Source organism: Acinetobacter sp. ANC 3882, assembly GCF_022549545.1.
Lineage (GTDB): Bacteria > Pseudomonadota > Gammaproteobacteria > Pseudomonadales > Moraxellaceae > Acinetobacter.
This window is the reverse complement of record NZ_JAKZGB010000001.1, coordinates 862,385-920,055: the sequence shown is the minus strand read 5'-3', so window position 1 is coordinate 920,055 and position 57,671 is coordinate 862,385. Positions and strand designations below refer to the sequence as shown.

At 40.5% G+C, this 57,671-nt stretch carries 56 protein-coding genes (2 of these 56 running past the window's edge); 22 read left to right on the top strand and 34 right to left on the bottom strand.

Annotated elements, in window-relative coordinates:
* The 4 genes from MMO42_RS04570 to gyrA all read left to right on the top strand — a co-directional run.
* Nucleotides 1-585, top strand: the 3' portion of a protein-coding gene (locus tag MMO42_RS04570; protein WP_241319592.1) for an AraC family transcriptional regulator. Its footprint begins 258 nt before the window's first position; only the last 585 of its 843 coding nucleotides appear in the window; the start codon falls outside the window, past its left edge; its stop codon occupies nucleotides 583-585.
* Between the two features lie 90 nt (nucleotides 586-675).
* Nucleotides 676-1,626 carry an MBL fold metallo-hydrolase gene (locus tag MMO42_RS04565; protein WP_241319478.1) on the top strand — a complete coding sequence of 317 codons (951 nt, stop codon included), beginning with the start codon at nucleotides 676-678 and terminating at the stop codon, nucleotides 1,624-1,626.
* Between the two features lie 269 nt (nucleotides 1,627-1,895).
* Nucleotides 1,896-2,540 carry a hypothetical protein gene (locus MMO42_RS04560; protein WP_241319477.1) on the top strand — a complete coding sequence of 215 codons (645 nt, stop codon included), beginning with the start codon at nucleotides 1,896-1,898 and terminating at the stop codon, nucleotides 2,538-2,540.
* A gap of 354 nt (nucleotides 2,541-2,894) precedes the next feature.
* Nucleotides 2,895-5,627 (top strand): DNA gyrase subunit A, encoded by a 2,733-nt coding sequence (gene gyrA / locus MMO42_RS04555; protein ID WP_241319476.1) that lies wholly within the window; start codon nucleotides 2,895-2,897, stop codon nucleotides 5,625-5,627.
* Between the two features lie 24 nt (nucleotides 5,628-5,651).
* Here gyrA and MMO42_RS04550 read toward each other — a convergent pair whose 3' ends face one another.
* From MMO42_RS04550 to MMO42_RS04535, 4 genes are read right to left on the bottom strand one after another with little or no spacing between them, the layout of a single operon-like run.
* Entirely contained in the window at nucleotides 5,652-6,764 is a 1,113-nt protein-coding gene (locus MMO42_RS04550; RefSeq protein WP_241319475.1) for an ABC transporter permease, read from the bottom strand.
* The gene (locus tag MMO42_RS04545; protein ID WP_241319474.1) at nucleotides 6,761-7,891 is read right to left on the bottom strand and encodes an ABC transporter permease; all 1,131 of its coding nucleotides are present in this window, start codon (nucleotides 7,889-7,891) and stop codon (nucleotides 6,761-6,763) included. The genes MMO42_RS04550 and MMO42_RS04545 overlap by 4 nt, the downstream gene beginning before the upstream one ends.
* Nucleotides 7,892-7,894: 3 nt before the next feature.
* A complete protein-coding gene (locus tag MMO42_RS04540; protein ID WP_241319473.1) occupies nucleotides 7,895-9,067 on the bottom strand; it encodes an efflux RND transporter periplasmic adaptor subunit in 1,173 nt (390 codons plus the stop codon).
* Nucleotides 9,068-9,079: 12 nt separating this feature from the next.
* The gene (locus MMO42_RS04535; RefSeq protein ID WP_241319472.1) at nucleotides 9,080-10,576 is read right to left on the bottom strand and encodes a TolC family protein; all 1,497 of its coding nucleotides are present in this window, start codon (nucleotides 10,574-10,576) and stop codon (nucleotides 9,080-9,082) included.
* Nucleotides 10,577-10,924: 348 nt separating this feature from the next.
* Between MMO42_RS04535 and serC the strand changes: the two genes are divergently transcribed.
* Complete coding sequence (gene serC / locus MMO42_RS04530; protein ID WP_241319471.1) at nucleotides 10,925-12,004, top strand: 3-phosphoserine/phosphohydroxythreonine transaminase; 1,080 nt, start codon at nucleotides 10,925-10,927, stop codon at nucleotides 12,002-12,004.
* Between the two features lie 75 nt (nucleotides 12,005-12,079).
* Here serC and MMO42_RS04525 read toward each other — a convergent pair whose 3' ends face one another.
* Together MMO42_RS04525 and MMO42_RS04520 are read right to left on the bottom strand one after the other, a co-directional pair.
* On the bottom strand, nucleotides 12,080-12,223 hold the full coding sequence (locus MMO42_RS04525) for a hypothetical protein (RefSeq protein WP_005151747.1): 144 nt from the start codon (nucleotides 12,221-12,223) through the stop codon (nucleotides 12,080-12,082).
* Between the two features lie 35 nt (nucleotides 12,224-12,258).
* Nucleotides 12,259-13,197 (bottom strand): hypothetical protein, encoded by a 939-nt coding sequence (locus MMO42_RS04520; RefSeq protein WP_241319470.1) that lies wholly within the window; start codon nucleotides 13,195-13,197, stop codon nucleotides 12,259-12,261.
* 232 nt (nucleotides 13,198-13,429) lie between these two features.
* Between MMO42_RS04520 and MMO42_RS04515 the strand changes: the two genes are divergently transcribed.
* On the top strand, nucleotides 13,430-13,900 hold the full coding sequence (locus MMO42_RS04515) for a YaiI/YqxD family protein (RefSeq protein WP_005151751.1): 471 nt from the start codon (nucleotides 13,430-13,432) through the stop codon (nucleotides 13,898-13,900).
* A gap of 7 nt (nucleotides 13,901-13,907) precedes the next feature.
* On the top strand, nucleotides 13,908-14,801 hold the full coding sequence (locus tag MMO42_RS04510) for an EamA family transporter (protein WP_241319469.1): 894 nt from the start codon (nucleotides 13,908-13,910) through the stop codon (nucleotides 14,799-14,801).
* 3 nt (nucleotides 14,802-14,804) lie between these two features.
* On the opposite strand, the gene MMO42_RS04505 is transcribed toward MMO42_RS04510, so the two are convergent.
* Entirely contained in the window at nucleotides 14,805-15,386 is a 582-nt protein-coding gene (locus MMO42_RS04505; RefSeq protein WP_005151758.1) for a PilZ domain-containing protein, read from the bottom strand.
* A 25-nt stretch (nucleotides 15,387-15,411) separates the two neighbouring features.
* On the opposite strand from MMO42_RS04505, the gene MMO42_RS04500 reads away from it, so the two are divergent.
* The 3 genes from MMO42_RS04500 (at nucleotide 15,412) to MMO42_RS04490 (ending at nucleotide 19,836) form a co-directional block, all read left to right on the top strand.
* Nucleotides 15,412-16,647, top strand: a complete 1,236-nt coding sequence (locus tag MMO42_RS04500) for a lipoprotein-releasing ABC transporter permease subunit (RefSeq protein WP_005292783.1) — start codon at nucleotides 15,412-15,414, stop codon at nucleotides 16,645-16,647.
* Nucleotides 16,640-17,323 (top strand): lipoprotein-releasing ABC transporter ATP-binding protein LolD, encoded by a 684-nt coding sequence (lolD, locus tag MMO42_RS04495; protein ID WP_241319468.1) that lies wholly within the window; start codon nucleotides 16,640-16,642, stop codon nucleotides 17,321-17,323. The genes MMO42_RS04500 and lolD overlap by 8 nt, the downstream gene beginning before the upstream one ends.
* Nucleotides 17,324-17,409: 86 nt before the next feature.
* The gene (locus MMO42_RS04490) at nucleotides 17,410-19,836 is read left to right on the top strand and encodes a DNA internalization-related competence protein ComEC/Rec2 (RefSeq protein WP_241319467.1); all 2,427 of its coding nucleotides are present in this window, start codon (nucleotides 17,410-17,412) and stop codon (nucleotides 19,834-19,836) included.
* A gap of 1 nt (nucleotide 19,837) precedes the next feature.
* On the opposite strand, the gene MMO42_RS04485 is transcribed toward MMO42_RS04490, so the two are convergent.
* On the bottom strand, nucleotides 19,838-20,794 hold the full coding sequence (locus tag MMO42_RS04485) for a lysophospholipid acyltransferase family protein (RefSeq protein WP_241319466.1): 957 nt from the start codon (nucleotides 20,792-20,794) through the stop codon (nucleotides 19,838-19,840).
* A 138-nt stretch (nucleotides 20,795-20,932) separates the two neighbouring features.
* Between MMO42_RS04485 and sppA the strand changes: the two genes are divergently transcribed.
* Together sppA and MMO42_RS04475 are read left to right on the top strand one after the other, a co-directional pair.
* Nucleotides 20,933-21,955 (top strand): signal peptide peptidase SppA, encoded by a 1,023-nt coding sequence (sppA, locus tag MMO42_RS04480; RefSeq protein WP_241319465.1) that lies wholly within the window; start codon nucleotides 20,933-20,935, stop codon nucleotides 21,953-21,955.
* Between the two features lie 132 nt (nucleotides 21,956-22,087).
* Nucleotides 22,088-22,879: an alpha/beta hydrolase gene (locus tag MMO42_RS04475; protein ID WP_241319464.1), complete on the top strand. Its 792-nt coding sequence runs from the start codon at nucleotides 22,088-22,090 to the stop codon at nucleotides 22,877-22,879.
* A 40-nt stretch (nucleotides 22,880-22,919) separates the two neighbouring features.
* On the opposite strand, the gene purN is transcribed toward MMO42_RS04475, so the two are convergent.
* A complete protein-coding gene (purN, locus tag MMO42_RS04470) occupies nucleotides 22,920-23,549 on the bottom strand; it encodes a phosphoribosylglycinamide formyltransferase (RefSeq protein ID WP_241319591.1) in 630 nt (209 codons plus the stop codon).
* The gene (gene purM, locus MMO42_RS04465) at nucleotides 23,546-24,616 is read right to left on the bottom strand and encodes a phosphoribosylformylglycinamidine cyclo-ligase (RefSeq protein ID WP_241319463.1); all 1,071 of its coding nucleotides are present in this window, start codon (nucleotides 24,614-24,616) and stop codon (nucleotides 23,546-23,548) included. The genes purN and purM overlap by 4 nt, the downstream gene beginning before the upstream one ends.
* 133 nt (nucleotides 24,617-24,749) lie before the next feature.
* On the opposite strand from purM, the gene cxpE reads away from it, so the two are divergent.
* The 4 genes from cxpE (at nucleotide 24,750) to MMO42_RS04445 (ending at nucleotide 31,193) form a co-directional block, all read left to right on the top strand.
* Nucleotides 24,750-25,943: a chloramphenicol efflux transporter CxpE gene (cxpE, locus tag MMO42_RS04460; RefSeq protein ID WP_241319462.1), complete on the top strand. Its 1,194-nt coding sequence runs from the start codon at nucleotides 24,750-24,752 to the stop codon at nucleotides 25,941-25,943.
* 20 nt (nucleotides 25,944-25,963) lie between these two features.
* Entirely contained in the window at nucleotides 25,964-26,662 is a 699-nt protein-coding gene (hda, locus tag MMO42_RS04455) for a DnaA regulatory inactivator Hda (protein ID WP_005151777.1), read from the top strand.
* Nucleotides 26,663-26,775: 113 nt separating this feature from the next.
* Nucleotides 26,776-28,668, top strand: coding sequence for a rhombotarget A (rbtA, locus tag MMO42_RS04450; RefSeq protein WP_241319461.1), 1,893 nt, complete (start codon nucleotides 26,776-26,778; stop codon nucleotides 28,666-28,668).
* A gap of 14 nt (nucleotides 28,669-28,682) precedes the next feature.
* Nucleotides 28,683-31,193, top strand: a complete 2,511-nt coding sequence (locus tag MMO42_RS04445; RefSeq protein WP_241319460.1) for a CSLREA domain-containing protein — start codon at nucleotides 28,683-28,685, stop codon at nucleotides 31,191-31,193.
* Nucleotides 31,194-31,261: 68 nt separating this feature from the next.
* Here MMO42_RS04445 and MMO42_RS04440 read toward each other — a convergent pair whose 3' ends face one another.
* The 5 genes from MMO42_RS04440 to MMO42_RS04420 all read right to left on the bottom strand — a co-directional run bounded on the left by MMO42_RS04440 (nucleotide 31,262) and on the right by MMO42_RS04420 (nucleotide 34,533).
* Nucleotides 31,262-31,651 (bottom strand): DUF3106 domain-containing protein, encoded by a 390-nt coding sequence (locus MMO42_RS04440; RefSeq protein WP_241319459.1) that lies wholly within the window; start codon nucleotides 31,649-31,651, stop codon nucleotides 31,262-31,264.
* Nucleotides 31,641-31,964 (bottom strand): hypothetical protein, encoded by a 324-nt coding sequence (locus tag MMO42_RS04435; protein WP_005292795.1) that lies wholly within the window; start codon nucleotides 31,962-31,964, stop codon nucleotides 31,641-31,643. The genes MMO42_RS04440 and MMO42_RS04435 overlap by 11 nt, the downstream gene beginning before the upstream one ends.
* The gene (locus MMO42_RS04430) at nucleotides 31,951-32,568 is read right to left on the bottom strand and encodes an RNA polymerase sigma factor (protein WP_241319590.1); all 618 of its coding nucleotides are present in this window, start codon (nucleotides 32,566-32,568) and stop codon (nucleotides 31,951-31,953) included. The genes MMO42_RS04435 and MMO42_RS04430 overlap by 14 nt, the downstream gene beginning before the upstream one ends.
* A 159-nt stretch (nucleotides 32,569-32,727) precedes the next feature.
* On the bottom strand, nucleotides 32,728-33,504 hold the full coding sequence (locus MMO42_RS04425) for an RNA methyltransferase (RefSeq protein ID WP_241319458.1): 777 nt from the start codon (nucleotides 33,502-33,504) through the stop codon (nucleotides 32,728-32,730).
* Nucleotides 33,505-33,561: 57 nt separating this feature from the next.
* On the bottom strand, nucleotides 33,562-34,533 hold the full coding sequence (locus MMO42_RS04420; RefSeq protein WP_241319457.1) for a class 1 fructose-bisphosphatase: 972 nt from the start codon (nucleotides 34,531-34,533) through the stop codon (nucleotides 33,562-33,564).
* Nucleotides 34,534-34,709: 176 nt separating this feature from the next.
* Here MMO42_RS04420 and MMO42_RS04415 point away from each other — a divergent pair, with 176 nt between their 5' ends.
* Entirely contained in the window at nucleotides 34,710-34,895 is a 186-nt protein-coding gene (locus MMO42_RS04415; protein ID WP_005151788.1) for an NF038105 family protein, read from the top strand.
* Nucleotides 34,896-34,950: 55 nt separating this feature from the next.
* Here the strand turns inward: MMO42_RS04415 and pal are convergent, their stop codons facing one another.
* The 10 genes from pal to MMO42_RS04365 form a co-directional block, all read right to left on the bottom strand.
* Nucleotides 34,951-35,517, bottom strand: a complete 567-nt coding sequence (gene pal / locus MMO42_RS04410; protein ID WP_005151791.1) for a peptidoglycan-associated lipoprotein Pal — start codon at nucleotides 35,515-35,517, stop codon at nucleotides 34,951-34,953.
* Between the two features lie 22 nt (nucleotides 35,518-35,539).
* The gene (gene tolB / locus MMO42_RS04405) at nucleotides 35,540-36,823 is read right to left on the bottom strand and encodes a Tol-Pal system beta propeller repeat protein TolB (protein ID WP_241319456.1); all 1,284 of its coding nucleotides are present in this window, start codon (nucleotides 36,821-36,823) and stop codon (nucleotides 35,540-35,542) included.
* A gap of 99 nt (nucleotides 36,824-36,922) precedes the next feature.
* Nucleotides 36,923-38,260, bottom strand: coding sequence for a cell envelope integrity protein TolA (tolA, locus tag MMO42_RS04400; protein WP_241319455.1), 1,338 nt, complete (start codon nucleotides 38,258-38,260; stop codon nucleotides 36,923-36,925).
* Nucleotides 38,261-38,263: 3 nt separating this feature from the next.
* Nucleotides 38,264-38,716 (bottom strand): protein TolR, encoded by a 453-nt coding sequence (gene tolR / locus MMO42_RS04395; RefSeq protein ID WP_241319454.1) that lies wholly within the window; start codon nucleotides 38,714-38,716, stop codon nucleotides 38,264-38,266.
* Entirely contained in the window at nucleotides 38,716-39,414 is a 699-nt protein-coding gene (tolQ, locus tag MMO42_RS04390) for a protein TolQ (protein ID WP_241319453.1), read from the bottom strand. The genes tolR and tolQ overlap by 1 nt, the downstream gene beginning before the upstream one ends.
* A 24-nt stretch (nucleotides 39,415-39,438) precedes the next feature.
* Nucleotides 39,439-39,846: a tol-pal system-associated acyl-CoA thioesterase gene (gene ybgC / locus MMO42_RS04385; protein ID WP_005151801.1), complete on the bottom strand. Its 408-nt coding sequence runs from the start codon at nucleotides 39,844-39,846 to the stop codon at nucleotides 39,439-39,441.
* A gap of 131 nt (nucleotides 39,847-39,977) precedes the next feature.
* Complete coding sequence (locus MMO42_RS04380; RefSeq protein ID WP_241319452.1) at nucleotides 39,978-40,886, bottom strand: hypothetical protein; 909 nt, start codon at nucleotides 40,884-40,886, stop codon at nucleotides 39,978-39,980.
* Nucleotides 40,887-40,974: 88 nt separating this feature from the next.
* Nucleotides 40,975-41,973, bottom strand: coding sequence for a Holliday junction branch migration DNA helicase RuvB (gene ruvB, locus MMO42_RS04375; RefSeq protein WP_241319451.1), 999 nt, complete (start codon nucleotides 41,971-41,973; stop codon nucleotides 40,975-40,977).
* Nucleotides 41,974-41,980: 7 nt separating this feature from the next.
* Complete coding sequence (ruvA, locus tag MMO42_RS04370) at nucleotides 41,981-42,586, bottom strand: Holliday junction branch migration protein RuvA (protein WP_005292820.1); 606 nt, start codon at nucleotides 42,584-42,586, stop codon at nucleotides 41,981-41,983.
* A 68-nt stretch (nucleotides 42,587-42,654) separates the two neighbouring features.
* Nucleotides 42,655-43,995, bottom strand: coding sequence for a deoxyguanosinetriphosphate triphosphohydrolase (locus MMO42_RS04365; RefSeq protein WP_005292822.1), 1,341 nt, complete (start codon nucleotides 43,993-43,995; stop codon nucleotides 42,655-42,657).
* Between the two features lie 421 nt (nucleotides 43,996-44,416).
* Between MMO42_RS04365 and purL the strand changes: the two genes are divergently transcribed.
* The 4 genes from purL (at nucleotide 44,417) to MMO42_RS04350 (ending at nucleotide 50,704) form a co-directional block, all read left to right on the top strand.
* Nucleotides 44,417-48,247, top strand: a complete 3,831-nt coding sequence (gene purL / locus MMO42_RS04360) for a phosphoribosylformylglycinamidine synthase (RefSeq protein WP_241319450.1) — start codon at nucleotides 44,417-44,419, stop codon at nucleotides 48,245-48,247.
* A 75-nt stretch (nucleotides 48,248-48,322) separates the two neighbouring features.
* Complete coding sequence (locus tag MMO42_RS04355; protein ID WP_241319449.1) at nucleotides 48,323-49,534, top strand: multidrug effflux MFS transporter; 1,212 nt, start codon at nucleotides 48,323-48,325, stop codon at nucleotides 49,532-49,534.
* Nucleotides 49,535-50,195: 661 nt separating this feature from the next.
* Nucleotides 50,196-50,327, top strand: coding sequence for a KGW motif small protein (locus tag MMO42_RS18195; RefSeq protein WP_277603248.1), 132 nt, complete (start codon nucleotides 50,196-50,198; stop codon nucleotides 50,325-50,327).
* 62 nt (nucleotides 50,328-50,389) lie between these two features.
* On the top strand, nucleotides 50,390-50,704 hold the full coding sequence (locus MMO42_RS04350; protein ID WP_241319448.1) for an NGG1p interacting factor NIF3: 315 nt from the start codon (nucleotides 50,390-50,392) through the stop codon (nucleotides 50,702-50,704).
* A gap of 3 nt (nucleotides 50,705-50,707) precedes the next feature.
* Here MMO42_RS04350 and MMO42_RS04345 read toward each other — a convergent pair whose 3' ends face one another.
* Both MMO42_RS04345 and MMO42_RS04340 read right to left on the bottom strand, forming a co-directional pair.
* Nucleotides 50,708-51,853, bottom strand: coding sequence for a glycerate kinase (locus MMO42_RS04345; protein ID WP_241319447.1), 1,146 nt, complete (start codon nucleotides 51,851-51,853; stop codon nucleotides 50,708-50,710).
* Nucleotides 51,854-51,985: 132 nt separating this feature from the next.
* Nucleotides 51,986-52,786, bottom strand: coding sequence for an enoyl-CoA hydratase-related protein (locus tag MMO42_RS04340; RefSeq protein WP_241319446.1), 801 nt, complete (start codon nucleotides 52,784-52,786; stop codon nucleotides 51,986-51,988).
* A gap of 107 nt (nucleotides 52,787-52,893) precedes the next feature.
* Here MMO42_RS04340 and MMO42_RS04335 point away from each other — a divergent pair, with 107 nt between their 5' ends.
* Nucleotides 52,894-53,466: a nicotinate-nicotinamide nucleotide adenylyltransferase gene (locus MMO42_RS04335; protein WP_241319589.1), complete on the top strand. Its 573-nt coding sequence runs from the start codon at nucleotides 52,894-52,896 to the stop codon at nucleotides 53,464-53,466.
* A gap of 13 nt (nucleotides 53,467-53,479) precedes the next feature.
* Here the strand turns inward: MMO42_RS04335 and MMO42_RS04330 are convergent, their stop codons facing one another.
* From MMO42_RS04330 to queE, 7 genes are all read right to left on the bottom strand, one after another.
* Complete coding sequence (locus tag MMO42_RS04330) at nucleotides 53,480-53,842, bottom strand: glyoxalase superfamily protein (RefSeq protein WP_241319445.1); 363 nt, start codon at nucleotides 53,840-53,842, stop codon at nucleotides 53,480-53,482.
* 13 nt (nucleotides 53,843-53,855) lie between these two features.
* A complete protein-coding gene (locus MMO42_RS04325; protein ID WP_241319444.1) occupies nucleotides 53,856-54,425 on the bottom strand; it encodes a CAP domain-containing protein in 570 nt (189 codons plus the stop codon).
* 121 nt (nucleotides 54,426-54,546) lie between these two features.
* Complete coding sequence (locus MMO42_RS04320; protein ID WP_241319443.1) at nucleotides 54,547-55,008, bottom strand: peroxiredoxin; 462 nt, start codon at nucleotides 55,006-55,008, stop codon at nucleotides 54,547-54,549.
* Between the two features lie 19 nt (nucleotides 55,009-55,027).
* Nucleotides 55,028-55,714, bottom strand: a complete 687-nt coding sequence (locus tag MMO42_RS04315; protein ID WP_241319442.1) for a diphthine--ammonia ligase — start codon at nucleotides 55,712-55,714, stop codon at nucleotides 55,028-55,030.
* A 94-nt stretch (nucleotides 55,715-55,808) separates the two neighbouring features.
* Nucleotides 55,809-56,234 carry a hypothetical protein gene (locus tag MMO42_RS04310; RefSeq protein ID WP_005151830.1) on the bottom strand — a complete coding sequence of 142 codons (426 nt, stop codon included), beginning with the start codon at nucleotides 56,232-56,234 and terminating at the stop codon, nucleotides 55,809-55,811.
* Between the two features lie 31 nt (nucleotides 56,235-56,265).
* Nucleotides 56,266-56,934 (bottom strand): 7-cyano-7-deazaguanine synthase QueC, encoded by a 669-nt coding sequence (queC, locus tag MMO42_RS04305; RefSeq protein WP_212749617.1) that lies wholly within the window; start codon nucleotides 56,932-56,934, stop codon nucleotides 56,266-56,268.
* A 76-nt stretch (nucleotides 56,935-57,010) separates the two neighbouring features.
* Nucleotides 57,011-57,671, bottom strand: the 3' portion of a protein-coding gene (queE, locus tag MMO42_RS04300) for a 7-carboxy-7-deazaguanine synthase QueE (RefSeq protein ID WP_241319441.1). Its footprint extends 50 nt past the window's final position; the window shows 661 of its 711 coding nt (coding positions 51-711); the start codon falls outside the window, past its right edge; the stop codon is at nucleotides 57,011-57,013.

The following is a 57,671-nucleotide window of genomic DNA, read 5'->3' as shown; positions in this document are numbered from 1 at the left end:
TTCAATATCCCAGATCCAAACACAGGGGAATATTTGACGATTCTGGTACCAATGTGTGAAGAAGTGATTCATGCAGCACAAATGATTTGGGCTAAGCCAATTACTGATAAAACAGCAGCAATCTTACGATTTTCAATCCATGACTTTGCCGTCCATCTTTTTGAATGGCAAACAGCGCTATTTGAGCAGGACTTCGTAAAAGCGCGCTTATCGATTGCCGCGATACTGGTACAGTTATGTCAACAGCACTGTGCAGATGTCCTCATTCTCCCTCCACCAAAATTATCGAAACAAATTTACCAGTGGGTTATCGATGATCCGCAGCATCAATGGCAATCCAGTGAAATTGAAATGCGCTTGGGTTTGAGCAGTGCCACACTACGTCGTAAATTGAGTCATGAGCAGACTTCCTTGCGAGAGATCATTACCCATGCGCGGCTTGCTTATGCATTGGAATTGTTGTACTCAAACAAGCTACCGATGAAAACGATTGCAGCAAAATCAGGTTATCAATCTACAGCAACATTTCGTGAACGGTTTATGCAGCGCTATCAAGTCGATCCTGCCGTTTTATCTTTGGGCTGATTTAGAATGAGCGATTCACATAGATGATTGAGCGATTTTTATCACGAAAAATAGTTAGATTTAAATCAATCAAATATCAAGGTGATGAGTGTGAAATTATTAAAACCTATCCTAATCGCACTACTGTTTAGTGTTGGTACAACATATGCTGAATCAAAACCAAAGCGACAACAGGTCGATGGATATTTTTTACAGCCCGTTGGGAACCTGAAAGTCACGGCTTTATTTGATGGTGAACTGGGGCTGCCGCGCAGTGATTTGTTAGGTATCTCGTCAGAGAAAGCCAATCAGCTATTCGAAGAGAATTTTGTACCTGTCGATGAACACAATCAGATTGTGACTGATTTTTCAGCCTATCTGGTGCAAACACCAACACAAAATATTTTAATTGATGCAGGCACGGCAAAATGTTTTGGCCCAAGCTTGGGCCATGTCCCTGAAAATTTGAAAAAGGCGGGGGTACAACCAGAGCAAATTGATACCATTTTAATTACCCATGCGCACCCTGATCATTTATGTGGAATTACGCTGGATGGGAAAATGGTTTATCCAAATGCTAAAGTCTACTTAGCCAAAGAAGATGTGGATTACTGGACATCAGCCAAGAATGAAGCAAAAGCCACTAATTTCTTTAAACCTTTATTTAAAATGACCCGTGATGCATTGAAGCCTTATCAACAGGCAGGGCGGTTGGTTGCTTTTACCACAGCTTCGTTTAAAGTCCCGAATGTTGAATTGATCAGTACCCATGGTCATACCGAAGGTCATTCATCTTATTTGGTTGACGGACAGAATGGACAAAAGTTTCTGGGTTTGGGGGATGTGGTGCATTATGCAGCAGTGCAATTTCCCTATCCTGAAGCAAGTTATAAACCTGATACCAACTCTAAACATGCAATCGCTGTCCGTAAAAATATTTTTGAGCAAGCTTACCTGCATCAATGGTGGATTGGTGCCGCGCATGTCGCTTTTCCTGGAATTGGTCATATTGGTAAAAAAAACCTGACTTACCAATGGATTGCTACACAATATCGCCCATAAAAGTAAAGGCTAGATTTTTTAATTGCTGGGAAGAAGGGAGGGGTTTCCTGTCCTATATCTCGAAAACTTCAACTTTAATTCTATGGGTGCAGAGGAAAGGCTCGTGAAACAGAGCGTTTTATTTATGGAACAATTTTGTGCTTAAATAAGTGATTGATTTAAATTTAATTATTTTTTAATTTTTTTAATGAGTAATTTCAATTAAGCTTAAAGTGTACTCATTAGTACACTTTTGCTAATCTTTTGTTTTAGATCGTCTTTGTTGAATAATGAAATTTGATTTCCGTTTTAATATAATGGCATTGATCCTATTCTCCCTATTATTGATCACTGCATTTTTGGCAATAGCAGAAGGGCCATTGCTACTGACATGGAATGTGCATCTGATTGAAGATATTCAAGCGCTTGTACTTTTGGCCTGTGTTCCATTTACGTGGTTCTATATGAAGCCTAAAACACTCACAGAGCAAAAGAAATGGTTCTGGATGTGGGCAATCGCTTGGTGGTTTATGTTTTTTGGGCGCAGTATCAGTTGGGGGCGTGATTTCTTCCCAGAAGTTCCTCATATTTACTACCGCGTTATTTCTGTTTTTGTTATCGCTCCAGTCGTTCTGATGCTGTTTTCTTCTCATTTACGCGCTGAAATTGAGTATAAGTTTCACCAAGTGAAGTTTCCATTTTGGTATTTATTGATTGCAATCCTATCTTTATTTTTTGCTGATAGTGTTGAGCATCACCGCTTTATTTATACATGGTTATTCAGTGATGTTATGAATCAGGACATTGTAGAAGAGTTGTATGAAACCCCTTTTATTTTTGCCTTATTCTTCATGGCATTTTATTTCATGAAGAAAGATCGAGTAAAAGTGGCTGGGTTAGAACAGCTTTCAAATCAAGCCAAGTCGAGTTCCTAGTCTTAAATCATTGGATATGGCTCAGCTTAATTTTTGAGGTTGAGCCGAATTGAAATTCGTGCATTAAATTCATTACTTTTATCTCATCATTTGATGATCTTTTGCCCAAAATGGATGAGAATCTATTTTTATCTGTCGGTCTTGTATTTGATAATTTTAAGTTGTTAATTTATATATAATTTTTATTGTAAAAAAATGCTATTTTTCAAAGTTTAAACTCACAGTTAGTTTGTCCTTTATGCTATAATTTTTCGCTGTATTTTTTATTTTTAGTTCAAGCTCTTGAGCTAAATTTTTGCAAGATTGAAGACATAAAAACAGGTAGAACTCTCTATCTGTAAACAAGGAGTATGCATGAGCGTATCGGAAATCAGACCGATTGCCATTGAGGACGAACTCAAGCATTCATATCTAGATTACGCCATGAGCGTAATTGTATCTCGTGCATTGCCAGATGTTAGAGACGGTCTAAAACCTGTTCATCGTCGCGTTTTATTTGCGATGCACGAATTGGGCAATGATTATAACAAAGCGTACAAAAAGTCTGCTCGTGTTGTCGGGGACGTGATCGGTAAATATCACCCTCATGGTGACAGTGCAGTATACGAAACAATCGTTCGTATGGCGCAGAACTTCAGCTTACGTTATATGTTGGTTGATGGTCAGGGTAACTTCGGTTCTGTTGACGGTGATAGCGCAGCAGCAATGCGTTATACCGAAGTTCGTATGCAAAAGTTAACCCATGAAATTTTGGCAGACTTAGAAAAAGATACTGTTGATTGGGAAGATAACTACGACGGTTCTGAACGTATTCCACAAGTGATGCCGACACGTATTCCAAATCTTTTGATTAATGGTACGACGGGTATTGCGGTCGGTATGGCGACCAATATGGCGCCGCATAACATGACAGAAGTCGTGAATGCATGTTTGGCCTATGCCAATAACCCGAATATTTCTATCGAAGGTTTGATGGAGCATATCACGGGTCCAGATTTTCCTACAGGCGGTATTATTTACGGTAAGTCAGGCATTGTTGATGCCTATCGTACAGGTAAAGGTCGTTTGCATATTCGTGGTAAATATCACTTTGAAGAAGACCCGAAAACGGGTCGTACCACGATCGTATTTACTGAAATTCCTTATCAAGTCAACAAGGCAAAAACCATTGAGCGTATTGCCGAGTTAGTCAAAGAAAAGAAACTTGAAGGTATTTCAGAGCTTCGTGACGAGTCTGATAAAGACGGTATGCGTATCGCCATCGACTTGAAACGTGGCGAAAATGCAGAAGTGGCAGTGAATAACTTATTCCTGCATACACAACTACAAAATTCGTTCAGCATCAACATGGTTTGCCTAGACAATGGTCAGCCTAAGTTGATGAACCTGAAAGATATTATTGCGGCATTTATTCGTCATCGCCAAGAAGTGGTGACTCGCCGTACCATGTTTGAATTGCGTAAAGCACGTGAGCGTGGGCATATCTTAGAAGGTTTAACGGTTGCTTTGGCAAATATTGATGCCATTATTGAAACCATTAAAACCTCTGCAAACCCTGCTGAAGCTCGCGAGCGTTTACAGGCAGGTGAGTGGGCAGGCGGTGGTGTGGTTGCATTGCTTGAAAAAGCGGGTGCGATTTCTGTTCGTCCAGATGAGATTGAAGGTGAAGATCCTGCGCGTCCATTTGGTCTGGCTGGTGATATTTATCGCTTGTCACCTACGCAAGTTGCAGCAATCTTAGAATTACGTTTGCATCGTTTAACAGGTCTAGAACAAGACAAGTTACATGCAGAATATTCTGAAATCTTAGGTCAAATCGCTGAATTAACAGCAATTCTCAATGATTTTAATTTATTGATGAATGTGATCCGTGAAGAGCTTGCTTTAATCTTGCAGCAATATGGTGATGGACGTCGTACAGAAATTGTCGAGTCTGGTGTTGATTTCTGCCGTGAAGATTTGATTCCTGAAGAGCAGGTTGTATTGACTGTTTCTCAAACAGGCTATGCGAAAACGCAGCCACTTTCTGATTATCAAGCGCAGCGCCGTGGTGGTCGTGGTAAGTCAGCAACTTCAATGAAAGATGATGACATCATCCAACATTTAATTGTGGCATCCAACCATGCAACGGTCTTATGTTTTACTAACGTCGGTAAAGTGTATCGCTTAAGAGTATTTGAAGTCCCTCAAGCATCTCGTGGGGCAAAAGGTCGTCCAATTATTAATTTGCTTCCATTGGATGCAAATGAAACCGTAACCGCAATCTTACCGTTGACAGAATTCCCTGAAAACCACTATGTGTTTATGGCAACTGCATCAGGTACGGTAAAACGTGTTGAATTGAGTCAATTTAGCAACGTTCGTTCAAATGGTCTACGTGCGATCGAATTGAACGAAGAAGATACGCTTATTGGTGTTGCAATTACCGATGGCCAACAGCAAATCATGCTGTTCTCGAACGAAGGTAAAGCCATTCGTTTTGCTGAAACAGATGTTCGTGCAATGGGCCGTACTGCGAAAGGTGTACGTGGTATGCGTGTAAGCTTTGCAAGCAATACCATTGAAGCGGAAGATGCAGACGTTGAAAATGACGATACAGATGACAATGATGATTCATCAGATTCAAATGTTGTTAGCCGCATCGTTTCGCTGGTTGTCGTACCGGTAACGGGTGAAGTGCTTTGTGCTTGTGCCAATGGTTATGGTAAACGTACTCCTGTGGATGACTTCCCAACCAAGAAACGTGGTGGTAAGGGTGTGATTGCTATCAAGACCAGCGAACGTAATGGTGAGCTTGTCGGTGCTGTATCTATTGACGAAAGCAAAGAACTGATGCTGATTTCTGATGGTGGTACACTGGTACGTACCCGTGCTGCTGAAGTTGCAACCACAGGTCGTAATGCACAAGGTGTTCGTTTAATCCGTTTAAGCGATGCTGAAACTCTAGTTGGAGTTGTTTCGATTGAAGCTGTAGAAGATGACGAAGAGTTAGATGCTATAGAAGAAGTGGAAAATACCGAGACGGTTGAGGCTGTAACTTCTGAAGAAGTTGCCGTAGAACCAAAAGATGATACGCCAGAAGCGTAAATATTCTTATCATAAAAAAGGAAGCTAATCAGCTTCCTTTTTTATTGGTTGCATCATGACCAAGCGGTAATAAGACAGTGCCAATAAAATGGCAGCTACCGTCGCCAGATAAATCAGTTTTGGCATCACAATCGAGGTTGGTACACCCATCTGATTGAGTTGTACAAACATCTGTACGCCATTGGTTGAAGGGAAAATCCAAGCAAAGTATTGCATCCAGTGAGGCATAGCTTCATGTGGCCATGCGGTGCCTGTCAGCAAAAATAGGGGCACTGAAGTGACCACAATCAAATGACCCACTCGTTCAGGCATATCGACCAGAGAACCAACCAACATTCCTAAACCAATCAGACAACTGACATAGATCGGCACGGCAAGTAACATGCCCCAGAAGTTTCCTCCATGAGGATATTCATATAACCAAAAGGTAAAACCAAATAAATATAGGCAGCTTAAACAACCCGTAGTAAAAATTGCAGCAAAGATTGCCCAAAACTCGACTGGTTTTGCGGTCCATCCTTTTTCTCGGTAGCTGGCAATCAGCATTGCGAGTCCAAGCAGAATGGTTTGATGAACGATTAAACTGGCGACAGCAGGGAAGATATAACTGCCGTAACCTGACATGGTATTAAACAAAGGAATTTGGTGGATCGACAGTTCAGGTTCAAAAGACGATGCATTGCCAAACTTTTCTAAATGCTCTTTCAGGGTATATTCAATAGAACCCGCTAAACCCACGCCAACTTCTTTGGTACGAATGAAATACGCAGTGCTCAAGTACAGACCAATTCCACCCATCTCTCCACGTTTTAAACTATTGGTAAGATTTTCGGGGAGTAACAGAATGCCTTCAGCTTGTTGGTTCTGCACCATACGCTGTGCTTCCAAGAAGTTATCCGTCACAGTGGTAATTTTGATATGAGGGCTATTAGATGCTTGGCTAATGATTTTAGAGGTCAAAATGCTTTGTTCTTCATCCACAATGACAATCGGAATATCTTCAGCTGTTTGTGCTTTATAGGCGGTTGGATAGAAGAAGCTATAGACCAATGTTGCCGCAATCAATGTGGTAAAAACCGAATTATTGGCAAATATGTTTTTAAAGGTCTGTAAGTAATAAGCGAAAAATGACTTCATGAACAAAGCTCCTGAGTATTTTTCTTTAACAGACGCACGCTGAGTACAAAGAACAAGCAGGCAAAAATAACTAAAATGCCAAAAGGAATCATCGAAACATAGAGATCACTGCCAATAATCCACTGTTCAGTCTGTAGTTTGGCATAAGGGGTGTAAGGGATCAGCATTGACCAAAATTGAGTAAATGCAGGTGCATTATTCAAGGGAAGGGTAATACCTGAAAAACTTGGTGATGATCCACCATACAGTGCAATAAAACCGAAAGTCTTCGGTAAGTTTTGTGTGGCAAGAACAACAGTACTGCTGATCACTGCGTAGGAAAAATACAATAGAAATTGCGCGAACAAAATCAACGTCAGCGAACCCGCAATAAAATAACCGCGAATATGGGCGAGCCAGAACATCCAACACCACGTCCATGCACAGAAAATAAAGACATAGAGTAGAATTTTGCCGAGTAAGCTGGAAATCACCTGCTTAGAACTGACCCATTCACCGACAGTCTTTCGTTTAAATTCCTGACCTATGGCAAAAGCCACGCAGCAACAGAGCAATAAGTGTAAAACTGCTGGCACCATGAAGGGTTCCAGAAACAGTTCATAACTCATACTTGGGTTATACAAAGTTGAGATCTTGATGTGCGGTGTTGGCATATCCAAATAGGGGATGGTATTGGCCAAATAACTCTGCCCCATATATTCAGCCATTCCATTCAAGGTGCTAATCAACATGGCGGAGGAAATGGTATTGCCGATACTAAAAAATGACTGATTATAGGCAATACTGATCTGCGCATCTTGAGCTTTGACCAGGCGTTGTTCAGCACCTTCGGGGATCATCACAAAACCCCAAGCATCCGTTTTATTAATCAAGCGTTCAGCTTCATCTTGGCTGGCAGTAATGGTTTTTACTTTTAAGGTATGATTGATGCTAAGTGCATGAATCACTTTGCGACTCATCTCACTTTGATCTTGGTCAATCACAACGATGGGTAAGTGTTCTGCTTTACCTGCAGAAAACATACTGCCAAAGAGAAAAATCACCAGCAAAGGGGCGATCACCGCCATAAACAGATCAACTTTATGACGTTTTAAATAGCGCAATTCCCGCAGCATAACTGCAAACATCGCTTATTTTGCCTCTTCAATTTTAAACAGTACGCTCATTCCGACTTTCAAATCTGGGATTGATTGCTCAGGGACTAAATGAAATTTAAAGCTGCGAATATCATAGCCACCTGTTTGGCGCGTGGTTTTAATCGTTGCAAAGTCACCTTCGGCATCAATATTTTTTACTTTGAAGGTTTCTTTACGATTCAATGCAGGAATAAAGCCTTCAATGGTTTTCATTTTATAAACAGCGCTATACATGTCTTCGCGGACATTTAAGCTGATCCATAAATCATGGTCTTCAATGATACTTACGACGGGTATGCCCGTTGCGACTAGCTCAGTTGGTTTGCCGTATGTTTTAGACACAGTTCCATCTGTAGGCGAATACAGTTTGGTTTCTTCGGTCAATGCATTGGCTTCTTTGACAGCAGCTTGTGCCATGGCAACTTGTGCATCGGCAGTTGATTTTTGTTGTTCGGTACTACCACGTTTGGCACGTGCATACTGTTGATAGGTCGCTTCGGCTGTTTCTCGTGCAGAAGTTTGAGCAGCAAGCATTTCGTCACGACGTTGACGCGAAATTACGCCTTGTTGATAAAGCGTTTCTCCACGTTTATAAGTGGTTGCTGCCAATTCTGCTTGGGTTTTCATTGCTTGCCAGTTGGCATATAAGGTCTCAATATTTTCTTGTTGAGCACCACGATATACGGTTGAATGGAAGGCAGTTGCACTTTGTAGGGCCGCTTGTGCTTGTTCTTTTTTCGCCTCTAGTTCAGGACTGACAAAACGAACCAACGCTTGACCTTTCTTGACGGCTTGTCCTTCAGATACATAAAACTCTTCAATACGACTTGGTACTTTGGTGCTGATATGCACCGTTTCTGACTCAACCCGACCTTGTAATTCAATGGCTTGAGGTTGATAAGCTTTCCATAAACCAAAGGCAATCAGACCTAACAGCAAGATCAGAATGATTAAACCGATGATTTTTGCTTTTCCTTTTTTAGGTGGCTCATTGGGTGGAGGAGGTGGCTGCTGTGTATTTGAAGTGCTTGCCTCTGATTTCGGTTCATCGAGTATTTGTGTAGATGCCATTTGCTCTTTAGACGATTCAGAAGCTGGTGATTCAGCTGTGTTAACCAGTTGATCTTTATCGCGTTCTGAATTGGATGATGATTGGTCTTGGCTCATAAAATTCTCCAATTAACGGATATAGTCAGTACGTGGTTGATTAACATAAAGCTTGAACTCATCAATCGAGCCATAGCTTTGCAATAAAGTCGCTAAAGATAAAATGTATTTATATGAATTAATGGCCATTTCACTTCTTAACGCACTGAGGGCATTTTGTGCATCAATGACTTGTGTGGCTGTGCCCATGCCTTCTTTAAATGAAAGCTGTTGAATACGTAAGTTTTCTTGTGCGGCTTTGGTATTCTGAGTAAGTAATTGATGACTGGTTTGCGATGAATTTAATTCGCTATAGGATTTATACAGTACATTTTCAACTTCTTGTTTGGTGCGTTCAGTCATGAGTTCGGCAGCATACTTTTTAAGTTCGGCAGCACGTATGTTTTTGTTGTTATCAATGCCCGAGAATAAATTGTATTTGGCCATCACACCGACAATCCAATTCTCTTTGCTGTCCAATCCATATTCACCAAATGCAAAAACACTGGGCTTCTTGGCGGATTGTTGAACTTTGACATTTTCATTGGCCAGTTGGGTATCCATTTGCAGCTTTTTAATCAAACTGGAGTTTTGATCATAGTTTGCAAGGAGTTTATCCAAAGAATGATTTTGGGCATTATTCACAAACAGTGGAGTAGTGAGATTTAAACTTTCTCTGGTTTTTAATAAATTTTGTAGGCTAAACTGACTGGCTTGTAAATTGGACTGGGCATTTTGATAGGTGCGTTCTGCATTATTGCGTGCGACTTCAAATTGCATGCGTTGGCCTTTATTAATGAAGCCTTGTTTTTCTAATTTAAGTGCATTGTTATAGTGTTCTTGCATCGCATTTAAATTAAACAGGCTGGCATTGAGTAATTGTTGTTGTAATTGCACATTAAAATACGATTGAATCATTTCAAAACGCTGTGAATCTTGTTGTTGTTTTTCACTGATGTTTGAGCGTTGTGCTTGAATCGTCGCAATCTGTTTGGCACTGCTAATCTTACCACCAGTATAAAGTGGCATAACCATTGAAATTGAAGTGCGAACATCATGGTCTTTTACCGTGACATCCAGATTGTTGGGAACCTGATTTAAACCTTCTTGCACGGTCTGATCAAAACCTTGGCTAACTTGATCAATCACTTCGGGAGGGAGTACATTTCCCCATTGCGACAATTTGTCATCAAAACCTCGTGTGAGGGAGTTTTCAAGCCGACGTTTACTCGATTCTAAAGGTACGCTGGTTTCGCTGTGAAATGAGTAAGCACGTGCATTTAAGTCGATGCGCGGTAAACCTAGATGTTTGACGGCTTCCATTTCGAGTTGCGAGGCTTGTTGTAGTGCTTGCTGTGCTTGTGTGCCATATGCATTTTCTACAACATATTGTTCAGCTTCGATATAACTAAAGCTTTGCGCAAATAAAGAAGTTGAAAATAAAACACAGCTGATCAAGCTTATACTTAAGCTTAACTGTTTGGGAAACCGTTTAACCTTAAAACTCGGTCGATCATGTCGTTTCAACATTAGGGTAAGTCGCAATTTAATAATATCCTGAGTTAGTCTAAATTCTTTTTATAAAATTAAAATAATATGTTTTTAATTAAATGGTTATATCACCTGATTTGGTGTAGTGAATTTGTAAAAAGTAGAGTTTTTAATCTAATTAAAATGTGTGAAATGGTGGTTTTTTGAACGAATAAATGTGAGTGGGTAATTCAACTTAAAATAAATGTAATGACAAAGACATGATTGAAAAATTAGACCTATTTTCTCAATCAAATTGAAATATTTACTGGATAAGCTGCTGCAAGCTTCGCCAATCTATGGTTAAATTCCCATTCCAATTTGTTCCACTTTAACAAGGGAAAACTCATGCGTGCTTATAATTTCTGCGCTGGTCCTGCTGCATTACCTACGGCTGTTTTAGAAAAAGCTCAACAAGAATTGTTGGATTGGCAAGGTAAGGGTCTGTCGATCATGGAAATGAGTCATCGTAGCAATGATTATGTTGCTGTGGCAGAAAAGGCTGAAGCTGATTTACGTAAGCTCATGAATATTCCTGAGAACTATAAAGTCTTGTTTTTACAAGGTGGTGCATCCTTGCAATTCTCAGCGATTCCACTCAACTTGCTGGGTAAAAATAACAAGGCAGATTATATCCATACGGGTATTTGGTCTGAGAAAGCACTAAAAGAAGCAAAACGCTATGGTGATATTAATATCGTTGAAGCGGGTACTTTAATTGATGGCAAACATGCGATTACTGAACAAAGCAGCTGGAATCTTTCAGCTGATGCTGCCTATGTGCATTATGCAGATAATGAAACGATTGGTGGCTTACAATTCGCAGGGATTCCAGAGGTAAATGCACCATTGGTTTGTGATTACTCATCTAGTATTTTGTCTGCGCCTTTAGATGTCAGCAAGTTTGGTTTGATTTATGCGGGTGCGCAAAAGAATATCGGTCCAGCAGGCTTAACTATTGTCATTATTCGTGATGATTTGTTAGACCAAGCAAAACCTGAGATTCCGAGCATCTTAAAATATGCCGATCAAGCCAAGAATGGTTCAATGGTGAATACGCCTGCAACCTATGCTTGGTATTTGTCTGGTTTGGTGTTTGAGTGGTTGCTTGAGCAGGGTGGGGTAGATGCAATCTACAAAATTAACCAAGAGAAGGCGAAACTTCTTTATGGTTATATCGATTCAAGCGACTTTTATAACAACCCAATTGCTGTTCCAAATCGTTCAATGATGAATGTACCGTTTACACTTGCAGATGAAGCACTTGAAAAGACCTTCCTAAAAGAAGCAGAGCAAAACCATTTGTTAAATTTAGCGGGTCACCGTTCTGTAGGCGGTATGCGTGCAAGTATTTACAATGCAGTTCCTTTAGCGGGTGTGCAAGCGCTGGTTGACTTTATGGATGAGTTTGCAAAACGTCATGGTTAAGCAATAAAGTATTGATAAAATAAAAGCCCTCAACATTGAGGGCTTTTATCTGTGAATAGGGTAGTGGTCAAAAATTTAAAAAAAGCCAATTTGATGAAACATGAGTGCTGCTAAAAACATACCAAGTAAAAAAAAGCAAAAAGCACCAACATCAAGTTTAAGACCTTGATCACTCGAGTGAATCAGACTGGTGGTCGTTTGTTCTGGTATAATTTTCATTAGAACGCCTAAAATGCCATTTATGTGATTTTTTGTCACTTATGTGCAGTTTTAGCATAAATATTCGCCTGAATCCATAGGTTACCGCGAATATATTGGCCAATGTTAAAGTTTTTATACAATTCACTCTTGGTTGCAATACGAATCAGGATTGCCGGTAAATCATCTTCTAATACCAGTGTCACATCATAAAGGGTATATTCATCCTGCATAAACTGCATTGAAGTTTTGCCTACGATATTACCTTGGAACCAAGCTTCATCTTCCTGACCTAATGTTTCACCAAATAAATAGGCCACCATTTTAGAAAAGTCGACAGTGACAGGTTCTTGATCTTCTGGCGTTTTTGGTTGCCAGTCATTAATCAATTCTTGTAAATTATCTGGAGCAATTCCATTATGTTCTGTCAAAATCGCATTTAATGCGCGGTGATGTTTAATTGAAGCAGGGTCATCAACAATGATTTTCTCATCTGCTGAAACTGTTTCTAATTCATATGCCCAAGCATTAAATTGAACTTGATAGGTTTGGTTTTTGTCATATTGACAGCTATTTACACTGAATAAATTATCGAAGGCATAAATAATAGTATTTTTATTTAAGTTCAGACGTAATACTGCCTGAGTTGAAGAATCACAGGTAATAATTCGCTCGATTTGCGCATCATATTTATATGGGCTATCAAAACTTGGAAATGCTGTTTTTAATGCACGTGGTTTTTGATCTTCAACCGCAATAATTTGATTAATCGAAACAGCTTCACCACTCGGACCTTGAATTAGCCAGAAGGATTGATCCATCTCATGTTCGTCTTGACAGAGGCCCATCGGCATTACGGGTGCATCAAGCGCCAATCCTAACCATTTGGGAACATCTGTTTCGGGAGTATCTGTCAATAAGTTCCAATGCTCGACATGATTACCGAAATTTTGATCTTGAATTTTAATGATTTCTGGACTGTTTTGATTTTTCATAAAGCGTAATGCTAAAAAGATTGAACTTACTCTATTAAATCGAGGGTAACTGTCATATTTCAAGTCTGAATCTGTAATTCTCTACAATTAATTTAGTTTTTAGTTCGAAATATCAATATGCTGCTCCAAGCGTGCTGAACTGAAACTGTCGATGCGAATAGTTGGATGATGTTCACTCTACTTTTCCAGTATCTGTTACACTATATTTTTACTTTCAGGAGCTTTTGCCAACGTGCTGCCATTTAAATTGTGGGTAGATGCTGATGCTTTGCCTAAAATTTTACGTGAAGTTATTCTACGCGCATCTGATCGTTATCAACTTGAAGTTATTTTTGTTGCCAATCAAAATGTGGGTATTACGCCGTCACTGCGGATTAAATCAATTCAGGTGATGAGTGGTGCAGATAAGGCCGACCAAGAAATTGTAGATCGAATGCAAGAAAATGACATTGTCATTACACAGGATATACCGCTTGCAGCACAAGTGATTGAAAAGGGTGGCATTGCGATTCATCCACGTGGCGAGATTTATACCACTGCAAATGTGAAAGCGCGTCTGCATTTGCGCGACTTTATGGATACTTTACGGGGTGCAGGTGTACAAACAGGTGGGCCTCCTCCAATCTCAGAGCGAGATAAGCGAGAGTTTTCAAGTTCACTGGATCAGACCATTTTAAAACAGAAACGTAAAACAGCTTCTTGAGTTGAATATGCCATCACGTATTAACTTAATATTCACTTATGGATTATTGGTATTCATTTGGGCAACCACGCCTTTAGCCATTGTGTGGAGTGTTTCTGATTTACATCCCATGTGGGCATTGTTGATTCGTTTTTTTATTGCCTTGCCTTTGGCTGTAACAGTTTTATTGCTGTTAAAAGTAAAATTCCCAACACATAAAATTGCCTTATTAAGTTATGCCGCGGGTTCATTAAGTCTGATCGGTTCGCAAATCTTTACTTATGCGGCAACGGCTTATCTCAGTTCTGGATTGATTGCGTTGATGTTTGGTTTGGCACCCATTATGGCAGGCCTGATTGGTCGATTTGGCTTCCAGCAAAAATTAGCGGGCTTACAGTGGTTTGGCATGGCGACATCCATTGTCGGATTAGCGATGATCTGTCTCAGTGGCAGTCAGAAACATGTGCAACCGCTGGGCATTGTTTTAATGCTGATCAGTGTTTTTTCATACTCACTCTCAATCTTTCTGGTGAAAAAGATTAATGCAGATCTTCCTGTAATGGCACAAGCGACAGGTTCAATCCTCGTTTCTACCATATTGGCAAGTCTGTTATTGCCGTGGATTTGGCAATATGCACCGACTCATATGCCATCTGCTAAATCGCTATTGGCACTGACCTATACCATTGTGATGGCATCTCTGATTGCGATGTTTTGTTACTTTAAACTGGTTCAAAATCTTCAAGCCACAACCTTGTCATTAACCACAGTGATGACACCAATGCTGGCAATCTTGATTGGGGCATACCTGAACCACGAGCAATTGTCAGTTCAGGTATTTGTTGGGGCAAGCATTATTCTCTTTGGTTTATTTCTCTATTTCTTTAGAGATTTACGTGCATATCGTCGATTAAAAGTATAAGACTTAAGTGGTCTCAGGCTGCTGGCTTTGTTGAACGCTAGCTGCCAATTTTGCACGATCTTGCGGGTTCAAGGTGATGAAATAGGCGCCGATACGGAACTTGCCTTGTTCTTCTGCACTACTGTGTGCCACTTGGGCGGTCGCTGCAATATGGAAGAAGTTTTCAGGGTGGCTCAAGGTAATATGAATATAAGTGCCTTCGTTAATATCTTGAGTGCTAAAGAAGCTTAATCCATTCTCCGAAAAGTTCACCTGTTCAGGGACTGGCAACAATGATTGCACGATATTGTCGTAAAAAGACCCTGTAATCAGATTCAATTTCTGGTTAAAAAGGGATAAGATGCGAGCAATTTGTTGATCTTTTTCATTTAATTGTTCTAATTCGTAGCGAAACGCGTGATCAAATTGATCTAATTCTGCAAGTAGTAGAAAATAGCGCGGTAATACGAAATGAGAGTCATAAGGATCATTCAGCGCAACATCATCTGGAATGATTTGATAGTTGATTCTCAACACGGCATCAATACGAGACATCACTCGACGTTCAGTGTTGTCGTCAACAAGATGATGTTGTGAATTTTCCATAATAAATCACCTCGGACTAGATGGTATGTTTAAGCCAATTTCGCTGTATATAGGGTTGAGATACACTCGTGCTCGGCGGAGTAATCATTTTATTTCTTTTATTGCCTTGGTTTCCATGATTGGTTTAACCCTCGGCGTTGCTGTCCTCATTACAGTATTATCTGTCATGAATGGTTTTGATCGCGAATTAAAAACTCGTGTTCTGGGAATGGTTCCACAAGCCACTGTTTCTTCTACTCAAATTCTAACAGATTGGCCTGAGCTTGTAAAAAAAGTTGAGCATCATCCGCATGTCACTGGGGTTGCACCATTTACCCAATTGCAGGGGATGCTAACTGCGCAAGGTCAAGTAGCAGGAATCATGGTCACTGGGATTGAACCTGAATATGAAAAGAAGGTTTCAATCATTCAAAACCACATGGTCTCAGGTGATTTAAATGCCTTGAAGAAAGGTGAGTTCGGTATTGTTCTTGGTAAGGACATGACTGATGCGCTGGGTCTGGGTTTAAATGACAACGTGACTTTGGTGTTGCCTGAAGCAACACCTTCTCCAGCAGGTGTGGTGCCACGTTTTAAACGTTTTAAAATCGTCGGTATCTTTAGTGTAGGTGCAGAAGTGGATTCAATGGTGGGTTATATCGCCTTGAATGATGCGTCTACCTTGCTACGTTTACCAGATGGTGCGCAAGGCGTTCGTTTGAAACTGGATGATATTTTTGCTGCACCAAAAGTGGCCAATGATATTGTCAGTCAGTTGCCAAGTAACTTCTATGCATCGAACTGGACCTATACCCATGGTAATTTGTTCAATGCGATCCAAATGGAAAAAACGCTCGTCGGCCTATTACTGGTACTGATTATTGTCGTTGCCGCATTTAATATCGTGTCATCACTGGTCATGGTGGTTACAGACAAAAAGTCTGATATTGCGATTTTGCGTACCTTAGGTGCTTCGCCTTCGATGATTACCAAAATTTTCATGGTGCAAGGTACGGTGATTGGGGTGATTGGTACCATTGCTGGTACGATTTTAGGTGTGACTCTGGCATTGACCATCAGCGATATTATTTCTTGGTTCAATACGGTCTTAGGTTTGAACCTATTTGATGCGTACTTTGTGCATTACTTACCTTCATATCTCAGATGGCAAGATGTGGTGGTGATTGTAACTGTATCTTTGATATTAAGTTTCTTGGCGACAGTTTATCCTGCTTTGCGTGCAGCCAAAGTTCAACCTGCTGAGGCGTTACGTTATGAGTAATATTGTCTTAGAAGCAAAAGATATCTATAAACATTTTGATGATGGAAAAAGCAAAGTTGAAGTGATTAAAGGTCTATCACTTCAAGTAAAAGCAGGCGAATTCGTTTCCATTGTTGGTTCAAGTGGTTCAGGTAAAAGTACGTTGTTACATGCATTGGGTGGCTTAGAACAGCCTTCGCAAGGGCAAGTATTTTTACAGGGGCAACGCTTTGATAATTTGGGCGAAGCTGAACGTGGCTATAAGCGTAACCAATATCTAGGTTTCGTTTATCAGTTCCATCATTTATTGCCTGAGTTTTCAGCACTGGAAAATGTGGCAATGCCATTAATGATACGTGGTGAAAGCAATTTTAAAGATGTGAAAAAACAGGTGGAATACCTGTTGGATCGTGTCGGCTTATCTCATCGTATGGACCATAAACCTGGTGAACTGTCTGGTGGTGAGCGTCAACGTGTGGCATTAGCACGTGCGTTGGTAACTAGACCTGCTGTGGTTTTAGCAGATGAACCAACGGGTAATTTAGATCGCAAAACAGCGCTCAGTATTTTTGAATTACTGACTGATTTGAAAAAAGAGCTCAACATGGCAATGTTAATAGTGACCCATGACGAGCAACTGGCGCAGTCAGCTGATTCTGTTTTACATATGCAAGATGGTTTATGGCTTGATCAATAATAAATATTTTGTTTAAGCACTTGTTAAAGCCCTGAAAACGGGCTTTAATTTTATCTTTAGAATAATTAAAAAATTAATTTAGTAGAATGTTAAAAATTATTTTATTAGGGTGGATTGCTGGGACTGCCTTTATGGGGCGGGAGCTCGCTTTTGTCTCTGCTACATGGTGGGTATGGTTGGCTTTAGCAGCTATAATTTTTGCCTTTAGCCTTTTCCAAAGACGATCTCATTTATATCGACCTATTTATAAAACGCTACTTTTAATCAGTGCAAGTTGGGCAATGTTTGCTACGGGCTATCATTATGCTGACTCAGCTTTAGCGCAGCGGCTCAAATTGAGAGAGGTTGAAGTTCAGCCGTTTGAAGCAATTGTTTATATTAAAAAAATAGATCAACTAACCGAAGATGGACAAAAACAAATTGCCGAGGTACTGAACCGACATGAGCAGCCGGTGGTTTGGTTTCTTTATTTGAATAAGGCAAAACAACAAGCGACTCCAGAACAGGTTTTAGAGTTGGGTCATTATTATCGTATTAATGGAACGATCAGACCTGCCCATAGTTATGCAGTTGCAGGCGCATTTGATCAGGAGAAATGGTTTTTACAACAAAATGTTATGTCGGCATTTTCTGTAAGACAGATTCAGCCATTGAGTCGCGATGAAATCTATCGCCAAGGTTATCAGCAGCATGTTAAGCAGCAACAAAGTCTTCAAGCAATATTGTTATTAAAAGTTGAGACCATGCGGTTGTTATTTCGACACATGTTTCAGGCTTCGGGTCTGCAACATAAAGGTTTACTTCTCGCATTACTTACAGGGGATGAAAGCCTGTTATCAAATCGTTTAAAGCAGCAATTTCAACAGTTGGGAATTTCACATCTTTTGGCGATTTCAGGTCCGCATGTGCTGATTTTTGCGTTGCTGCTGACATGGGTGTTGAAAAGTATGCTGCAACGTTATTATCCAAAATTATATTTATGGCAACCACGACAGATCTTGCTGCTATTGCCGTTTGTGGTCAGCGTATTGCTATATGTGACTTTTGTCGGTTTTGAAATTCCAGCGATAAGAACATTATTAACCGTCGTCATTGCGAGCCTTTTTCTATTATTTCGCCAGTCGATTCAGCCTTTAGGGTTACTGGTTTACAGCGCCAGTTTATTACTGATTTATGATCCATTTAGTATTCTTTCCGCTGCATTTTGGCTGTCTTATGGGGCATGTTTTATTCTGCTACGGATCTATCAAACCATTCAACAATTACCGCAACAATTGATTTTGACACCGACACAAAAACTGGTTTTGACCATCAATATTTTCATTGAATCGCAATGGAAAATCTTTATTGCTTTATTACCCTTGGTGGTTATTTTCTTTCAGCAAATTTCTTGGGCAGCACCATTTAGCAATCTGATTGCAATTCCCTTACTCGGTGGCTTGATTGTACCTTTGAATATCATTGCCGCTTGTATCTGGCTGCTAATCCCTGCATTTGGAAAGTTGTTATTTCAGTTGAATGATGTGTTGTTATCAGTACTGATGTGGCTGCTAAATATGCTCCAGCATCTTTCACCAAGCCTATATGGTGTGAGTTATACACCTTTGATGATGGTGAGTTTAATTGTTGGGTTGATTATTATATTTATGCCAAAAGGGACAATTCCAAAGCTTTGGGCGGGCATCTGTTTTTTGCCCATAGTTTTAGGCCTAAAAACTCAGCCTACTGTCCTGAATATTGTTGATGTGGGGCAAGGGCAAGCGATCTTTTTGCAACATCCACAGCAGACTTTAATGATCGATACAGGTGGCTCTTATGATGAAACCAAATTTAGTATAGGTGAACGCGTGGTTATCCCTTTCTTAAGGCAACAGGGCATCCGAGCATTGGATCACGTCATTCTATCTCACCTTGATCAAGATCATAGCGGTGCGTTTCCCTCGATTCAAAATGCGTTTGATATTACCCAAGTTCAATCCAATGAACGGAGTGACACTATGCCGTTTAAAGATAATTTTTCATTGTGTCAGCAAGGGCAAAATTGGTCTTATTCAAATCTAAAGATAGAAATTCTATCGCCTGATTTGGACGGTTTAGCACTTGCAAAGCATCAGCAAAATGAACAGTCCTGTGTCGTATATCTACAGTTCTCCAAGGCCCAGCCTTATCAAAACTTTTTGATTATGGGGGATGCAGGGTGGGAAACTGAATATAAGCTATTACGTCAGTATCCTGATTTAAAAGTGGATGTTTTGGTGCTTGGTCATCATGGCAGTAGAAATAGCTCTGCCTATGATTTTTTAGCTGCGTTAAAACCGAAACTGGCGATTGCTTCAGCAGGATTTAATAATCGTTATGGTCATCCAAGCCAAGAACTACAAAGTCGTCTTCAAGCCTTAAATATCCCTTTCCTGAATACCGCACAGACAGGCAGTCTGAGTTTTGTCTTTGAGCATGACACCGTAGAGTTAAAACAACAGAGGCAACAATTGAAGTGGTTGAAAAGAGAATAGCCTAAGTATTCTCTTTTTGCTGTGTTTGTAGACGAACTTCAGCAACTTTTGCGAGTGCTTCTTTTTCATCAATATCATAAATTTTCTTTAAATCAGGGTTAGCGCGAAAACGTTTATAACTCCAGTGATAATGTTCTGGATAACGTCGAATCAGCTGTTCCAAGGTTTGGTGAACAATCAAAGTTCCATCTTCAGCATTGCCTTCATAGATTTGAGGGCTGATCGGCTCGATATACATATCAAAGCCATCCTGATCATTTCTAATGGCATAAAATAATAAAGCCCGAGCCTTGGTTTTTTGAATGAGCTTGGCACTGAGACTGCTAGATGCTAATGGAATACCAAAATAATCGACCATATCTCCACCATGATCGGGGGTATGATCTGGAAGAATAACAGTGGTACCACCTTGTTTTAGTGCTTTAAAAATCTGTCGCACCCCGCTTTCATCGGTCGGTACTAAATTTGCCTGATTGCGGCTACGCGCATCACGAACAAAACGATCAGCATCAGGGTTTTTGACAGGTTTATATAGGATCGTCATTTGAGTATGTTGTGCCAACCATGCATTCATGACTTCCCAAGTCCCCAAATGAGGCATAATCAGAACGACGCCTTTTTTTTCTGCTAAAGCGTCATGGAAATAATGTTCACCATGAATATTTTGGATTCTTTGAATATTTTTGGCATCTGTTGAGCCCCAAATACTGAAAAATTCAAAATAAGAACTCAATTCATTTCGAATGGCTTGTTTGGTGATTTGTTGTCTATGCTGTTGATCCATCTCTGGGAAAGCAATTTGTATATTCAAACCAATTGTTTTGGAAAGCTTGGACAGCGGAAGAGTAGTGACTAAGGCTGCAACCATACGTGCAAAGAAGCGCCCTAATTGAATCGGCTGGCGACTAACAAACTGAATAAGACGATAACTTGTGCTGCTTGATTTAGGCTGAGTCATGTATCAATAATTAGAAAAAATTACAAAGGGAAGTATAAAGCAAAAAATAATTATAAGTTAAGACAAGTTATTTAAACAGTTTTGTTCAAATCCACGTATATAATGAAGTCACTTTAAAATATATTGGATTGGAATCTTATGTCCGATTGGCCACCAAAACCACAAAACGAATCTGCAAATAGTAATAATGTGACAGGCAAAGAATGGCAGATTTTAGAAAAAGCCGTGCTTGCTTCTGTTGAAGAACAACGTCGTAGCCGTCGTTGGGGTATTTTCTTCAAATGTTTGGGCTTTGCATATTTGCTGATCGTATTATTAGCAATGACCAAGAGCTGTACCACCTCATCCGATAAATCCACCACAAGTATTAGTAGTAATCACTTGGCTGTGGTCGATATTGTGGGCACCATCGATTCATCTGCAGGTCAGTCTACAGTGAATAGTGAAGATACCAATAAAGCTTTAAAACGTGCATTTGAAGCGAGTGGAAGTAAGGCCGTTGCTTTAAATATTAATTCACCAGGTGGTTCACCAGTACAGTCTGATGAAATCTGGCAAGAAATTCGCTATTTGAAAAAACAGCATCCAGATAAAAAAGTTTATGCAGTGATCGGTGATATGGGTGCATCAGGTGCGTACTATATTGCTTCTGCGGCAGATGAAATTATTGTGAATCCATCAAGCCTCGTGGGTTCAATTGGTGTGATCATGCCGAACTATGGTTTAAGTGGCTTAGCGCAAAAGCTGGGGATTGAAGACCGTACGCTTACTGCAGGTAGCAATAAAGACATTTTAAGTATGACCAAACCACTCGATCCAGCACAGAAACAATATGTGCAGTCAGTGCTTGATAATGTGCATACTCACTTTATTAATGCGGTTAAAGAAGGTCGTGGTAAACGTTTGAAGTCGAACGATCCAGCGATTTTCTCAGGTCTGTTCTGGACCGGTGAGCAAGCGGTGGCTTTAGGTGTGGCGGATCGTAACGGGAGTCTGACAACATTGATGCGTGATCTAAAAATCGAGCAAAAAGTGGACTATACGGTACAACGTAATCCATTAGAGTCTATTTTAGGACGTATGGGTGCACAGCTTGGCGCAGGAATTAGTAGTTCGCTTGCTGCTCAACTTGAGACTCAGCAGAACGCGAAAATACAGTAATATTTCAAAAAGGGTCGTGTCGATCACAGCCCTTTTTTTATTCTAAAAATAACTGGACAGTTATCCTTTTAATTTGCAATACATATGTAGAGCAGGATAATTGACCAATCAGTGAAAATAAAAGACAAGTTTATGAAACCTTTGATTCATTTTGCCCATGCCAATGGTGTTCCCTCTAAAGTTTATCAAAAGCTGTTTGATCAATTAAAAGATCAATACGACATTATTTACGTGGCAGAAATTGGAAACGATAAACGCTATCCGATTACCCATGGCTGGACGCATTTAGTTGATCAGATTATTGATAGTATTGTGCAGCAAGCGCAAGGTCGCAAGGTAATTGGTCTGGGGCATTCTTTGGGCTCCGTGTTGACTTTAATGGCAGCCTATCGCCGTCCTGAATTATTTTCACAAGTGATCATGCTAGATCCACCGTTAATCATTGGTAAGGCTTCTTTTGTTTTTCATCTTGCTAAAATGTTTAAACCTAAATTAGTAGATAAAATTACCCCAGCAGGTTTGTCGGTACGTCGACGTGATCATTGGGAGTCACGTGAACAAGCTGCTGAATTATTAGGTTCGAGAGGCTTTTATCAACATTTTGATCCTGATTGTTTCAAAGCTTATATTGAGCATGCTTTGACGGATGATCATCAAAATGGTGGAGTGACTTTAAGGATTCCTAAAGATGATGAAGTGGCTATGTTTAGAACCACTCCATCTATGTGGTGGTTACCAATGCCAAAACCACCTGTGCCTGTACATTTGGTTGTTGGGCAAGAGAGTGTTTTCTTGAAAGAGAAGTTTCCGCAAGTGGCGAAAAAGAAATTAGCTATTCCTTTTTCTGTGCTTGAGGGTGGTCATATGTTTCCATTAGAGCATCCTGTGGAAACGGTTGAGAAAATTAAAAGTTTGGTAATTTGAGTGCATAAAAAAACGCATCAAGAGATGCGTTTTTTTATTTTTAGAATTGTGCGAATTGAATCGGCCGTTCTAAAGGTTTCTGATTGAAATAGGCTTGACCGTTTTTCCAGGTCAGTTGACCTGTACAGAACCATTGTGCAACTTGAGGATAGATAAAATGCTCAAGTTGATGCACACGTTGCGCCAAGCTTGTTACAGAGTCATGCAAACTAACTTGAATTGCCGATTGTGCAATACTTTGTCCAGCATCGAGTTCGGCTGTGACAAAATGAACTGTACAACCATGTAAACGATCTCCTGTATTCAATACACGTTGATGCGTATGAACACCTTTATAGAAAGGCAGCAGAGAAGGATGGATGTTTAACATTTTGCCTTGCCATTTGCTAACAAAGCTCGGCGTTAAAATACGCATGAAACCCGCAAGAATCACCAGATCCACTTGCCATGCTAACAATTGTTGATGCATAGCGTCGTCAAAGCTTTCTCGATTGGGATAATCTTTATGTGAAATAACAGCGGTCGCAATATTGGTTTTCTCAGCACGTTGTAATGCGTAGGCATCAGCTTTGTTTGAGAGTACACCAATGATTTGCCCTGACAGATTTGCATCTATCAGGGCTTGTAAGTTGCTACCGTTGCCAGAGACAAGGACAGCAATTCTCATTATGCAAAGATCACGCGAATTTTTTCGTCTGCGCCTTCAACTGATTCAGCATTTTCTTGGATATAACCAATTTTCCATGCTTTTTCGCCTTGGGCATTTAAGAGCTCAATCGCCTTATCTGCTTCGCTTGCATCAACGGCAATTACCATACCAACGCCACAGTTAAATGTACGATACATTTCGAAGCGTTCTACGTTACCTTCACGTTGTAGCAGTTGGAATAATTCAGACCATTCCCAGCTAGATTCATCAATGACAGCTTGCGCGCCATTTGGAAGTACACGTGGCAGATTACCAGGTAAACCACCGCCAGTGATGTGAGCCATAGCATGAACATCAACTTGTTTGCAAAGCTCTAACACTGGTTTTACATAAATACGCGTTGGTTCCATTGCAACATCGGCAAGTGGACGACCATCTACGATTTGAGTTAAATCTACATTCTTAACATCTAGGATTTTACGCAGTAATGAGTAACCATTTGAGTGAGCGCCGCTTGATGCTACACCAAGAAGTACGTCACCAGACTTCACTTTCGTCCCATCAATGATTTTGCTGTGCTCAACAACACCCACTGCAAAACCAGCCAGATCGTAATCTTCGCCTTCGTACATGCCAGGCATTTCAGCAGTTTCACCGCCAACCAATGCACAACCAGCAAGTTCACAACCTTTACCGATACCTGTCACTACATCCGCTGCAACATCAACATTCAAATGACCAGTTGCATAATAGTCAAGAAAGAATAAAGGCTCTGCGCCACAAACAAGTAAGTCATTTACGCACATGGCAACAAGATCTTGACCAATTGTATCGTGACGATTGAGATTGAGTGCTAAACGTAATTTTGTGCCTACACCGTCAGTGCCTGAAACCAATACTGGTTCTTCATAACCTTTTGGAATTTTGCATAGGGCACCGAAACCACCTAGACCGCCCATGACTTCAGGACGAGTGGTACGTTTAGCGACAGATTTGATACGATCGACCAGTGCGTCGCCCGCTTCAATGTCGACCCCCGCATCTTTATAGCTTAAACCAGTATTTGGGGTAGAAGTTGAGTTGCTCATAGTGAAGTCTCCGCATTGGCGGCAGATTATAACCTGAATATACGAAACTCTTATGTTATTTATGCTCGAAAATGCTATCTTTAATTAAATTTTTTTTCTTTTATAACGATTAAACAAGAAAAGGCTAGATTTTATGCAAGATCAGGTACTACGTCGTATCTTTATCATCGCTGGGCTCGCATTATTCCTTTGGGTGCTCTATCTATTGAAGCCCATTGTGATTCCTTTTGTAGGTGCTTTTTTTATTGCCTACTTATTTAGCCCGCTTGTTGATGTTCTTGTAAAAATTAAATTACCGCGTTGGTTGGCCATTAGTGTGGTTTTTATAGGGATTGGTGTGACTTTAACCATGGTGTTATGGTTCCTTGTGCCACTGATCTGGAAACAATTGATGTATGCGCGGGACAGTATTCCTGCCGGTATTCATTGGATCAATGCGACCTTCTTACCATGGGTGTCACATACTTTTAATGTAGTGCCAATGGAAATTGATACTGAACAGATTTCCAAAGCATTGATGGATTATATTCAAACCAACTATAGTGCCGATAGCATTCAAACGATGGCATTACGAGTAGCCCAATCTGGCTTAAACTTTATCCAAATTGGTGGGGTGGTTGTACTTATTCCGATTATCTCTTTCTATTTCTTGTTGGATTGGGAAAGAATGTTGCAGAGCTTCAGACGCTTGATCCCACGTCCTTATGAAGCTTCAACTTTAACCATTGTTCGTGAATGTCATAGTGTGTTGGGTGCCTTTGTCAAAGGTCAATTCCTTGTCATGCTTTTATTAGGGATTGTCTATGCTGTTGGATTACAGCTGATTGGTTTAGAAGTTGGTTTAATCATTGGCATGATTGCAGGTTTGGCAAGTATCATTCCTTATTTAGGTTTTGGTGTTGGCATTATCGCTGCCGTGATCGCAACATTGTTCCAGTTTGGCTTGGATTGGACACAGCTACTTCTTGTCGGTGTGGTATTTATGATTGGACAAATGGTCGAAGGCTATATTCTTCAACCATTCTTATTAGGTGATAAAATTGGATTATCTCCTGTAGCGGTTGTTTTTGCTGTATTGGCAGGCGCACAATTGGGTGGTTTCCTCGGTATGTTGATCGCATTGCCTGTAGCCGCTGTCATTGTTGTGTTATTAAAACATGCACGTGATAATTACGAAAAAAGTTCCCTGTATGGATTACCAACTGAAGTTGTTTTGGTACAAGGCGAAACTCAGCATATAAATGTAGAAACTAGTCAAGTAGAGCTTGATATTCAAATTAAAAACTCTCAAGATACAGAGACTTCAAACTCGAATGACTTAAAGTAATTGAGGAACTTATTAAATATATGCGTCAACTACAACTGGATATAGAACCACAACTCGATGCCCGAATCAGTGATTTTTCGGGGCCGGGTTGGGGACCTGTGGTTGATGCGGTTAGACAATTACATGCAGGTTTAGTCAGCCGATTTTATGTATATGGTGGGGCAGGTACGGGTAAGAGCCATTTGCTCTCAGCAATATGTGATTCTTACTTAGAATTAGGCCGACCAGCAATTAAGGTCTCATTATTAGAATTATTAGATGCGCCGATTGAAGCGATTACCTCTTTAGAATTTTATGATTTAGTTGCTTTAGATGATATTGATGCGATTAGTGGGGTTCCACATTGGCAGAAAGCTGTTTTTCATTTAATGAATAACCATGAAGGACAACTGGTCTTTTCGTCTCGTGTTGCGCCGATTGAGCTCAAGCTTGAACTGCCAGATTTGCAATCAAGGCTAACCCAAGCGGTTAGTGTCAAAGTACCCAATGGTAGCTCTTATATCGATCGACAAGCTTTATTACAATCTGTGATGACGCGTCGGGGTATTCATTTTGATCAGCAAATTGTGGATTATCTATTAAGTAATGGGCCGCATCAGGCATCAGTATTATTACAAACACTGGCTCAACTTGAAAAAATGCTGAAAGGTGAAAAAACTAAGCTTTCAAATACAACACTTAAGCAAATTTATGCATTGATTGATGAATATCGCCAATAGCATAAAATTTCTTGAGTAATTTCGAGAGCTATGACAAAGTACGCACAAAGGAATGTGGTTGCAAACACCGAGTTTGTAATACGAAGAAAAATGAAAAATAGAAGGAGATCGGTATGCTCAAACGGACGCTTGCCTGCGCTTTATTTGCGATTACTGGACACGCATATTCTGCGGATATTCAAGTCACAACTTTAGTTGATGAAGACAAAAATGACGCCGTTTGTTCATTACGAGAAGCTGTCGAGTTTTTAAATAAAAGAAGTCAAAAAGAATTTGAAAATGGCTATCACGGATGTGGTGATAAAGATGCAAGCAGTACTATTATTTTACAGCGTGATCAAACTTATCAACTAAATTCAGCTCTGAATATTAAAGCAGCGACAACAATTCGGACGGCAAGTAGTGATGCCTTTAATGATAATAAGCGTGGGCTAAATAATGCCACGATTAAAATGTTGGGGTCGGATCGTTTATTTGTAGTTGATGATGCAAATGTAGAAAGTGCTTTACTCCTAGTTGGTTTAATTGAGCTAAATTTGCAGGGATCTTCAAGTAAGGTTAATGATGGTGGCTTAATTCTTAATCGTGAAAACTTATCGATCCAATACTCTCGTTTAATTGGAGGTTCGGCAAACAGAGGCGGCGCAATTTATAACGCTGGGGTTTCATCTGATGCTAAGAATACCGCAGGGTATGTCTCTATTAATAATAGTATTTTTCAGAATAATAAGGCCGATCAAGGTGCTGTTGTCTACAGTGAAATGCCAATGTATCTGATCACACAATCTGTGATACGTGATAATGAGGGGGCAACAGGCCCAAATGGTGCTTTATTGTATGTTCAAACGGGTTTTAATAATGACACCATCGGTGGGGCGTTATATGCTAGGTCCTCAGGTATTCGTAGTAGCACTATTTTTCACAATAAGGGTGGCTATATTGCTAATATTCGTGAGGGGATGGTCTTAAATAATAATACGATGATTAAAAATGCTGCGGGATTATATTTACAGTCTCTAAAGTGGAAAGTAACCACAGTGACAGATGAAAATGGTGAGAAAAAAGAGACAGTTAAAGAATATCCAGGTGCTTATGTATCGAATAGTATTCTGGTTGCAAACGGAAATAGTAACTGTGTAAATACTTCTGATGATACCACTGTTGTACAGAGTAATTTGACCACATCGGATTGTGATCGAAATGCTGAAGAGCGTTTACCTAATTTTATGTGGAATGCGAACGATCCAGAACAAGCTTTAATTGCGGGCGGTACAAATGATGAGGGGATATGTACGGCCCCTCCCGCAAAAGGGCTGTTATGTCCATTTTCGATTCCAAAAGATCAAATGTTAGGTTTCTTTAAACCGCGCTTACTAACCTCTTATAAGCAGTTATCAGATTCACTAATTGTTAATAAAGGCCGGATTTATAGTGACGGTACAACCTTTAGTTTAGCAAGTTGTGAAGCTACAGATCAGCGTGGAAAAAGCCGTACAGGTTATGATGAGCTGTGTGATCTAGGATCAGTAGAGCTCATTGTTGATCGGAGCAATATTTCTGTTGCTGGGGTGGATATTCGTTTTAAACAAGTGGCCAATTTTAGTATTGCAAACAATTTGCTAGATGGTGAACTTTTAGACCCAAACTCTTGTGAGCAGTTGTTAGGAAAGCGTTCAGATGGTCAAGCATGGCGCTATGGTTGCTTGGATATAGTACAAAACCAAACCCCATCAAAAGGGAAGGTAAGTATTGATCAGGATGGTAACGTGACTTATGTTCCGGATAGTGATTGGCATGGTGCAGACATGTTTAAAATGCGCATCATGACCACCATTACGCGTTTTAATAATGCTACGAATTATTATATTGATATTCCTACTAATATTGTTCAAGACCCACCAGATACTTTTACAAGTAAAACTGTCAATGTGAGTGGTGGCAGTTGGGGAGTTGGTGCGATTCTAATGTTATTGGGATTGGTTGGAATACGCCGTTTTAAATCATAATCAGGGATGATGAGATGAAAAATTATAAAAAAGCATTATTAGCAACCATGGTTGTGGCAACAATGCCATTAATGGCGGCTGGTACGAGTAGTACGCCTATTAAAGTAACAACTTTTGAAGATGAAGATGGCGAAAATCTGAATGCTTGTTCATTACGAGAGGCTTTAAAAACGGCAGCTGATCGAGTGTCTTATGGTGGCTGCGCGGTTACGGATACCTTATCAAGTACACAAAAAGTAATTCAACTTGAAAAAGGTGTTTACACCCTGAAAAAGGAATTAATACCTACCGTCAGTGTTTCAATCCTGGGTGCAAGTCCTGCAAACTGGGAGGAAAAGAATGTTTTACTGAATGATGTGGTTAATCAATATCCTGCACAGATTCCATTACAAACAACCATTAAAGCCGAAAATTCGCGTATTTTTAATACGACCCTCAGAGCCAGCAATTTAAGTTTAACTAATCTAATTTTATCAGGTGGGCGTTCCACTGGCTTAGGTGGGGCAATATATGCAGGTGCTGATGTTGTATTGCAGAGCAGTCAAGTTTTAGACTCACAAGCAAAAGAAGGTGGTGCTGTATTTATGGCAGGACCATCATCAACCTTGACGATATCTAAAAGCTTAATACAGGGAAATCAGGCTGAAAAAGGCAGCGTACTTTCTATGAGTTGCATGTCTGATGCCACTTATATCAAAAATACAATTAATTTGACGGCGAATAGTTTTATCAATAACGGCTCGGAAAACTCAAGCAGTATGTTTGAGTTTTGTGGTGAAGCTATGCCGACCTTAAATACTAATACAATTGCCAAAAATAGTGTTAATACTAGTACAGGGAATCTAATTAAATTTACTGGTGATACCAAGGTTGGAACAGAAGCAAATAATCGGCCAAGTATTTTGAGTAAGACGAGTAGTTTAGTTTTAACCAGTAATACAATTGTCGAAAATAGAGCTTATACCACACTGGTATACGACAAAATTGGCACTAAGATATTACGATTTAATCTTATCGCCTATAATGGTGATAGCAATACATATGCTTGTCGCTATTTGTTTGGTGCTGTTGCTAATGAGGAGGGGGTTTACTTTGGTATCGCTTATAATGCGTTTGCATTAAAAGAAGCGGATTCAACATCCCCTATTAATAATGTTTGTGATGTACCGAAAGAGTCACTTAAAGATAATACAACCAATATTAATGTAAGTAAGATTAGTATTGGAACTCTGTTAAGTCCATTGCAAGCAGTATCTCCACATACTGCATTCATGCCAATATATTATCCAAAACAAAATGTCACTCGTGTACCTGTAGATGATAAAGGGAATACAAAATTAGTAGGTTTATTAGATATTGATGGCACGGGCTGTAGTTCAACCGATCAACGTGGCTTGGCTCGTATTACAGATGGTACTTTGCATTATGATCCTGATGCTCGTAACCGTTGTGATATTGGTTCAATTGAATTAATGCGATTTACTGCTGGTGATTTGCAGGATTTAACAAATACTTCAATTAGTAACTCAATGACTAGCTATCAGGCACAGTATGATTTTTTTGATAATTTGGTAAAAAATCCAAATAATCCAGACTTTTTGACTTACTACAAATCTCGCTTAGATCAATATCAAAAGTTATTACAGTACACCAAAGCAAATTTAAAATACCGTGCGATTTATATTGACTTAAGAAACTATCAGCTACCATTGCCGCAAGATATAGAACAAGCTGATGGAAGTTATAAATTACAATTCTTTAGCCCTGATTTGTATGACGTCACTACAGAACCTTTAGGTAAAGGGCAAATTAATGATACTGTCACGGATATAGATGAAAGTGATAAAGAAAATTTGGTTTGTAGCTGGAATAAAGATTTACAACAAATTCTTTTTTATCGTAAGGATGACAGTATTACTCAAGCAGGTGATAAGATCTTCTGTAAATATACGATTACATCTAAGTCTAATCCGAATATAAGCTCATCTGGTCTAATTCGAGCAGCATTTGTAAATATTGCACCTGTGGCTACGGATACCTCCTTAACGTTTAAGTATAAGGAAAAGCAAAAGCTAAGCCTTAATTTATTAAAATTTGCCAATGATAATGGTGACACTGGTGAAGGTGGTGTTGGGCCAGAGAAAAATCCTAATAAATCTCAGTTCTGGAAAAATAAAGACGGAATTGAATTGCCAATTCGACTAAGTAATGTTCCCACAAAAGACCTTAGTATAACTGCGGATCGTCAAGGAGCTTGTCCAGAACCAGATCAGAAAGAAACCTGTTATGGTGGAAATGTTTATGTTCAGGAAGTGAATGCGTTCAATCCATTTAACTTCTCATTTAGCTATCAAGTGTATGATGCCGATGGAGTCTCATCAAATACAGCAACAGTACGAACAATTAGTACAGCAACTACCACTGATGACACGCGTAAGGCAAGTAGTGGAGGCGGCGGTAGTTTAGGTTTCTACTCTGTATTCGGATTATTAGGTTTATTGGCTTACCGTCGTTTCAGAAAATAAGCTTATCAAAAATAAAAATAGCGCCTAAAGGCGCTATTTTTATTTTAAATATTTATGGAAATAAAAAATTAATGCTCAGCGTACTTGGTGAGGTATTCTTCTCTGATATTCACACGTTCTTCGGTGCTGGCATTTTGCATACGTTTACGCAAAGTATTGCGTTCTTGTGTACTCATTTTCTGCCACACATCTCGCATTTTCTGCTTTTCTTCTTCAGGCAGTTGAGTGAACCATTCCATACGTTGTTGTAATTGTGAACTTTGGGTTGTTGGAATTTCCTTCAATGTTTGATAGCGTTTGATTAAAACGCGTTGCTCTTCAGGTGACAAGTCATCCCAAGCTTCTTCAGTTGCTGGTTTATTTGGTTTGGAGAAAACCCAAAACCGTTCTGAACCTGCAAAACTGGTTTGTAATAAGCCGAGTGTACACACAACAAGTGCTAATTTTTTAGCTGCCATGTGGAACTTTATCCTCACCTAAAACCAATAACATTTCCATATCTTCAACCATTTGTGGTGAAAGTTTTGGATTTACGACAACTTGGTTCTGTGGTTGATCGGCAAGTTGTAAAGAACTCGGTAAAACAACAATACCCATGATTGCTGCTGCGAGTGCAAAACCACTCATTTTCCAAACACTGTAATAAGATGTTGGTTTTTTCTGAACCGTATCGAGAACATGGTTCATCACCAACATTTTGTTGTGATGCTGCTCTCTGGCAAGCTGATCAAGCTTGGATGTTACATGTTTGGTGAATTCATCTTTTTTCATCTGATGATCCTCCCGTATGTGGGTTTAAGTGCTCTAAAGCAATTCTGAGTCCCTGAATTGCACGGTGGTAATGTGTTTTCACACTGCCTTCACTACAATCCATAATCTGAGCTGTGGTCATCGTATCAAAGCCTTCCCATGCTCTTAGCATAAATGCTTGTTGTTGACGGACTGGTAGCTGATTGACTGCTGCTTGAATTTCTTCCATTGTCACTTCTTGATCCAGAAAATCAAAAGGATTAGGAGTAGATTCATCTACAACATCAATAATTTCCTCGTCATCATCTAAACTAATCTTTTTGAATAATGAGAAGGGAGTTGCACGACGTGCTTCTTTACGTCTCCAATCTTGGAGTTTGTTATTTAAAATGGTGTAGAACAGGGGATACCATTCTTCTATGTTTTTATCAGCGTATGATTTATGCAAGGAAATAAAGGCTTCCTGCACTAAATCCATGGCAATGCCTTGTTGTCCTTGGGTTGCACTTTCCATCATCACCAATGCACGACCTGTAACGTCTTGCATAAAAATACGCAGACGTTGTTCAACCGTACTGCGATCAGTACTGGTTTCAGTTCGAGCCTGTTTCGGTGCTAAATCCATAGAGATGGAAAATCCTGTCATGGATACCCACCATTAATTCCAATTCATTAATCATATAACGTTGAAACTGGTGGGCGCGTTGACAACTTAAGCAATTATTTTTAGTAGTGTAATTGATTTTCTCAGTAAAAAAATCGTATTTAAAATAATTTAACGTTTTTACTGACGTTGGCGAACCATTTCAAAAAAGCAAATTGATCCTGCAATTGCAACATTGAGTGACTCTTGTCCGCCAGGTTGAGGAATGGCGATTGCCTTTGCATGTTCTAAGGCATAGTCACTTGCACCTTGGCCTTCATTGCCCAAAATCCATACACAAGGTTGTGTTAAATCTTGGTCATACAGATTGGTCGATTGATGTGAGCTAGTAACCAAAACAGGAATTTGAAATTTTGGAAGAATGTCCTGTAATTGAAAGTTTTCAAAACAGTGCAGACTAAAATGAGCTCCCATGCCTGCTCTTAGTACACGCGGGGACCACAGCGTTGCCGAGCCTTGGGTACAAATCACTTGTTTGATGTTTGCTGCGGCAGCTGAACGCAGTAATGTTCCTACATTACCCGGATCTTGAATGTTTTCTAGAATTAAAGTATCTACTTCAAAATCAATTGTCATTGATGTTTTTGGAAGATCAATAATAGCTAAGCAAGGTAGGGTGGTGCCTAAAGTACTTAAATCTTTATAGAGCACTTCGCTAATCACGAAGACATGACCTTGATGAAGCTCGATAACTTCTTGTAAATCAGGATGCTCTAATGCTTGTTCAGTGGTAAATAGAGAGAACAGTTTTTTCTGTTGTTGCAACCAAGCTAGACAAAGATGTGTACCTTCTAGAACAGTTTGTTGATGTTTTTTTCGAGCGCTATTGAGCTCGATTAAGCCACGCAAATGTTTAATTTTTGCATTGTCTTTTGATTCTAGAAAAATAACCGCCATAAAGTAAACATCCAAAAAGGCATTATAATATTATAATGCCTTGATTATTAAAAATAATTAATGATAGCTCGTTACAAGCTCAACTTCGTTTTTAGAACCAATAATAACTGGAACACGTTGATGCAACTCAGTTGGTTGAATGTCCATAATGCGGACACGGCCAGTCGTTGATGCACCACCAGCTTGCTCGATTAACATGCTCATTGGGTTCGCTTCATACATTAAACGTAAACGGCCCGCTTTTTTTGGATCTTTCAAATCGTAAGGGTAAAGGAAAATACCGCCACGGCATAAGATACGGTGAATGTCACCCACCATGCATGCAACCCAACGCATGTTGAAATCTTTTTCACGTACTGAAGTTTTACCAGCCAAAAGCTCATCGATATAACGTTTTACAGGGTTTTCCCAATGACGTTGGTTTGATGAGTTGATAGCAAATTCTTGTGTATCTGCTGAAACCTGAACTTGCTCAGTGGTAAGTACGAAAGCTTGAGTTGTTGGATCAAAAGTAAAGAACGCAACGCCTGCACCTACTGTAAGTGCTAACATGGTAGATGGACCATAAAGTACATAGCCTGCAGCAACTTGTTCAGTCCCTGCTTGCATAAAATCTGCAGATTGAGTCACTGTATTTTTTGCTGGAAGAATCGAGAAAATGGTACCAACACACATATTAATATCAATGTTGCTTGAACCATCTAATGGATCAAACAATACCAGGTATTTTCCGTTTTCTTGTGCAGGAGTGAAGTCATCTAATTCTTCTGATGCCAAGCCGCCAACGTGTGGATGAACTTTTAAAGCATCAATCAGATAATCATTCGAAATAACGTCTAATTTCTTTTGTGTTTCACCCTGAACATTTTCATTGCCAGCACTGCCTAAAATCCCTGCCAAAGCACCTTTTTGTAGTGCTTGGTCAATGGTTTGACACGTTGCTGCAATAGTTTCGATAACTTGCGCTAACTCTGGAGTCAAATTCCCATTTTGTTGTTCTAAGTATTGGGTCAATGTAAGGTTTGACATATTAAATAGCTCCAGTTTGGCCGTGTCAAAAAATGATAAAAAAGAATGTGGCTATTCTAGATGAGATCACATAAAAATAAAAATTATCTTACTTTATTTATGTTGCTTTTATGATTACAAGCACGTGATTACATGCTATGTTGGACGGATACTAGACAGGATGTTTGGAGATTAAGATGTCAACCAAGAATTTTGAAGCGACACCCACGCCAAGTGAGCCAATTAGCTTAGATACGATTTCCAAAGAAAATGTGAAGGATGCATGGAAAGAGTATGAAGCCAAGCCTGAATATAAAGATTTCAATAAGCACGATATGATTGAGTCGATGCAACCAGAGTCTAAATCCCAATCATCATCTTGATCCAAAAATAAAAATGCCCACATTTTAGTGAGCATTTTTATTTAAAGCTAAGCCATTATTTTAATAATGGTGGAACTGCTTCGTAATTGATTTCTACACGACGGTTTTCTTTCCATGCAGCTTCGTCATGACCTGCATTGACTGGTGATTCTTTACCATAGCTGACCGCTTCAAGTTGTTGTGGATTTACACCGTTGGTGATCAAGAAACTTTCTACAGCTTTCGCGCGACGTTCACCCAAAGCCATGTTGTATTCACGTGTACCACGCTCATCGGTATGACCTGTTAAAGCAACACGAGAATTGGCATTGGCAACTAAGAATTGTGCATGTGATTGTAGGGTTTGATAATCTTCGTTCGACAAATCGCTGCTGTCATAGTTAAAGTGCACAACGCGTTTTGCTAGAAATGCTTTGTTTGCAGCAGTGACACCTTTTGACGATGCACCCGCTAAGTTTTGTGCATTTAAAGCTGCATCTTCACTTAAGCCATCGGTACTTACCGTAGATGAGCCATTTGGTGTGTTGCCCGCAGTGATTTCAGCAGCAGGCTTACGGCTTGCACAACCTGTAAAAACGAGAGTCGCAGCAATCAGTGGAAGCGTTAGATATTTAATGTTCATATGATTCTCCAATCGATTAAATTTATTTTGGTGCCCAAGCAGGTTCACGAACTTCACCTTGTTCGCTTGGTAAATTCATGCGGAAACGACCATCTGTAGACATGACGGATAAAAGGCCACGACTACCTTCACGTGTTGCATAAACCACCATTTGTCCATTTGGTGAGAAGCTTGGTGATTCATCTAAACTGGTTGGCGTGAGAATATTGGTGATACCTGTATTGATATCTTGGATTGCAACTTTGTAGTTACTCCCACTTGGACGATGTACCAAAGCAATCTTTTTACCATCAGCACTTAAAGTACCACGTGCATTGAATGCACCTTTGAAGGTTAAACGTTTGACGGAACTGTCATCAAAGCTATAGCGATAGATTTGTGGTGAACCACCGCGATCCGAAGTAAAAATAAAGGATTTGCCATCTGGTGAGTAACGCGCTTCAGTGTCAATCGCAGAATCATTGGTCATGCGCTGTACTTGGCGGGTACTTAAATCCATTTGATACACTTCAGGATTGCCATGCATTGATGCTGTAAACAACATCGACTTTCCATCAGGAGAGAAGCTTGGCGCACCATTCAAGCCGCGAAAGCTTGCTAAAACTTCACGTTGGCCAGTGGCTAAATCTTGCAGATAAATCGCTGGGCGTTTGGTTTCAAATGAGACATAAGCAATTTTCTTTGCATCAGGTGTCCAAGCCGGAGAGAGGATTGGATCACGCGATGAAAGTACGGTTTTAGGTTGTTCACCATCGGTATCTGCGATTTGCAAAGTATAGCGTTGAGCAGGTGTCGCCTGATTACGCAATACATAGGCAATACGACCGCTAAAGTCACCTGCAATACCCGTCAAAGCTTGATAGATCGTATCGCTGATCAGATGTCCTGCTTGGCGTACACGTGAACTTGGTACCGTTAGTACTTCATTCAATAAATATTGTTGTTTTTGTACATCATAGAGCTGGTAGTGAATTTCGAATGTATTGGCATCGACGGCTTTCATTTGACCGACGACGACATACGGAACACCAGCATTTTGCCAATCACCTGCTTGAACCTGATTGAGGCTAGCAGTTGCAGGTAAGTTTTGAGATGCACTGGTAAAACGGCCTGAGCGATTCAAGTCACTTTCCACAATTGGATAGATCGCATTGTCATTTGCAAATGGAATGATCGCGATTTTAGGTGCTTGTTCAGGGGCTTTAGCAATTTCTAGATGTAATTGTGCGAAAGTTGCTGTTGGAGCAACTGCACTAATTGCAGCGAAAACTGCCAACGAGAGGAGGTGTTTACGAGTCTTGTCCATAGTTACAATTACTTGCGTTCGTATTTTTGTGGCTGTTGATTATTTAACATAGTTACATGCTTTGTGCTATTAAAAGCATGTAACGTTAACTATTCATTACTATTTTGCAATGAATGTAATTGTGACGCGACGAAGTTGCTTCACAATATCTGGATCATCAGGCATTGGTAGGGGAGATGCTTGTTTTACGGCAGCTTCTACGCTCGCTTTTAAATCCGAATCGCTGCTATTCGCAACAACAGATATTACATTTCCGTTTGCATCAAGTGAAATATTAACAGTAATTGATTTTCCTCGAGAAGCTAAAGGTACTTCCCAAGCTCTGCTAATTTTGCTTTTGAATGCGGCTTTAGTAGAGTCTGCAATCCGTTTAGCATCAGCTTTTTTCTGAGCTGCTTCTTGCTCAGCTTTTTTTGAGGCAGCAGCTTTAGCATCTGCTTCCGCATCGGCTTTACGTTTCGCGTCTGCCTCAGCTTTTGCCTTTGCGTCCGCATCGGATTTAGCTTTGGCATCTGCATTTGCTTTACGTTTAGCATCTGCCTCAGCTTTTGCCTTCGCGTCAGCATCCGCTTTGCGTTTAGCATCCGCCTCAGCTTTGGCCTTAGTATTTGCATCTGCTTTACGTTTAGCATCTGCGTCCGCTTTTGCCTTAGCATCTACCTCGGCCTTGCGTTTGGCATCTGTGTCAGCTTTGCGTTTCGCCTCGGCTTCTGCCTTACGTTTTGCATCTGTATCAGCTTTACGTTTTGCGTCTGCCTCAGCTTTGCGTTTTGCATCAGCTTCAGCACGAGCCTTAGCATCGGCCTCAGCTTTACGCTTCGCATCTTGTTGAGCCTGAAGCTTTGCATTCTCAGCTGCTTTTTGCTGTTTTAAGCGTGCATCTTGTTCAGCTTTTTGACGTGCCTTAGTCTCTGCTTCAGATTTAGCATTTTGTTCTGCCCGACGTTTTGTCTCTGCTTCGGTTTTTGCCTCAGCTTGGCGTTTTGCTTCTGCATCCGCACGCTGCTTCTGTGCTTGAGCTTCAGCACGTTTACGCTGTTCTTCAACTTGTTGTGCACGAGTTGCTTCATCTGCTTTGCGTTTTTGCTCAGCTAATTTTGCTTGCTGTGCCTGTTCTGCTTTTTGCTTTTCAGCAGCAAGTTGTTGTGGACTTGGTGACGGAGGGACGACAGGGATATTTTCAGGTAATGTTTTATCTACAACAGGACTTTGAACTTCGGGAGCTTCATTGTCAGCTGTTGTTTCTTGTTCAACCTGTGTTAAGGGTTGTGGCAAATCTTCGGGTCTAACTAAAACAGTCTTGAGCTTTTTCGGCTCTTCGGGTGGTTTACTTAAGCCTAAAAATAATAAGCCCACAATCGCGATCGCATGTACGCCGAGCGTGAAACCCAGTGCGATCGCATTTTGCTTAAAAGGCGGCTCTTGAAATTTTTTCATAGCTTATTTTAACGGCTCTGTCAGTAAACCAACTTGTGTTAAGCCTGCTTCTTGTAGACTTGCCATCAGTGAAACCACTTCACCATATGGACGGGATTTCTCCCCATTGACCAAAACCGTGAGTTGTTTGTTTTCTTGCTCTGCTTGAGTTTGAGCTTCGCTTAAAACAACTTCGAGTTGTTCAAGCGAAAGAGAATCAGTGCCTTTATGGTTTTGGTATTCAAGAGAAAATTTTCCCTCTTTACTAATCGTGACCATGGCTGGCATATCTTTGGATTCGATAGGGTGGTTGTTCGCCTGAGGTAAATCTACTTTGATACCACTGGTGATCATGGGCGCAGTCACCATGAAAATAACCAAAAGTACCAACATGACGTCGATATAGGGAACGACGTTCATATCACTTTTGAGTGGTTTTTTAATCCGTTCAAAACGTCCAGAGCGTTGAATCGCCATTATGCATCTTCCTGTGTCGTTCCAATCGCTTGACGCTGTAAAAGAGCAACCATTTCTTCTGCAAATAAAGCACGATCTGAATAAGTTGATTCACCTTTAGCAGTAAAGTGGTTAAACGCAAGTACAGCAGGAATAGCTGCAAATAAACCGATTGCCGTAGCAATCAGGGCTTCTGCAATACCAGGCGCAACGGTTGCCAAGGTAACTTGATCAACTGCGGCAAGACCAATAAAGGCATTCATAATGCCCCAAACCGTACCAAATAAGCCGATATAAGGTGCAACTGAACCGATGCTGGCAAGTGCACCTAAGCCAACTTCTAAAGCACTCTGGTCGCGGCTTAAACCGACGCGAAGAATACGCTCTGTTCCTTCGATCGTTTGATTGGTGTCTGCTTTACGTTTTTGTAGTTTAAAGAACTCACCCAAACCTTGATAGAAAATATCTTCTAAACCACGGCGTTTGGAGTTGAGCTGCGCATTATTAAAAAGCGTATTTAATTCGGCACCAGACCAAAACATCTTTTGAAAATGCTCATCATCTTGCTCTGCTTTTTTAAAGCCCATGTATAATTTAGCGATCAAGTACCAGCTATAAATTGAAGCGAATAATAAGATCAGCATGACCAGTTGTACAACAGGACTTGCTTGTAAAATTAGGTCAGAAATATGCAGGGAAGATTCTAAGTTAGTTGCCATAAGTTACGGTGCCAAAAGTTTATTTTAGTCCTGTGCCAATTCTTTTTGAATCAGATCACGAATTTCATCAGGAAGTCTACGTGGCATAAGATCTTTGTTTAAACATGCCAACACAACCTCACCTGAAGCCAGCAAGATTTCACCACGATAAATATTTTGTTGCAACACAAAAGATGCGGCTTTACACGAAATAACACGTGCTGTAACGGTAATTAAATCATCCATTAATATTGGACGTACATATTTCACTTGAATTTGGTGTACCACGAAGCTGTAGTCTTTTTGGTGCCAGTAGTGATCTACACCTGCTGCACGCAGCCATTCGGTACGAGCACGCTCCATAAAACGAATATGATTGGCATGGTAAACGATACCGCCTGCATCTGTATCTTCGATATACACGCGAATTTTGAACTCAAAATGATTTGCCATTTCTATTACCTATTTTTACAGACTGTCAGCAATCAGGAATGATATTGCCTCAATAGCACTAATGAAATAGTAATAAATAACATATTCTTGAAAGAGATAAAAAAAGAGGCCCTTGGATAGGGCCTCTTTTTTTAATAATTGAGCTCTTCCCACGAGACAATTTTAGGAAAGCCTGCAACTGTAGTGCCATTGGCATAGGCGCGTATTAATGCTTGATAGTCAGTGGTTTTGGTGATGTTAATTGCATTTTTATTATTGTAGGTATCTTCAATAAAAATTTCAGCAAAACTTGGGTAAAAAGCCAATGCGTCTCCGACACTACCAAATTTGATTTGATTATCAAAAACCACAGAGAACTCTTTATTATTCGTTACTCCAACTAAACGCCCTTTGGTAATAGATTGCGTTGACCAAGGTTCAAAGCTGTAATTTGTGAGTTTATATACTTCAGTATGTTTTTTATCGGCCCATGTAAAATCCATCTGGCCGATGTTATATTTAAAGGGGGTAGAATCGGGATAATAGGATAGACTGCTTTTGCCACCATTAAAGGTTGTTATTTCATTATCAACCTCTACTTTAAACTGACTGAGTGTTGTATCAATTTTAAAGTTATTCTGTGACCAGTATCCTTGGGTGCTAACGCTTCCAGATAGCAGCATTGGTTCTTCAGATATAGGCTGTATAATTCCATCTTTTGTATACTGTAAATCACATTTATTCAGTGTAATATTTTGGCTGCTTTTATTGAAACTCCCTTCTTTATTACGGCAGAAAGCTTTATAGCCCGCTTTTTCTCCACCTTGTATTAAATAAAAAACGGATTCTGCAAGTGTGATGGTATCAATAAGTTGATTACCATTAATACTTGATAAATTGATAATCGGTGCATAAATCAATTCAAGATTTTCTGCTTTGGTGTAATCTAGTTTTTCTTTGTCTTGAAATGAATTTCCGTTATTTGCATTATCACCTCCACCCCCGCAGGCTGTTAAAAATAAGCTACTCAAAAATACGGAAGTTAATGTTTTATTTTTCATTGTTACCCTAAATATAATGAGACGATTAAAATCAGGTATATCCTATTCTAATCATCTCATTATAAGAAGCGTTAAGTTGAAAATATTTTTATGATTCAGGTGGTGTCATACCAAACTGTAAATAAGCCATATTGGTTGCAATACGACCACGCGCAGTACGCATTACATAACCTTGCTGAATTAAATACGGCTCAATAACATCTTCAAGTGTGCCACTATCTTCTGCCATGGCTGCGGCTAAGGCTTCAACACCTGTCGGTCTACCTTCAAAACGTTCGAGTAACATACTGAGATAACGACGATCGAGCGTATCTAAACCTGCTTTATCCACGTTAAGCATATCCAAAGCACGTTGCGCCATATCTTGAGTCACTTCACCTGTGCCTTTGACTTGGGCATAGTCACGGACACGACGTAATAATCGATTGGCAATACGGGGCGTACCACGAGCACGACGGGCAATTTCCGTTGAACCCTCTTTGGTAATTGGGACATCCATCAAGTTGGCAGAACGTGTCACGATGTGAGTGAGGTCTTCAACCGAATAGAACTCTAAACGTTGTACAATCCCAAAACGATCGCGTAAAGGAGAGGTCAATAAACCTGCACGTGTTGTTGCAGCGACCAAAGTAAATGGTGGTAAATCCAATTTGATTGAACGAGCCGCAGGGCCTTCACCAATCATAATATCCAGTTGGTAATCTTCCATTGCTGGATAAAGAATTTCTTCAATCACGGGGGATAGGCGATGGATTTCATCAATAAAGAGAACATCACCTTCCTCTAGATTGGTCAGCATTGCAGCTAAATCGCCAGCACGTTCCAATACTGGACCAGAAGTAGATTTTAAATTACCGCCCATTTCGCGCGCAATAATATTGGCAAGGGTCGTTTTACCTAAACCAGGAGGACCAAAAATCAAGGTATGATCGAGTGCTTCACCACGTCCACGTGCAGCACCAATGAAGATTTCCATTTGTTCACGAACCACGGGCTGGCCAATATAATCAGCCAATGAGGTTGGTCGAATCGCACGATCAAATTGATCTTCTGGTTTTTCTGTTCCGCTAATAAGACGATCTTGCATATATCTATTACTTCATCATTGATTTAAGCGCAGCACGAATAATATCGGCAGATTCAGTAAAGTCTGCTTTCACTGCTGCAACGGCTTTTTGTGCTTCTGCTGGTTTATAACCAAGAGATTGTAATGCGGCTTCTGCTTCAGCAACAGGCGAATTTGACATAAATTGAATTTGCGTTGCTGCTGTATTGGTTACGCTACCTGTTGATTGTGCCAATGCTTTGAAACGATCTCGTAATTCAATCATTAAACGTTCAGCGGTTTTCTTGCCCACGCCTGGAACTTTAATCAGGGTATTAATATCGTCATGTTCAATAGTATGAATCAGTAACTCAATACTTAAGGTAGACAAGATACCCAAAGCCATTTTAGGGCCTACACCATTTACTTTAAGCAAAGTACGGAAAATGACTTTCTCTTGGGCATCGCTGAAGCCATAAAGTTGTTGTGCATCTTCACGGACCACCAAGTGGGTCCATAACGTCACTTTTTGTCCTTTTTGTAATTGGCAAAATGTCGAAAGAGGTGTGTCTATTTCATAGCCTACACCATTCACATTGAGTAAGACGGTTGGGGCTTCTAAGGCAAACACTTCGCCAATTAAACATCCGATCATGAGTTAAATTTCACTATTATAAAAAATTTAGTTTGAGTTTGAAAAAAGTCTTGGTCTCATTTCAACTGTTAAAAGAATCCAATTTTATTGCCTTGCAACTCTTGCGCCAAGCTGTAGGCTTGGTGGTCTGAGAACTTACTAATAATATCCAAGACTTGCATAATATTATTATAGTGGTTGTTTTGCAGATTTACGCCTGAATGTTGCAAAATTGACATTAATCGCTGTTCTTTAAAGCTTAATGTCTTATGCGGCATGGTTAAAGGGATGAAAGCATCTAAGATGGTTTGCAAACTTTGATGGGCAATAATCTCTAAACCAGACTTTTGTGGATGTTCAAAGATACGATCTCTTGCAAGATTTTTCGCGGTTTGGATCCCTGCTTCAATATCGGGTGAGCAATATTGTAACAGGCTGCCTTTAAGCTGACCGGTCAAAATTTCATAATGATGTTTTGCAAAAGCCGTGGTTACTTCATCGACTAAACGTTTCATGACGCGGCCGCGTAATGCTGCGATTTTTTGCTGCCAAGTGGTATGCGGTAAATGCAATTCCTCTGGATAGCCATAATCAGCAATCAAATTCAGGAAAATCGGCTCAACTTCGGCATAGTTCAGCATGTTGAGAATAATGCCATCTTCTAAATCAATCAGCGCATAACAAATATCATCTGCTGCTTCTAATAAATAGGTGAGTGGATGACGGCAATAATGGTATTCCCCGAGCTGAATTAAACCGAGTTGTTCAGCCAATTGCTTTAAAATTTCTTTTTCAGATTGATAGCAGCCAAATTTTGCCCGTTGATGCGATGGCATATCACCTTGCTCTTCAATCGTCTTTGAAAGCCACGGATATTTTAAATACGCGCCTAGTGTGGCACAGGTAAGCCGCATACCGCCATCATCAGGGTGGTAGTCGATGCGGCTGAGTAATCGAAGCCCTTGCGCATTGCCTTCAAATTGGCGGACATCAGCTGCTTCTTCTGGTGTCAGTTTGGTGAGAAAGTCGCGATGTGAGGCATCATCAAACCATTCCCGAATCGCATATTCACCCGCATGACCAAAAGGAGGGTTACCGATATCATGCGCCAGACAGGCTGCTTGGATAATTGCTCCGACATCGGCTGGGGAAATCCACATTGGTAACTCATCTTTGATTTTTTCTGCGGCTAACATGCCGAGTGAGCGACCGATACAAGAAACTTCAAGCGAGTGTGTTAGGCGAGTATGGATGCCATCATGCTGAGTGAGTGGGTGAACTTGTGTTTTTCTATTCAGTTGGCGAAAGCTTTGAGAAAATATAATTCTGTCATAATCTTTGTGAAATGGGCTTCGAGCCAATTCAGTACTACTTTTTTTACTACCTAAACGAATTGCAGATAGCAATTCTACCCAACGCATTTGTTCCATTCATCATTATTCACTATGAGTTCAGGATCATGATGCCAAAAAAAAGATTAAAGCACTAGGGTAGAGCGACACAAGTTGTCTTAATAAGGTAAATAGGGGAAATTTCAATATAAAGTCATCGTACATAGAGAAGATGGAAAGCCTGTTGCACAGGGCTGTATTTTGATTTGGGTAACAGAAAAAGAGATAGAGGTGATGGCCTACAAAAAGGGAATGTGATTGATGTATTGGTTTAAATGAATTGTTACGAATAAAGTAAAATGGATAAAGCTACAATAAATTAAGCCATTTGCAGCAGAAAACTCTGTTTTTTAAGATGGATATAGCTAGCTGAAATGAGCCTTTCACAGTAGAATATGCGCTCTTTCATAAGTCACATTGTGGTAGGTTCGTTAGACCCACCCGTGGAGCCAAAGTCAACATGTTTATCGTGGCCGGTGCATCAGCACATTCTTCTTTCAAGAAAGCTCAACTCTTAAACCGATTAACGTCAATGAGTTCTGTTCAATCTTTTGACAGCCAGTGGGTTTATTTGTTTGATCAAGCGCTCAACGAGCAGCAACATCAATCGGCATTACAACTTTTAAACGATGGTCAATCTTTCGAACTTCGCCAAGCTGCAAGTGATGAAATCCAGATTTTAGTAACACCGCGTGTAGGGACAATTTCTCCGTGGTCATCTAAAGCAACCGATATTTTCCAAAACTGTAATACTCCAATTCACCGTTTAGAGCGTGGTCTGTTATTTACACTGAAAGGTGTGAAAGAGATTTCGAATGAAGTGAAATTGGTATTACATGACCGTATGACAGAGAGTGTTTTTGCTCAAATTGATGATGCAAAAGCTTTGTTCTCAGAAACAGCACCGAAGCCGTTGAACTCAATTGATATCTTGGGTCAAGGAAAAGAAGCGTTAGTTAAAGCCAACGATGAGTTTGGCTTTGCTTTATCTGAGCAAGAAATTGATTACTTAACCGAAGCCTTTACCAAGCTTGGTCGTAATCCAAACGACATTGAGTTGATGATGTTTGCTCAAGCAAACTCTGAACACTGTCGTCATAAAATCTTTGGTTCTGAATGGACAATTGATGGTGAAAAACAACCATTATCATTGTTCCAAATGATTAAAAATACTTATAAAGAATCTCCAACCGATGTGTTGTCGGCATATAAAGATAACGCGTCAGTGATTGTGGGTTATGACACCATGCGTTTTTATCCGAAAGCGGATGAAAATGGTCACTTCGTTTATAAATATAAGAGCCAAGCTGCTCACATCTTAATGAAGGTGGAAACGCATAACCATCCAACTGCAATTGCTCCCTTTGCTGGTGCTGCAACAGGTTCGGGCGGGGAAATCCGTGATGAAGGTGCAACAGGTCGTGGTGGTAAACCTAAAGCAGGTTTAACAGGCTTTACCGTTTCTAACTTAAATATTCCTGGTTTTGAACAACCTTGGGAAGAAAACTACGGTAAACCTTCACGTATGGCATCGCCATTACAAATCATGATTGAAGGGCCATTGGGTGGTGCTGCGTTTAATAACGAATTTGGCCGTCCTGCATTGAATGGTTATTTCCGTACTTTTGAACAAAATGTCAATGGTGATGTAAAAGGCTTCCACAAGCCAATCATGATCGCTGGTGGTTACGGTAACATCCGTCCTGACCATGTTGAAAAAGATGCAATCCAACCGGGTGACTTACTTATCGTGTTGGGTGGACCTGCAATGTTGATTGGTCTTGGTGGTGGTGCAGCCTCTTCTGTAGACAGCGGGACCATGGGCGAGAGTTTGGACTTTGCTTCGGTACAACGTGAAAACCCAGAAATGGAACGTCGTTGCCAAGAAGTCATCGATACCTGCTGGCGCTTAGAAGACTTTAACCCAATCGTGTCTGTACATGATGTGGGTGCGGGTGGTGTATCCAATGCCATGCCTGAACTTGTGAACGATCATGAGTTGGGTGCAGTGCTTAACCTCCGTAAAATTCCATCATTAGAGCCAGGCATGAGCCCGATGGAAATCTGGTCAAATGAAGCGCAAGAACGTTATGTACTTGCTATTCGCCCAGAGTCTTTAGAACAGTTTGAAGAAATTTGTGCACGTGAGCGTTGTCCGTTTGCGGTACTTGGTGAAGCGACTGAAGCGCGTCACTTAACGGTTGAAGATCCGTTGTTTGAGAACAAGCCTGTCGATATTCCAATGCAGGTGATCTTGGGCGGTACGCCGCGCATGCAACGTGCTTATGAAACGATTGAGCGTACAGGGAATGACTTTGATGCTGCAAAAGTTGATTTGAAAGATGCGATTTTCCGCGTATTAAAAAATCCTACAGTCGCATCTAAATCGTTCTTGATTACCATTGGTGACCGTTCGATTACCGGTATGGTTGCACGTGATCAGATGGTCGGTCGTTGGCAGGTTCCTGTTGCAGATGCAGCCGTGACAACTACAAGCTTACAAGGCTTCACGGGTGAAGCAATGGCAATGGGCGAACGTCCACCGGTTGCATTGTTAAATCCAGCAGCTTCTGCGCGTTTAGCGGTTGCTGAAGCAATTACCAACATTGCTTGTGCCAACATTGAACAGATTAGTGACATCAAGCTTTCTGCAAACTGGATGGCAGCGGCAGGTCAAAAAGGTGAAGACCAAGCCTTGTTTGAAGGTGTGAAAGCGATTGGTATGGAAATGTGCCCTGCATTAGGGATCGCAATTCCAGTCGGTAAAGACTCACTTTCTATGCGTACTACGTGGAATGATGGTGAAGACAAAGCCGTTACTTCGCCAATGACAGGGGTAATCACTGCATTTGCACCAGTTCTAGATGTTCGTAAAACATTAACGCCTGAATTGAAGAACTTAGCTGATTCAGTACTGGTTCGTATTGACCTATCTAAAGGCCAGTTCCGTTTAGGTGGTTCGATCCTTGCACAAGTGTATAAAGCGATTGGTTCAGTAACACCAGATGTTGATAGTTTTGATGACTTCAAAGCATTTTTTGCCTTGATCCAAGACTGGAACAATCGTGGTTTAATCAAGGCTTATCATGACATCGGTGATGGTGGTTTATTGGCGACTGTGGCTGAAATGATATTTGCATCGCGTTTAGGTGTTGCATTAGAAAATCAAACAACTGAAAGCTTATTTGCAGAAGAAATTGGTGCTGTATTACAAATCACAGCGGCTGATTGGGCACAATTGGAAGTTCAGGTTGCAGCATCGAGCCTGAAAGATGCCATCGCAGTTGTGGGTCGTGTCAATACAACTGATCAATTGGTTGTGAATGGTTTAACTTTAGAACGTGCTGAATTACAACAAGCATGGGCAGAAGTTTCACATCAAATTCAGCGTTTACGTGACAATGTTGAAACGGCTGATCAAGAGTTTGCCTTAATCGCAGATCAAAACCATAAGGGTTTGATTGCACAAGCAACGTATGATTTGAATGAGCCTGTTGAAGCACCGTACATCAATACGCGCCGTCCTAATATGGCCATCTTGCGTGAGCAAGGTGTCAATGGTCACGTCGAAATGGCCGCTGCGTTTGATAAAGTTGGTTTCAATACCATTGACGTACACATGAGTGACTTATTAGCAGGTCGTGTCAGCTTGAGCGACTTTGAAGGTTTAGTGGCTTGTGGTGGCTTCTCATATGGTGACGTGATGGGCGCTGGCGGTGGCTGGGCAAAATCAGTATTGTTCAATGCTAAATTGCGTGATCAGTTTGAACAGTTCTTCCATCGTCAAAATACATTCAGCTTAGGTGTGTGTAATGGCTGTCAAATGATGTCGCAACTTGCACCACTGATTCCAGGTGCAGAGCATTGGGGCCGTTTCCACCGTAATACCTCAGAAGTATTTGAAGCACGTGCTGTTAACGTTCGCGTAGAAAAATCAGTTTCTGTCTTGCTTGAAGATATGCAAGGTTCGATTTTACCAATCGCAGTTGCGCATGGAGAAGGTCGTCTGGTTGCCACTGAACAGCAGATTGCTGCTTTAAATGCAGAAAACCAAGTGATCTTGCGTTATGTGGATAGCTTGGGTAACCCAACTCAGCACTATCCGTTGAACCCGAATGGTTCACCTGACGCGATTACAGGTCAAACTTCTAAAGATGGTCGTGCAACCGTGATGATGCCGCATCCAGAGCGTAACTTCCGTGCTTTACAGCATTCTTGGAAGCCAGAAGACTGGGCTGAAGATGGTGCTTGGTTACGTATGTTCCGTAACGCCCGTAAATTTATTGGTTAATTAAATCCATGCAATAAGCCACCGTCAGGTGGCTTATTTAATTCCATATAAAATAATCATCAATGGGCCAGAAAAATGAAATCAAAAATCCATTTCCACGAATTTGCATTACTGATGGCATTGTTAATGTCCATTGTTTCTTTCTCGATTGATGCTGTTTTACCTGCACTGGGTGAAATTGGTCAGGTTTTTAGCCTACAAAATAGCAATCAGGCACAGTGGGTCATTATTAGCATTTTTTCAGGAATGACCATCGGGCAACTGATTGCAGGGCCATTGTCCGATGCAATTGGACGAAAACGAATTTTATTTACAGGCATCGTCATCTATTTTTTAGGAAGCTTGTTGTGCTATTCCACCCAAAGTTTTGAATGGTTCTTGGTCGGGCGTTTTATTCAAGGTGTGGGTGTTTCTGGGCCTTATGTGGCTTCGATTTCCATTGTTCGGGATAAATACAGTGGCGCACAAATGGCACGTATCATGTCTTTGATCATGATGGTGTTTATGGTCGCGCCAGCAGTTGCACCAAGTTTGGGACAATTGATTATTCATTTCTTTGGTTGGCGCGATATTTTTGTGCTGTATATGGTCTATGCCATAGCCGTTGGTGCTTGGGTAGCTTTACGACTAGAAGAGACGCTAATTCCAGAAAATCGTTTGCCGATGCGTGTACAAGCTTTTAAGGATGGCTTTAAAGAAGTGGTGAGCAATAAAACCACCATGAGTTATTTGCTATGTGCAGGTTTCTGTTTTGGTGGTTTTATTGGATATCTTGGGACTTCACAACAAATCTTTATGCAGCAATTTGGCAAAACAGGGCAGGAGTTTAGTGCTTACTTCGCGCTATTAGCGGGTGTAATGGGGATTGCATCTTTTACCAATTCTAGAATTGTCATGAAATTTGGGATGCGCCCTATTTGTATTTATGGCTTTCTTGGCCTATGTTTAATTTCATTGCTGTTCCTCATTATTCAGCTTGCCGGTGTCGCCGTTTCATTCTGGATGTTTATGCTGTATGCCTGCATTTTATTTTTGTTGTTTGGAACACTGTTTGGCAATCTCAATGCAATTGCAATGGAACCGATGGGGCATGTGGCTGGCATGGCTTCGGCGATTATTGGGGCATCCTCCTCCGTACTGTCTTTAATACTCGCTTCGATCATCGGGCAGCTTTATAACGGTACTTTGATTCCAATGACCAGTGGCTTTGTGATTTTGTGTGGTTTGGCTTTTGCGATGACGCAATATGAAAAAAGACATTTACAAACGCTAAGTACGGATGGTTAAGTAAAGAAGAAGTAGATAATTTACTTTTAATACCTTTTAAATTAATAGGTTATAACTAAACATCATTAATATATGGGGAGCTTGTAGAGAAAATTATGAGCTCGATAGAACTAAGTAAATATGATTATTTATTGATCCTGCATGTGTGGAAATGATACTAGAAGAGCTTTGGATATTAGTTTTTATATTGGTGGGTATAGCTATATTGGGGCCTACTATATTTGAATAGGAACATAGAAGAGTATCTCCTGTAGTGGCTGATAAAAAAGATGAATTGGCACAATTGTTAATTAATCGTGATAAAATTTTTATTAAACATTCAGTTAATTAGTAGGAGATATATGTTTGAAGAACTGAATATAATTCAAGTGATAGGCATTTTTATAACACCTATTCTTCTAGTGTTAGTAGGACTCTTTGGTCCGAAATCTTTAAGAGCTGCATCGTGGGGAATGCTAGTTTTTGTGTTAACAACATATTTGATTAAATTCCTTTAGTTTTCACCTAAATATTTTAAAAATATACAATTCTTAATTTTAAGATGTTCTCATCTATCTGTTTTTGGTGAAAGTTCGTTTGTATATTTCTTACTACAACTTTTGTAATTGGTTCAATTCTTGCCCCTTATATTTCATTAATGAATAAGATATGAGAGAACGGCATGATGAAACATGAAAATCATATGAGAACAATATATTCAAAAGACAAAGGCTGGTTTTGGTTTGGCTTAACGATAGCGATTCAAATGCTATTTATCATCGTGAGTTATCTCATCATCAATATTTCACTTTGATTGTTCAGCTTTTATAACGTTATGATTGAAATCTAATTGATTTCGATTTGAGCCATTTTACGATGTTAAAGCTGATTTATTACGTGCCTGAATCTCATCTGGAATCCACCAAACAAGCGGTTTTCGAAGCAGGCGCGGGTGGTATTGGAAACTATGAACACTGTGCATGGCAAGTTAAAGGCATTGGGCAGTTTAAGCCCATAAAAGGTGCAGATCCGTTCTTAGGACAACTGGATAAGTTAGAGCAGCTTGAAGAATGGCGAGTTGAAACGATTGTTGCAGAAGATAGGGCCAGAGCTGTGGCGAAAGCTCTAAAGGCAAGCCATCCCTATGAAGAACCTGCTTTTGAGTTTATTCAGATTTTAGATATTCAATAAACTTTATTCTTTTCTAAGCATACTGCTTTGAATCAACCGAGCAATATCCGTTGTTCGTGCGCTCACCAGTTCTGCCGCATTTTGACAGGCTTCTTCTAGACTGGTTGGGCCTGAGGTTAAAGAGAAGGCAGCAGTAACACCATGTGGGTAAAGTGCTTGGTAATTCTCTCCAAGTGTTCCTGCAATCACAATGACAGGGATATTGGCGGCTTGTGCTATTTTGGCGACACCGAATGGAGTTTTACCATTCAAGGTCTGCTCATCAAACTTGCCTTCACCTGTAATCACCCAATCTGCACTTTGGATTTTGGCAGCGAGCTGATTTAATTCCGCAATGACTTCAACACCCGATCTAAACTCGGCTTGTAAGTAAGTTTTTGCAGCAAAGCCAAGTCCACCCGCAGCACCTGCACCAGCCTCATGACGTTGATCAAAACCAAACTGTTGAGCAGTAACATCAGCAAAATGTGACAATGCTTGATCCAATTCAAGTACCTGGTTTGGTGAAGCACCTTTTTGCGGGCCAAAAATATGAGATGCACCATTTGGGCCGCAAAGTGGATTGGTTACATCAGCAGCCAATAAAAATTTGGTCTGTTGAATCCGGGGATCGAAATTTTCCAGATTAATCTGCGCCAAGTTTTGCAGGGCAAGACCACCAGCAGGCAATGATTGATGATCTACATCCAGAAATTTAGCACCTAATGCATTGAGTAAACCCGTACCAGCATCATTTGTTGCGCTGCCACCCACAGTCAGTACAATTTCCTTTGCACCTGCGTCCAAGGCAGCGAGAATCAGCTCTCCTGTACCAAAGGTACTGCTGATACATGCATCACGTGCTGAGAGCTGCACCAATTGGATACCACTGGCTTGTGCCATTTCAATGATGGCGATTTTTTCCGTTGCTAACCATCCCCATTTGGCCAGTACAGACTCACCCAACGGACCTTGTACCATCTGCTCACGCCATTGTCCTGAACAAGCCGCTAAAACTGCTTCAATTGATCCTTCACCACCATCAGCCATCGGGCAAGTAATGATTTCTGCATCAGGAAATACCTGTTGCCAGCCTAAAGCAATGGCTTCGGCAACATGACATGCAGATAGGCTATCTTTAAAAGAATCAGGGGCAATGACGACTTTCATATTTTTTGCAATTTAGTTTTAACCTGAATTGAGCTTAGTTGGTCTGGTTGTAAATATCTATATGGATACACAAAATAAAAAACCACTTAACTTTTAGGGCTAAGTGGTTTGTTCGAATGATTTACGCAGTGATTAATTGAACTGGGAAAAATCAGGCTTACGCTTTTGCATAAAGGCTTGTACTGCTTCCATCATTTCTGGTGAGCGTACACGTTGCATGAAAATTTCAGCTTCATCATCGACACATGCAATGATATCTGCCAAGTCTTGTTTCATGAGTGCTTTAGTTTGTTTGATCGAAGCCAATGGTAATGCTGCTAAATGTTGCGCTGTCTTTTGCGCTGTCGCATACACATCTTCAACCACATCATTGACTAGATTTGCTTTTACCGCAGTCGCTGCATCAAATTTTTTCGCTGTGAATAATAACTCAGCTGCTTTTTGATAGCCTGCCTGTTTCACTAATAAACGACTTGCTGCACCTTCTGGAGATAGACCAAGGCTGACAAATGGAATCTGGAACAGGGCAGTGTTGTCTGCAAATACCATATCTGCATGTAATAGAATCGTGACACCAATTCCGATTGCAACACCTTTCACCGCAATAATGAGTGGTTTTGATAAACGGGCAGCAGATTTTAATAATACAAATGGAGGTTGATCGCCAGCTTTGCCTTCATGTGGCTTTTGAATAAAGCCCATAAAGTCTTTCATGTCATTACCCGCAGTAAAGTCTTGTTCTGCACCGCGGAAAATTACCACACGAACCTCTTTATTGGCATCGGCTTCATCCAACGCTTTTGCGATCCAAAGATAAAGTTCGCCATAGAGTGCATTTTTTGCTTCTGAACGGTTAATGGCTAAGGTGAGTACGCCATCTTCTAAATTTGCTTGCAAATGTTGATGAGGTTGTTGAATACAGCTAAGTGTCATCGTACTATCCTTGCTTTAATCCAGATTGATTTTAAGTGTCCTCATTATGTCGCATATTTATTAGAATGGCGCAACTGATGAGTTCACAAAAAAGTGAAATTAAGCCTATGTACACATTTGACTATCTTGTTTTTATTGGACGCTTTCAACCATTTCATTTTGCACATATGCAAACCATTGAAATTGCATTACAAAAAAGTCAAAACGTGATTTTGGCTTTGGGGTCGGCTCAATCTGAACGGAATATCAAAAACCCTTTTCTGGCGATTGAGCGTGAGCAAATGATCTTGTCAAACTTTTCTGAGCAAGATCAAAAGCGAATTTATTTTGTCCATGTGGTCGATGTATATAACGATGAAAAATGGGTCAAACAGGTCAAAGACTTGGTGAATGGCGTGATTCAGCCAAATGCAAAAATTGGTTTAATCGGTCATTTCAAGGATGAATCTTCTTATTATTTACGTTTATTCCCTGAGTGGCAGATGGTGGAGCTGGATAGTTTGAAAGATTCCATTTCAGCAACACCAATGCGTGAAGCCTATTATCGTGGTGAGGTTCAAACTGAGTTTTTCCCACAAGGGACAATTCAGTTCCTAAGCGAATTTCAAAAATCACCGATCTACCAGAAACTACAGCAAAAGTTTAAGGACAATGACCGCTCCAATATCGATGAATCTTGATACAAAGGGAAGGTTAAGCGTCTTCCCAAAAAATGATTCGATTTGAAAATGGATCGGTGATACTTAGTTCCAATGTTTCCCAATCGGTTTTCTCTACTTGAGGCTTGGCAAATTTATAGTCTTTTGCATCTAATTCTGTATGAAGCAAACTGAGATTCTCCCAATAAATACGAATGGCACTGTGCGGGCTGGCGTCACCGAAATGTTCAGATAAATGAATGATGCAATCACCTTTGGAAATCTGTAGATAAAGCGGGAAGTTATCTCCAAAAGTATGTTGCCAATCGAGTTGGAAGCCCAAATAATCAAAGTAAAAGGATTGGGCGAGTTCCACATCAAAAATACGGAGAATGGGGGTAATTGAGCCAGATTGCATGCTTATTCCTTTTTTATCGAACACCAAATTGTTGAGTCCAATAACTTTTTTGCTTTGCTGATTGATCAACTGTACAGGCTAGCGCGTAGTCTGTAAATTTTGGATGCATCAAATTGCGACAATGCACGGGACTGGCTAGCCATGTAGCCATCACATCATTTAAATTTTTCTGTCCACGAGCCACATTTTCTCCACCGCCACGACCCTTGAACTGCGTTTGTTTTAAACGGCTTCTAAAATCTTGACCTGTGGCACTGATATGCCCAAGCGTATTGTGTTGCGCCATATCCTCAGCATGAACAAAGGCACTTTGATATAAATGATTGTTCCAGGTCAGTGGCGCAACTGCAGGAAAATATTGCTCTCCGCATTGGCGCGGATGCTGACGAATTTCATTGATCGCCTTCAGAATCACCTGTTGATACGCAGGGTTTTGTATATCTTGGCAGCGTATCTCTGTCGCCATTTTCTGAATTTGTGGTGCTAAGGGGGGCTGTTCTTGAGATGTTATCGATGTATTCGAACTACATGCTGATACAAACGCAAGCAAGGGAAGTAATAACAATACATGAAGATGATTCATTTTAAATGTCTTTAGCTTATTCTTTTAATCTGTTTATCATACGCCAAGCATAAAGCGAACAGCAATTTGCCTGAACAAAAAAAGCGAGCCTGAAACTCGCTTTTTTTGTTACTTATTGGCACTAAGCTGTTTGTAAGGCTTTTAGGTCTTCTAGCACTTGTTCTGCATGTCCAGCCGCTTTGACTTTACGGTAGCTTTTCACTAACTGTTTATTATGGAAAATAAAGGTTGAGCGTTCGATACCCATTACCTGTTTGCCATACATATTTTTTTCTTTAATTACATCGAAGTGCTTGCACAGCACTTCTTCTTTGTCACTGATTAAATCAATACTCAGCGATTGCTTTTCTGTGAAGTTCTGATGCGCTTTAACTGAATCGCGTGATACACCAATAATCTGGCAGTTTAAGGCGTCAAATTGATCTTTCAAGCATGAAAAGCCTACCGCTTGGGTAGTACAGCCAGGGGTTGAATCTTTTGGATAGAAATAGAGTACCAACCATTCACTGCTGATTTCAGCAAGATTGATTTCACCTTGTGTGGTTGGGAAAACATGATTTGGTAATTGAATATTCTCAGACATTGTTCATCCTTCGATAAAATTAATTTTGATCAAGTTCAAGCGGTAAAAAAGCATATTCCTCATGATAAACAATATCGCCGTGACGTACAGGAATAGCTTTGTTAAAAATAGGTCCGTCAATCACAGTGGTGTGAAATTCTCCACCTTCACCACATGGATCAACGCCACGGTCTTCTAATGCTTGGATATAGTCTAGGGTTAAAATTTTACCTAGATCATCGACGTGCATACCGAGCTTTAGGTTGACTGTCACAATGACACTTTTGAATCCCAGCTTGATAAATTCTTCGACCACTTCACGGTGAGGTCGCAACCAAAGCGGCATACCCAATTTGAGTCCCACTTGTTGAGTCACCTGATCGTGCCAGCAGCCGTGCTGAGGCATATCAAGATCACCCGTGACCAATACTTCAGCACCGTGTTGTTTGGCTTGATTGAGCAGTGCGATAAACTTTGTTTCATAATCAGACCAACTCGAAGAGTTCATAAATACGGGTAAACCAACCGCATCTGCTTGTGCGCGAATAATATCCAGTGGCATCGCATGTGAGCGAGAACGCTGGCCTTGTTCTTCCAGCATCACAATCAGCCCAATTACAGTGCCTGTTTGCATGGCATGGTATAAGGCGAGGGAACTGTCTTTGCCGCCACTGAATGAGACAATTGATTGCCTTTGTTCAGCATTGGTTTTCCATTGGTCTTGCATGGTGTTATTCAACTGATCCTAGATAAATAGGATTTTAACAAAGCTCAATAAAAAAGCCTGCATAAATGCAGGCTTTGTTTTCAGCAATACAAGCTTATTTTTTCGGAGCTTGCTGCTGCTGTTGTTGAGCAGCTTTCATTGCTTCTTCAGTTAATTTTTCTAACTTAGTTACCAGTGGGGCGCCTAAGCAAGCTTGTAAGTCTTTATTTTGCTGTTGTACAAAACCTAAAGAACTTGGGCTTTTCTTCGCATTGATTGCGCTTTGGATTTCCCATTTTTGTGCTTCAGTTACTTTACCTTGTGCATCAATTTGACAACCACAGAACTTGCTTACTTCAGCAGCAGTTAATTTGCCGCCTTTTGCAGTTTGGTCTTTACATACATTGACCAATGCTGCTTTTACATTGGTACTTTTATACGCAGTTTGTAATGGATTATCAGCTGCGTGAGTTGCTGTTGCAAATAGTGCAGCAGCTGACATCATTGTAGAAAGAATAAGATTTGATTTAGAAAACTTCATATAATGTACCTAATTTTTACCCTAATATCGGTTATTCAGCGTAGCGCGTAGGATCCGCAATACCTGCTTCGATAAACCCTTGTTGACGCAAACGACAACTGTCGCATTTGCCACATGCACGTCCTTGAGCATCTGCCTGATAGCAGGATACCGTTTGACTATAGTCTACGCCATGTTCGATGCCTAAGCGTATAATATTCGCTTTGGATAAATGTAACAAAGGTGTTTCAATTTTAAGGGGTTTTCCTTCAACACCTGCTTTTGTAGCCAGACGAGCAAGATTGGCAAAAGCGTCAATAAATTCAGGGCGACAGTCAGGATATCCTGAATAATCAACAGCATTAATTCCAATCACAATGGCAGCAGCGTCAAAAACCTCAGCTGCAGCAAGTGCATAAGATAAGAAAATAGTGTTACGCGCTGGAACATAAGTTACAGGAATGCCTTCTTGTAATTGTTCTGGGACGTCAATGTTATGATCTGTAAGCGCAGAGCCACCTAAATTGCCTAAATCAATATTAATGACGCGATGTTCTACGCCTGCACGTTGTGCAAGTGCTTTAGCTGCATCAAGTTCAGTGGTCGAACGTTGACCGTACATAAAGCTGAGGGCGATACATTCATAGTTTGCCTGTGCCCAAGCAAGACACGTTGTTGAGTCTAAGCCGCCAGACAATAATACGATGGCACGAGAACGCATATTATTTTCCATGATTCAACCTAAAATAAATTTGATAAAAGCCGATCTGTCTTGCAGAACGGACAGGATGAGTATTTTAACGACCAGATTCATCATTCCATAACAGCTTATGTAACTGTAATTGGAATCGAACAGGGAGATGGTCTTCTAAAATCCACTGGGCTAAGTCACGCGCCAATGCAGGCAGGGCAACAGCACCTTTTTCAATGGCAAAAGCAGGTGAGAACCAGACGGTACTTACTTTGTCTTGCAACTGAAATTGTTCAACTTGTTGTTTTGACCATTCATAATCCTCACGATTACAAATCACAAATTTAATCTGGTCATGTGAGGTGAGATGGTCAAGATTACTATATAAATTGCGGTGGTCTTCTTTTGATGTTGGTGTTTTTAAATCCAATACTTTGGAAACGCGAGGGTCAACTTTAGACACATCTAAAGCACCACTGGTTTCTAGAGAAACATCAAAACCAAGATCACACAGGCGTTGTAATAAAATCAGACAATTCGGTTGAGCAAGCGGCTCACCACCTGTGACACAGATATATGGGGTTTTGTGTTGACTTGCCGTTTCAATGATATGTTCGAGTGATAAACGTTCACCGCCTTCAAAAGAGTAGGTGGTATCGCAATAACTACAACGTAAAGGGCAACCTGTCAGACGAATAAATACCGTCGGCAGACCAAACGCATTCGCTTCGCCCTGCAAAGAGTAAAAAATCTCTGTGATGCGTAAA

Excerpts from the sequence above, each read along its gene's own strand:
- tolQ (WP_241319453.1), bottom strand. The coding sequence starts at position 39,414 with ATGGCAACTAACTTAGAATCTTCCCTGCATATTTCTGACCTAATTTTA.
- MMO42_RS04365 (WP_005292822.1), bottom strand. The coding sequence starts at position 43,995 with ATGGAACAAATGCGTTGGGTAGAATTGCTATCTGCAATTCGTTTAGGT.
- MMO42_RS04500 (WP_005292783.1), top strand. The coding sequence starts at position 15,412 with ATGTTTAAGCCAATTTCGCTGTATATAGGGTTGAGATACACTCGTGCT.
- MMO42_RS04315 (WP_241319442.1), bottom strand. The coding sequence starts at position 55,714 with ATGCAAGACCAATGGAAAACCAATGCTGAACAAAGGCAATCAATTGTC.
- MMO42_RS04320 (WP_241319443.1), bottom strand. The coding sequence starts at position 55,008 with ATGTCTGAGAATATTCAATTACCAAATCATGTTTTCCCAACCACACAA.
- MMO42_RS04335 (WP_241319589.1), top strand. The coding sequence starts at position 52,894 with ATGTACACATTTGACTATCTTGTTTTTATTGGACGCTTTCAACCATTT.
- MMO42_RS04325 (WP_241319444.1), bottom strand. The coding sequence starts at position 54,425 with ATGAATCATCTTCATGTATTGTTATTACTTCCCTTGCTTGCGTTTGTA.
- MMO42_RS04415 (WP_005151788.1), top strand. The coding sequence starts at position 34,710 with ATGTCAACCAAGAATTTTGAAGCGACACCCACGCCAAGTGAGCCAATT.
- MMO42_RS04490 (WP_241319467.1), top strand. The coding sequence starts at position 17,410 with ATGTTAAAAATTATTTTATTAGGGTGGATTGCTGGGACTGCCTTTATG.
- MMO42_RS04520 (WP_241319470.1), bottom strand. The coding sequence starts at position 13,197 with ATGAAAAATCAAAACAGTCCAGAAATCATTAAAATTCAAGATCAAAAT.
- MMO42_RS04535 (WP_241319472.1), bottom strand. The coding sequence starts at position 10,576 with ATGTTGAAACGACATGATCGACCGAGTTTTAAGGTTAAACGGTTTCCC.
- MMO42_RS04345 (WP_241319447.1), bottom strand. The coding sequence starts at position 51,853 with ATGAAAGTCGTCATTGCCCCTGATTCTTTTAAAGATAGCCTATCTGCA.
- MMO42_RS04310 (WP_005151830.1), bottom strand. The coding sequence starts at position 56,234 with ATGAAGTTTTCTAAATCAAATCTTATTCTTTCTACAATGATGTCAGCT.
- tolA (WP_241319455.1), bottom strand. The coding sequence starts at position 38,260 with ATGAAAAAATTTCAAGAGCCGCCTTTTAAGCAAAATGCGATCGCACTG.
- hda (WP_005151777.1), top strand. The coding sequence starts at position 25,964 with ATGCGTCAACTACAACTGGATATAGAACCACAACTCGATGCCCGAATC.
- gyrA (WP_241319476.1), top strand. The coding sequence starts at position 2,895 with ATGAGCGTATCGGAAATCAGACCGATTGCCATTGAGGACGAACTCAAG.
- lolD (WP_241319468.1), top strand. The coding sequence starts at position 16,640 with ATGAGTAATATTGTCTTAGAAGCAAAAGATATCTATAAACATTTTGAT.
- ruvA (WP_005292820.1), bottom strand. The coding sequence starts at position 42,586 with ATGATCGGATGTTTAATTGGCGAAGTGTTTGCCTTAGAAGCCCCAACC.
- MMO42_RS04380 (WP_241319452.1), bottom strand. The coding sequence starts at position 40,886 with ATGAAAAATAAAACATTAACTTCCGTATTTTTGAGTAGCTTATTTTTA.
- ruvB (WP_241319451.1), bottom strand. The coding sequence starts at position 41,973 with ATGCAAGATCGTCTTATTAGCGGAACAGAAAAACCAGAAGATCAATTT.
- pal (WP_005151791.1), bottom strand. The coding sequence starts at position 35,517 with ATGAACATTAAATATCTAACGCTTCCACTGATTGCTGCGACTCTCGTT.
- sppA (WP_241319465.1), top strand. The coding sequence starts at position 20,933 with ATGTCCGATTGGCCACCAAAACCACAAAACGAATCTGCAAATAGTAAT.
- MMO42_RS04350 (WP_241319448.1), top strand. The coding sequence starts at position 50,390 with ATGTTAAAGCTGATTTATTACGTGCCTGAATCTCATCTGGAATCCACC.
- MMO42_RS04505 (WP_005151758.1), bottom strand. The coding sequence starts at position 15,386 with ATGGAAAATTCACAACATCATCTTGTTGACGACAACACTGAACGTCGA.
- serC (WP_241319471.1), top strand. The coding sequence starts at position 10,925 with ATGCGTGCTTATAATTTCTGCGCTGGTCCTGCTGCATTACCTACGGCT.
- tolB (WP_241319456.1), bottom strand. The coding sequence starts at position 36,823 with ATGGACAAGACTCGTAAACACCTCCTCTCGTTGGCAGTTTTCGCTGCA.
- ybgC (WP_005151801.1), bottom strand. The coding sequence starts at position 39,846 with ATGGCAAATCATTTTGAGTTCAAAATTCGCGTGTATATCGAAGATACA.
- MMO42_RS04560 (WP_241319477.1), top strand. The coding sequence starts at position 1,896 with ATGAAATTTGATTTCCGTTTTAATATAATGGCATTGATCCTATTCTCC.
- cxpE (WP_241319462.1), top strand. The coding sequence starts at position 24,750 with ATGCAAGATCAGGTACTACGTCGTATCTTTATCATCGCTGGGCTCGCA.
- MMO42_RS04510 (WP_241319469.1), top strand. The coding sequence starts at position 13,908 with ATGCCATCACGTATTAACTTAATATTCACTTATGGATTATTGGTATTC.
- MMO42_RS04550 (WP_241319475.1), bottom strand. The coding sequence starts at position 6,764 with ATGAAGTCATTTTTCGCTTATTACTTACAGACCTTTAAAAACATATTT.
- tolR (WP_241319454.1), bottom strand. The coding sequence starts at position 38,716 with ATGGCGATTCAACGCTCTGGACGTTTTGAACGGATTAAAAAACCACTC.
- MMO42_RS04355 (WP_241319449.1), top strand. The coding sequence starts at position 48,323 with ATGAAATCAAAAATCCATTTCCACGAATTTGCATTACTGATGGCATTG.
- MMO42_RS04485 (WP_241319466.1), bottom strand. The coding sequence starts at position 20,794 with ATGACTCAGCCTAAATCAAGCAGCACAAGTTATCGTCTTATTCAGTTT.
- MMO42_RS04430 (WP_241319590.1), bottom strand. The coding sequence starts at position 32,568 with ATGGATTTAGCACCGAAACAGGCTCGAACTGAAACCAGTACTGATCGC.
- purL (WP_241319450.1), top strand. The coding sequence starts at position 44,417 with ATGTTTATCGTGGCCGGTGCATCAGCACATTCTTCTTTCAAGAAAGCT.
- MMO42_RS18195 (WP_277603248.1), top strand. The coding sequence starts at position 50,196 with ATGATGAAACATGAAAATCATATGAGAACAATATATTCAAAAGACAAA.
- MMO42_RS04440 (WP_241319459.1), bottom strand. The coding sequence starts at position 31,651 with ATGGCAGCTAAAAAATTAGCACTTGTTGTGTGTACACTCGGCTTATTA.
- MMO42_RS04445 (WP_241319460.1), top strand. The coding sequence starts at position 28,683 with ATGAAAAATTATAAAAAAGCATTATTAGCAACCATGGTTGTGGCAACA.
- MMO42_RS04525 (WP_005151747.1), bottom strand. The coding sequence starts at position 12,223 with ATGAAAATTATACCAGAACAAACGACCACCAGTCTGATTCACTCGAGT.
- MMO42_RS04540 (WP_241319473.1), bottom strand. The coding sequence starts at position 9,067 with ATGAGCCAAGACCAATCATCATCCAATTCAGAACGCGATAAAGATCAA.
- rbtA (WP_241319461.1), top strand. The coding sequence starts at position 26,776 with ATGCTCAAACGGACGCTTGCCTGCGCTTTATTTGCGATTACTGGACAC.
- MMO42_RS04425 (WP_241319458.1), bottom strand. The coding sequence starts at position 33,504 with ATGGCGGTTATTTTTCTAGAATCAAAAGACAATGCAAAAATTAAACAT.
- queC (WP_212749617.1), bottom strand. The coding sequence starts at position 56,934 with ATGCGTTCTCGTGCCATCGTATTATTGTCTGGCGGCTTAGACTCAACA.
- MMO42_RS04340 (WP_241319446.1), bottom strand. The coding sequence starts at position 52,786 with ATGACACTTAGCTGTATTCAACAACCTCATCAACATTTGCAAGCAAAT.
- MMO42_RS04475 (WP_241319464.1), top strand. The coding sequence starts at position 22,088 with ATGAAACCTTTGATTCATTTTGCCCATGCCAATGGTGTTCCCTCTAAA.
- MMO42_RS04545 (WP_241319474.1), bottom strand. The coding sequence starts at position 7,891 with ATGTTTGCAGTTATGCTGCGGGAATTGCGCTATTTAAAACGTCATAAA.
- MMO42_RS04435 (WP_005292795.1), bottom strand. The coding sequence starts at position 31,964 with ATGAAAAAAGATGAATTCACCAAACATGTAACATCCAAGCTTGATCAG.
- purM (WP_241319463.1), bottom strand. The coding sequence starts at position 24,616 with ATGAGCAACTCAACTTCTACCCCAAATACTGGTTTAAGCTATAAAGAT.
- MMO42_RS04420 (WP_241319457.1), bottom strand. The coding sequence starts at position 34,533 with ATGTCAAACCTTACATTGACCCAATACTTAGAACAACAAAATGGGAAT.
- MMO42_RS04330 (WP_241319445.1), bottom strand. The coding sequence starts at position 53,842 with ATGCAATCTGGCTCAATTACCCCCATTCTCCGTATTTTTGATGTGGAA.